This is a genomic window from Candidatus Aalborgicola defluviihabitans (assembly GCF_016705985.1).
Taxonomy (GTDB): domain Bacteria; phylum Pseudomonadota; class Gammaproteobacteria; order Burkholderiales; family Burkholderiaceae_C; genus Allorhodoferax; species Allorhodoferax defluviihabitans.
Genome location: NZ_JADJKN010000014.1, coordinates 56,916 through 114,586, shown reverse-complemented (window position 1 = coordinate 114,586; position 57,671 = coordinate 56,916). Strand labels below are relative to the sequence as shown.

49 protein-coding genes (2 of these 49 cut by a window edge) are annotated in these 57,671 nt (G+C 60.2%); 20 read left to right on the top strand and 29 right to left on the bottom strand.

The window, feature by feature from the left end:
• The 3 genes in view from IPI80_RS14710 to IPI80_RS14700 are tightly spaced (at most 4 nt apart) and all read right to left on the bottom strand, a layout consistent with a single transcriptional unit that may run on beyond the window.
• Positions 1–2,679, bottom strand: the 5' portion of a protein-coding gene (locus IPI80_RS14710) for an efflux RND transporter permease subunit (RefSeq protein ID WP_413861366.1). It extends 474 nt beyond the left edge of the window; the window shows 2,679 of its 3,153 coding nt (coding positions 1–2,679); the start codon lies at positions 2,677–2,679; its stop codon lies beyond the left edge, outside the window.
• 4 nt (positions 2,680–2,683) lie between these two features.
• Positions 2,684–3,826 (bottom strand): efflux RND transporter periplasmic adaptor subunit, encoded by a 1,143-nt coding sequence (locus IPI80_RS14705; protein ID WP_413861364.1) that lies wholly within the window; start codon positions 3,824–3,826, stop codon positions 2,684–2,686.
• Entirely contained in the window at positions 3,823–4,524 is a 702-nt protein-coding gene (locus IPI80_RS14700) for a TetR/AcrR family transcriptional regulator (RefSeq protein ID WP_413861362.1), read from the bottom strand. The genes IPI80_RS14705 and IPI80_RS14700 overlap by 4 nt, the downstream gene beginning before the upstream one ends.
• 307 nt (positions 4,525–4,831) lie before the next feature.
• Here IPI80_RS14700 and ubiU point away from each other — a divergent pair, with 307 nt between their 5' ends.
• From ubiU to IPI80_RS14665, 7 genes are all read left to right on the top strand, one after another.
• Entirely contained in the window at positions 4,832–5,830 is a 999-nt protein-coding gene (gene ubiU / locus IPI80_RS14695; protein ID WP_413861411.1) for a ubiquinone anaerobic biosynthesis protein UbiU, read from the top strand.
• A gap of 5 nt (positions 5,831–5,835) precedes the next feature.
• Positions 5,836–6,747, top strand: coding sequence for a U32 family peptidase (locus IPI80_RS14690; RefSeq protein ID WP_413861360.1), 912 nt, complete (start codon positions 5,836–5,838; stop codon positions 6,745–6,747).
• Positions 6,748–6,752: 5 nt separating this feature from the next.
• A complete protein-coding gene (gene trhA, locus IPI80_RS14685; RefSeq protein WP_413861358.1) occupies positions 6,753–7,370 on the top strand; it encodes a PAQR family membrane homeostasis protein TrhA in 618 nt (205 codons plus the stop codon).
• Positions 7,371–7,383: 13 nt separating this feature from the next.
• Complete coding sequence (gene ubiT, locus IPI80_RS14680; protein WP_413861356.1) at positions 7,384–7,890, top strand: ubiquinone anaerobic biosynthesis accessory factor UbiT; 507 nt, start codon at positions 7,384–7,386, stop codon at positions 7,888–7,890.
• Between the two features lie 78 nt (positions 7,891–7,968).
• Positions 7,969–9,453: a 4-hydroxy-3-polyprenylbenzoate decarboxylase gene (gene ubiD, locus IPI80_RS14675; protein WP_413861354.1), complete on the top strand. Its 1,485-nt coding sequence runs from the start codon at positions 7,969–7,971 to the stop codon at positions 9,451–9,453.
• A gap of 260 nt (positions 9,454–9,713) precedes the next feature.
• Positions 9,714–11,171 (top strand): cytochrome c oxidase accessory protein CcoG, encoded by a 1,458-nt coding sequence (ccoG, locus tag IPI80_RS14670; RefSeq protein WP_413861352.1) that lies wholly within the window; start codon positions 9,714–9,716, stop codon positions 11,169–11,171.
• Between the two features lie 71 nt (positions 11,172–11,242).
• Positions 11,243–12,550 carry an acyl-CoA dehydrogenase family protein gene (locus IPI80_RS14665; RefSeq protein WP_413861350.1) on the top strand — a complete coding sequence of 436 codons (1,308 nt, stop codon included), beginning with the start codon at positions 11,243–11,245 and terminating at the stop codon, positions 12,548–12,550.
• On the opposite strand, the gene IPI80_RS14660 is transcribed toward IPI80_RS14665, so the two are convergent.
• Entirely contained in the window at positions 12,507–13,208 is a 702-nt protein-coding gene (locus IPI80_RS14660) for a hypothetical protein (protein ID WP_413861348.1), read from the bottom strand. The genes IPI80_RS14665 and IPI80_RS14660 overlap by 44 nt on opposite strands.
• 186 nt (positions 13,209–13,394) lie before the next feature.
• Between IPI80_RS14660 and msrA the strand changes: the two genes are divergently transcribed.
• A complete protein-coding gene (gene msrA / locus IPI80_RS14655; protein ID WP_413861346.1) occupies positions 13,395–13,946 on the top strand; it encodes a peptide-methionine (S)-S-oxide reductase MsrA in 552 nt (183 codons plus the stop codon).
• A gap of 59 nt (positions 13,947–14,005) precedes the next feature.
• Here the strand turns inward: msrA and IPI80_RS14650 are convergent, their stop codons facing one another.
• The 4 genes from IPI80_RS14650 to IPI80_RS14635 all read right to left on the bottom strand — a co-directional run bounded on the left by IPI80_RS14650 (position 14,006) and on the right by IPI80_RS14635 (position 19,178).
• On the bottom strand, positions 14,006–14,524 hold the full coding sequence (locus tag IPI80_RS14650) for a hemerythrin domain-containing protein (protein WP_413861344.1): 519 nt from the start codon (positions 14,522–14,524) through the stop codon (positions 14,006–14,008).
• A gap of 312 nt (positions 14,525–14,836) precedes the next feature.
• A complete protein-coding gene (locus IPI80_RS14645) occupies positions 14,837–15,688 on the bottom strand; it encodes an SDR family NAD(P)-dependent oxidoreductase (protein ID WP_413861342.1) in 852 nt (283 codons plus the stop codon).
• A 3-nt stretch (positions 15,689–15,691) separates the two neighbouring features.
• Positions 15,692–17,560 carry a carboxypeptidase regulatory-like domain-containing protein gene (locus IPI80_RS14640; RefSeq protein ID WP_413861340.1) on the bottom strand — a complete coding sequence of 623 codons (1,869 nt, stop codon included), beginning with the start codon at positions 17,558–17,560 and terminating at the stop codon, positions 15,692–15,694.
• Between the two features lie 16 nt (positions 17,561–17,576).
• Positions 17,577–19,178 (bottom strand): SRPBCC family protein, encoded by a 1,602-nt coding sequence (locus tag IPI80_RS14635; RefSeq protein WP_413861338.1) that lies wholly within the window; start codon positions 19,176–19,178, stop codon positions 17,577–17,579.
• A 71-nt stretch (positions 19,179–19,249) separates the two neighbouring features.
• Between IPI80_RS14635 and IPI80_RS14630 the strand changes: the two genes are divergently transcribed.
• Positions 19,250–20,281: an AraC family transcriptional regulator ligand-binding domain-containing protein gene (locus IPI80_RS14630; RefSeq protein WP_413861336.1), complete on the top strand. Its 1,032-nt coding sequence runs from the start codon at positions 19,250–19,252 to the stop codon at positions 20,279–20,281.
• A 115-nt stretch (positions 20,282–20,396) separates the two neighbouring features.
• Positions 20,397–22,469, top strand: coding sequence for a FimV family protein (locus tag IPI80_RS14625; protein WP_413861334.1), 2,073 nt, complete (start codon positions 20,397–20,399; stop codon positions 22,467–22,469).
• Between the two features lie 23 nt (positions 22,470–22,492).
• Here IPI80_RS14625 and IPI80_RS14620 read toward each other — a convergent pair whose 3' ends face one another.
• Complete coding sequence (locus IPI80_RS14620; RefSeq protein ID WP_413861332.1) at positions 22,493–23,554, bottom strand: hypothetical protein; 1,062 nt, start codon at positions 23,552–23,554, stop codon at positions 22,493–22,495.
• Positions 23,555–23,673: 119 nt separating this feature from the next.
• On the opposite strand from IPI80_RS14620, the gene IPI80_RS14615 reads away from it, so the two are divergent.
• Together IPI80_RS14615 and IPI80_RS14610 are read left to right on the top strand one after the other, a co-directional pair.
• Positions 23,674–24,732: a 3-deoxy-7-phosphoheptulonate synthase gene (locus IPI80_RS14615; RefSeq protein ID WP_413861330.1), complete on the top strand. Its 1,059-nt coding sequence runs from the start codon at positions 23,674–23,676 to the stop codon at positions 24,730–24,732.
• A 395-nt stretch (positions 24,733–25,127) separates the two neighbouring features.
• Complete coding sequence (locus tag IPI80_RS14610; protein ID WP_413861328.1) at positions 25,128–26,339, top strand: serine hydrolase domain-containing protein; 1,212 nt, start codon at positions 25,128–25,130, stop codon at positions 26,337–26,339.
• 92 nt (positions 26,340–26,431) lie between these two features.
• Here the strand turns inward: IPI80_RS14610 and IPI80_RS14605 are convergent, their stop codons facing one another.
• Genes IPI80_RS14605 through IPI80_RS14585 form a run of 5 tightly spaced genes read right to left on the bottom strand, consistent with a single transcriptional unit; the run spans position 26,432 to position 32,169 of the window.
• Entirely contained in the window at positions 26,432–27,628 is a 1,197-nt protein-coding gene (locus IPI80_RS14605; protein WP_413861326.1) for an MFS transporter, read from the bottom strand.
• A complete protein-coding gene (locus IPI80_RS14600) occupies positions 27,625–29,418 on the bottom strand; it encodes a hypothetical protein (protein ID WP_413861324.1) in 1,794 nt (597 codons plus the stop codon). Before IPI80_RS14600 ends, IPI80_RS14605 begins: the two co-directional genes overlap by 4 nt.
• Positions 29,415–30,257, bottom strand: a complete 843-nt coding sequence (locus tag IPI80_RS14595) for an SDR family oxidoreductase (RefSeq protein WP_413861322.1) — start codon at positions 30,255–30,257, stop codon at positions 29,415–29,417. The genes IPI80_RS14600 and IPI80_RS14595 overlap by 4 nt, the downstream gene beginning before the upstream one ends.
• A gap of 2 nt (positions 30,258–30,259) precedes the next feature.
• Complete coding sequence (locus IPI80_RS14590) at positions 30,260–31,243, bottom strand: SDR family oxidoreductase (RefSeq protein ID WP_413861320.1); 984 nt, start codon at positions 31,241–31,243, stop codon at positions 30,260–30,262.
• Positions 31,240–32,169, bottom strand: coding sequence for a bile acid:sodium symporter family protein (locus tag IPI80_RS14585; protein ID WP_413861318.1), 930 nt, complete (start codon positions 32,167–32,169; stop codon positions 31,240–31,242). Before IPI80_RS14585 ends, IPI80_RS14590 begins: the two co-directional genes overlap by 4 nt.
• A gap of 700 nt (positions 32,170–32,869) precedes the next feature.
• Between IPI80_RS14585 and IPI80_RS14580 the strand changes: the two genes are divergently transcribed.
• The 5 genes from IPI80_RS14580 to IPI80_RS14560 all read left to right on the top strand — a co-directional run bounded on the left by IPI80_RS14580 (position 32,870) and on the right by IPI80_RS14560 (position 37,523).
• Positions 32,870–33,865: an AraC family transcriptional regulator ligand-binding domain-containing protein gene (locus tag IPI80_RS14580; RefSeq protein ID WP_413861316.1), complete on the top strand. Its 996-nt coding sequence runs from the start codon at positions 32,870–32,872 to the stop codon at positions 33,863–33,865.
• 10 nt (positions 33,866–33,875) lie between these two features.
• Positions 33,876–34,646: a peroxide stress protein YaaA gene (gene yaaA / locus IPI80_RS14575; RefSeq protein ID WP_413861314.1), complete on the top strand. Its 771-nt coding sequence runs from the start codon at positions 33,876–33,878 to the stop codon at positions 34,644–34,646.
• A gap of 96 nt (positions 34,647–34,742) precedes the next feature.
• Positions 34,743–35,717 (top strand): alpha/beta fold hydrolase, encoded by a 975-nt coding sequence (locus IPI80_RS14570; RefSeq protein ID WP_413861312.1) that lies wholly within the window; start codon positions 34,743–34,745, stop codon positions 35,715–35,717.
• Positions 35,714–36,571, top strand: a complete 858-nt coding sequence (queF, locus tag IPI80_RS14565) for an NADPH-dependent 7-cyano-7-deazaguanine reductase QueF (RefSeq protein ID WP_413861310.1) — start codon at positions 35,714–35,716, stop codon at positions 36,569–36,571. The genes IPI80_RS14570 and queF overlap by 4 nt, the downstream gene beginning before the upstream one ends.
• 103 nt (positions 36,572–36,674) lie before the next feature.
• Complete coding sequence (locus tag IPI80_RS14560) at positions 36,675–37,523, top strand: EAL domain-containing protein (RefSeq protein WP_413861308.1); 849 nt, start codon at positions 36,675–36,677, stop codon at positions 37,521–37,523.
• Positions 37,524–37,556: 33 nt separating this feature from the next.
• Here the strand turns inward: IPI80_RS14560 and IPI80_RS14555 are convergent, their stop codons facing one another.
• Entirely contained in the window at positions 37,557–38,429 is an 873-nt protein-coding gene (locus IPI80_RS14555; protein WP_413861306.1) for a Crp/Fnr family transcriptional regulator, read from the bottom strand.
• A gap of 123 nt (positions 38,430–38,552) precedes the next feature.
• Here IPI80_RS14555 and IPI80_RS14550 point away from each other — a divergent pair, with 123 nt between their 5' ends.
• Entirely contained in the window at positions 38,553–40,346 is a 1,794-nt protein-coding gene (locus IPI80_RS14550; protein WP_413861304.1) for a thiamine pyrophosphate-binding protein, read from the top strand.
• On the opposite strand, the gene IPI80_RS14545 is transcribed toward IPI80_RS14550, so the two are convergent.
• From IPI80_RS14545 to IPI80_RS14485, 13 genes are all read right to left on the bottom strand, one after another.
• A complete protein-coding gene (locus tag IPI80_RS14545; protein ID WP_413861302.1) occupies positions 40,330–41,184 on the bottom strand; it encodes an enoyl-CoA hydratase-related protein in 855 nt (284 codons plus the stop codon). The genes IPI80_RS14550 and IPI80_RS14545 overlap by 17 nt on opposite strands.
• 40 nt (positions 41,185–41,224) lie before the next feature.
• Positions 41,225–44,020, bottom strand: a complete 2,796-nt coding sequence (locus IPI80_RS14540) for a diguanylate cyclase (RefSeq protein WP_413861300.1) — start codon at positions 44,018–44,020, stop codon at positions 41,225–41,227.
• Positions 44,021–44,142: 122 nt separating this feature from the next.
• Positions 44,143–45,408, bottom strand: a complete 1,266-nt coding sequence (gene dinB / locus IPI80_RS14535) for a DNA polymerase IV (RefSeq protein ID WP_413861409.1) — start codon at positions 45,406–45,408, stop codon at positions 44,143–44,145.
• A gap of 20 nt (positions 45,409–45,428) precedes the next feature.
• Positions 45,429–45,926 carry an anti-sigma factor domain-containing protein gene (locus tag IPI80_RS14530; protein ID WP_413861298.1) on the bottom strand — a complete coding sequence of 166 codons (498 nt, stop codon included), beginning with the start codon at positions 45,924–45,926 and terminating at the stop codon, positions 45,429–45,431.
• 199 nt (positions 45,927–46,125) lie between these two features.
• A complete protein-coding gene (locus IPI80_RS14525) occupies positions 46,126–47,013 on the bottom strand; it encodes a class I SAM-dependent methyltransferase (protein ID WP_413861296.1) in 888 nt (295 codons plus the stop codon).
• 42 nt (positions 47,014–47,055) lie between these two features.
• On the bottom strand, positions 47,056–47,919 hold the full coding sequence (locus IPI80_RS14520; protein ID WP_413861294.1) for a class I SAM-dependent methyltransferase: 864 nt from the start codon (positions 47,917–47,919) through the stop codon (positions 47,056–47,058).
• A 508-nt stretch (positions 47,920–48,427) separates the two neighbouring features.
• Positions 48,428–48,802 (bottom strand): hypothetical protein, encoded by a 375-nt coding sequence (locus IPI80_RS14515; protein ID WP_413861292.1) that lies wholly within the window; start codon positions 48,800–48,802, stop codon positions 48,428–48,430.
• A gap of 231 nt (positions 48,803–49,033) precedes the next feature.
• Positions 49,034–50,188 carry an L-lactate dehydrogenase gene (locus IPI80_RS14510; protein ID WP_413861290.1) on the bottom strand — a complete coding sequence of 385 codons (1,155 nt, stop codon included), beginning with the start codon at positions 50,186–50,188 and terminating at the stop codon, positions 49,034–49,036.
• Positions 50,189–50,291: 103 nt separating this feature from the next.
• Complete coding sequence (locus IPI80_RS14505; RefSeq protein ID WP_413861288.1) at positions 50,292–50,651, bottom strand: DUF1304 domain-containing protein; 360 nt, start codon at positions 50,649–50,651, stop codon at positions 50,292–50,294.
• A 24-nt stretch (positions 50,652–50,675) separates the two neighbouring features.
• Entirely contained in the window at positions 50,676–51,224 is a 549-nt protein-coding gene (locus IPI80_RS14500) for a methylated-DNA--[protein]-cysteine S-methyltransferase (RefSeq protein WP_413861286.1), read from the bottom strand.
• Positions 51,225–51,243: 19 nt separating this feature from the next.
• Entirely contained in the window at positions 51,244–51,957 is a 714-nt protein-coding gene (locus IPI80_RS14495; RefSeq protein WP_413861284.1) for a YebC/PmpR family DNA-binding transcriptional regulator, read from the bottom strand.
• Positions 51,958–51,987: 30 nt separating this feature from the next.
• Positions 51,988–52,593 (bottom strand): histidine phosphatase family protein, encoded by a 606-nt coding sequence (locus tag IPI80_RS14490; RefSeq protein WP_413861282.1) that lies wholly within the window; start codon positions 52,591–52,593, stop codon positions 51,988–51,990.
• A gap of 20 nt (positions 52,594–52,613) precedes the next feature.
• Positions 52,614–53,408 (bottom strand): enoyl-CoA hydratase-related protein, encoded by a 795-nt coding sequence (locus tag IPI80_RS14485; protein ID WP_413861280.1) that lies wholly within the window; start codon positions 53,406–53,408, stop codon positions 52,614–52,616.
• 77 nt (positions 53,409–53,485) lie between these two features.
• Between IPI80_RS14485 and IPI80_RS14480 the strand changes: the two genes are divergently transcribed.
• Positions 53,486–54,169 (top strand): dienelactone hydrolase family protein, encoded by a 684-nt coding sequence (locus tag IPI80_RS14480; protein ID WP_413861407.1) that lies wholly within the window; start codon positions 53,486–53,488, stop codon positions 54,167–54,169.
• Between the two features lie 94 nt (positions 54,170–54,263).
• Entirely contained in the window at positions 54,264–56,660 is a 2,397-nt protein-coding gene (locus tag IPI80_RS14475) for a TonB-dependent receptor plug domain-containing protein (protein WP_413861278.1), read from the top strand.
• A 293-nt stretch (positions 56,661–56,953) separates the two neighbouring features.
• On the opposite strand, the gene IPI80_RS14470 is transcribed toward IPI80_RS14475, so the two are convergent.
• Positions 56,954–57,671: the 3' portion of a TIR domain-containing protein gene (locus tag IPI80_RS14470; RefSeq protein WP_413861276.1), read on the bottom strand. It continues 71 nt past the right edge of the window; only the last 718 of its 789 coding nucleotides appear in the window; its start codon lies off the right edge, out of view — the gene reads right to left on this strand; its stop codon occupies positions 56,954–56,956.

Here is a 57,671-nt window from a genome sequence, read left to right as displayed (position 1 = left end):
GCTGGCCAGGATCATGTAGATAAACACGACCGCCAGCATCAGGGCCGATATGGCGTAGCCAAAGGCTTCGGCCATGTCCTTGGTGGAACCGCTGAACTTGTAGCTGTAGCCAGGCGGCATGGCAATGGTGTCCATCGCGGTGGTGATGTCGGCCGACACCTCGCCGCCAGAACGTCCATTCACATTGCCGCTGATGGCCACTTCGCGCGTCAGGTCGCGGCGGTTGATCTGGTTGGGGCCGGTGGACTCGCGCACGTTGGCCACCTGGTTGAGTCGCACGATGCGGGCGCTGCCATCGGTATTGGTACCTACCGTAAAGGGCAGCATTTCCATATCCCGCGCGGAATTGCGCGCATCGGGTGACAGGCGCACGTTCACGTCGTAGGTCTGATCGTCGGGTGCACGCCAGCTGCCCACGGTCTGGCCGGCCACCAGGGTCCGCAGGGCCGAACCGATTTGCCCGACCGACAAGCCCAGGTCGGAGGCGATGTCGCGCTTGACCACCACGTCCAGCGTGGGCTTGTTGGGTTTGGCACTGGAGTCCAGATCGACCAAGCCCGCAACGTTGCCGATTTTTTTCATTGCCAGTGCGGTCAGTCGCTCCAGCTCGGCGGTATCTGGCCCCTGGATCGAGAACAGGATTTGCTTTCGGCCGCCTACGGCGTCGAGTAGTCCCACGTGGGTGACCGTGATGCCGGGTACGTGTTTGAGCCGGTCACGCAATACCACGGACATGTCATCCACGCCCAGCTTGCGGTCCTTGCGGTCGACCAGGCGGATGTAGGTGCTGGCGTACATCTTGCCAGCCGTGTTGCCGGTGTTGATGGTGGTGAGGGTATAGCGCACTTCGGGGAAGCTGCGGATGATGCCTTCCACCTGGCGCGCCTTGGCCTCGGTGATCTCCAGGGACGAGCCGACCGGGGTGTTGAAACTGAGGGAGGTCTCCGAAAAATCCGACTTCGGCACGAATTCCGTTCCCAGCAAGGGCACCATGAACACACTTCCCACAAAGATGCCCACCGCCAAACCCACTGTGGCCAACTTGTGCACCAAGGCCCAGCGCAGAATGTTCTGGTAGGCATCAACCAGCCAGTCGGTAGCGTGGTCAAACCAGCCGGTGATGCGGCCAATGGTCTTGTCGTAGAAGGTGACCGGGGCGTGCCGGTGGCCTTGCGCCTCAATGCTGGGGTCGTGCCAGATGCTGGAGAGCATGGGGTCCAGCGTGAAGCTGACGAACATCGAAATCATCACCGCTGCCACGATGGTGATGCCGAATTCGTGGAAGAACTTGCCAATGATGCCGCCCATAAATCCAATGGGCAAAAAAACCGCAACGATGGACAGTGTGGTGGCCAGCACCGCCAGACCAATTTCCTGCGTGCCGTCCAGTGAGGCCTGGTACGCGGTTTTTCCCATTTGGACATGGCGCACGATGTTTTCCCGAACCACAATGGCGTCGTCAATCAGCAGACCCACGCACAGGCTCAAGGCCATCAACGTGATCATGTTGATGGTGAAGCCAAACAGGTTCATGAAGAAGAAGGTGCCTATCAGCGCGATCGGCAGGGTCAACCCGGTGATGACGGTGGAACGCCAGGAATTGAGGAACAGAAATACGATCAGCACCGTCAGCAGGGCTCCTTCGATCAGCGTGCTGCGCACATTGCTGACCGAAACACGGATCTGGCGTGAGGCATCGGTGATCTGCTCCAGTCGCACGCCGGGGGGGAGCTGCTTTTGCAAGGTCGCCAGGGTTTTTTGCAGGTTGTCCACCACGGCGATGGTGTTTTCATCTTGCGTTTTCTGCACATTGAGCAGCAGGGTGCGTTGTCCGTTGTAGAGTGCCAGGCTATCAATTTCCTGCGCACCGTCGGCCACCCGAGCCACCTGGTCAACCCGGATCGCCGCACCGTTCTTGCGCGCCACAATGATCTTGCCGAAATCTTCGGGGCGCTGCATGCGGGCGTCAATCTGGATGACGCGCTCTTGCTCATCGGAGTGGATGGTGCCCACTGGCACCTCCTGATTTTCATTACGCACGGCCGATGTCACCTGCTCAGGTGTGATACCAAATGCCTCCAATGCCTGCGGGTTGAGGTAGATATTGATTTCGCGCTTGGTGCCCCCCACCAACGTCACCGAACCCACGCCGCGCACGTTTTCCAGTCTTTTCTTAAGAACCTGATCGGCCCAGTTGGTTAATTCCACGGAATCCATGACCTTGCCCTGCGCTGTGCGGGTGTCGGGCAATACGGCAACGGACCATACAGGGCTTGCGGCCGGATCAAATCGCAAGACACGGGGTTCCTTGACTTCAGCACGCAGGCTAGGGCGTATGGCAGCGACTTTTTCTCGTACATCATCGGCTGCTTTGCGCCCGTCAATGTGCAGGCCAAATTCAATCACCACCACCGACTGGCCTTCATAGCTGCGAGAGGTCAGGGCGTTGATGCCGGCAATCGAGTTAACGCCTTCCTCGATTTTTTTGGAGACTTCGCTCTCCACGATTTCAGGCGATGCACCTGGGTAGTCCGCAATCACTACCACCACGGGGAAATCAATGTTGGGAAACTGGTCCACCTGCAGGCGCTGCAGGGAGAAAAATCCCAACACAACCAAGGCCAGCATGAGCATGGTGGCAAACACCGGGTTCTTCAGACTGACGCGGGTAAACCACATGGGCTTATTGGGCGGTTGCGGTGGTTGTTGCGGGCTTTACTGGCGTGCCAGGGCGCAATGTGCCCGTGCTGCCAACCAATACCGAGGCACCCTCTGCGACGCCCTGTACGGCGACCATGGCCACTCCATTGAGTTCGCCGCGTGCACCCAGTGTCACGCTTTGGTGGACGATGTGCCCTTTGTCAATGAGCTGCACATAGGGTGCGGGTTTGTCGGTGCGCACTGTACCGAGTGGCACGGCCAGCGTGTGGGTCACACTGGTTTGCAATAAACCCTGGGCAAAGAGCCCTTGACGCAGGCCGGGGCTGGGTTCCAGCGCCAGGTAGGCCAGCACGGCGCGGCTGCCAGCTACCGCGCTGGGGTTGATGCGCACCACCTTGGCCATGAGTGGTTTGGTGGCACCTTCCACCGTCAGTTGTGCGGTTTGCCCGACCTGCACCTGCAGGGAGTCACTGGCGTCGAGGCTGGCCTCCAGCTCCAGGTGGCTCAGGTCCACAATTTCCACAATGCGGGCATCGACCGCCACCCGTTCGCCGGGCTGCGCCAGGCGTTGTGCAATCTGGCCGGCAATGGGCGCACGCATGACGGTGTCATTCAACGATTTGGCGGCCACTTCGGCACCGGCCTGGGCCGCACGGTACGTCGCCTCTGCTGACGCCAGCGTGGCCATGGACGAATCGAGTGCGGTCTTGGAGATAAACCCTTTGTCTACCAATGATCGGTTGTTGTCGAAACTGCGTTTGGCAATATCCACCTGCGCTTTGGCCGACTCGGCCTGCTGGCGGGCCTGGTTCAAGCGGGCCTGGAATTCGGTGGGGTCGACGCGGGCAATGGTGTCGCCGGCGTTCACAGCGTCGCCTTCGCGCACCACCAGGCCTTGCAGCTCGCCAGCGACACGGGCCTTTACCAAGGCGGAGTTCACCGCCTTGATGGGGCCCGAGATGGTCAGTGTCTGTGGCAAGTCCACGTTGCGCACCACCACCTGGTCACTGGCCAGCAACTCCACGCTGGTGAGCGTCTTTTGTACTTCCTGTTGGGCGGCGAGTGCGTCTTTTTGGACTTTGCGTGCGGAGAGTGCGCGCAGGGCACCGGCTGCCAGCAGGCCCAGAATCAGTGCGGCCACGATCCATTTCAGCCAACGTTTCATGGTGTGGATAACCCTTGGGGTGTTAGCGCGGCATCAGCACGCCGATTGAGCCCGTTCAACAGGGTTTCGACCTGCACAGCGATGTACTGCTCGGGATCGATGATGTTGTCCGTTCCACTGCACAGACCCAGGGAATGCTTCCAGGTGGCCAGGAACAGCATGGGTGCCAGCACGGTGTAGACGCCATATTGCAAATCCATCGGGCGGAACTCTCCACGGTCCACACCCCGCTGCAGTACCCGGCGCAGCAGGTCGTTTCCGGGCTGGATGACTTCGTGCTGGTAGAAGGCTGCCAGTTCGGGAAAGTTACCGGCTTCGCTCATCATCAGCTTGGTGATGCCCGCTGCCTTGGTGTTACCAATGCGCTCCCACCAGGCGTGGATGCTGTAGCGCAGCAGTTCGGCGGAGCTGCCTTCAAAGGTGTCAAATTCGGCGTTCCACGCATCAAACTTGCCCGAAATATTTTCGCGCACCACTGCCTTGAACAGTTCTTCCTTGCTGGAAAAGTAGAGGAACAGGGTGCCTTTGGAGACGCCCGCCCGTTTGGCCACTTCTTCGGCGCGGGTGGCGGCAAAACCCTTTTCCACAAACAGCTCCAGCGCGGCAGCCAGCAACTCGCCCGGACGGGCGTCCTTGCGGCGTTCGCGTTTGGCCGGCACGGTGGCGGCAATCTCAGAGATGGAACAGGAAGTAGACATAACGTTAATGACTAAGTGGTTATTAGTTTACCGTACAGGCCATAATAGGGTCAAGCGCGAACTGATGAACTGAAAGAAGCGAGGGACGAACCGTCAAAAACAGATGGTGAACAGTGGGTCATGTCTGGCATTTTGTCGCTTCGTTGACTAGGATCAAAACTAGGCAATGGGCGTCGACGTATCGTTCGACCCACCGTGAAAGCTTCATAGTGTCGCTCGCGCCGAAAGCACCACCCGCATGCACCCCACACCTTCCAGCGCTGCTACGGTAGCGCCCATTGCTTCGTCCATTTCGCCCCCTGCCGCCATGGAACTGGTCTGTCCCGCCGGTAGTCTGCCCGCGCTGAAAGCTGCCGTGGACAACGGCGCCAGTTGCGTTTACCTGGGCCTGCGCGACGCCACCAATGCCCGCAACTTTGCCGGTCTGAACTTTGACGAAGCCGCCATCGCCACCGGTATTGCCTATGCCCATGCGCGGGGTTGCAAGGTATTCATGGCGCTTAACACGTACCCGCAAGCGGCCAACCCCTCGCTGTGGCAGTCGGCGGTGGACAAGGCGGTGGATTTGGGCGTGGATGCCGTGATCCTGGCTGACCCCGGCCTGATGCAGTATGCCGCCACGCACCACCCGAAGCTGCGTCTGCATCTGTCGGTTCAGGGATCGGCCACCAATTTTGACGCCATCAATTTCTACCGCGAGCAATTTGGCATCGTGCGCGCCGTGCTGCCGCGCGTGCTGTCGCTGACCCAGGTGCAGCAGGTGATTGAAAAGACGCCGGTGGAGATCGAGGTTTTTGGCTTTGGCAGCCTGTGCGTGATGGTGGAGGGGCGTTGTGCACTTTCCAGCTACGTCACTGGCGAGTCGCCCAACACGCATGGTGTGTGCTCGCCACCCAAGGCCGTGCGCTGGGAGGAAACACCCCAAGGCCGAGAGTCGCGCCTGAACGGTGTGCTGATTGACCGCTACGCCCCGGGGGAAAATGCTGGTTACCCCACGCTGTGCAAGGGCCGCTTCGATGTGGGCTCCGATGAAAACTATTACGCCATCGAAGAGCCCACCAGCTTGAACACGCTGGAATTGCTGCCGCAACTCCTCAAGATGGGTGTCAAGGCTATCAAGATTGAAGGGCGCCAACGCAGCCCGGCGTATGTGGCCCAGGTCACCAAGGTCTGGCGCGAAGCCATGGACCATTGCCATTCCAACCCGCACCGCTATGCACCCAAGCCCATCTGGATGAGTGGGCTGGACCAAATCGCCGAAGGGCAGCAACACACTTTGGGCGCGTACCATCGGCCTTGGAAGTAAGAACCATGAAAATTTCAATCGGTCCGTTGCAGTATTACTGGCAGCGTGACGTCGTCTTCAATTTCTACGAAGCTATGGGCCAAACCGCGGTGGACGTGGTGTACCTGGGCGAGGCCGTGTGCTCACGCCGACATGAGCTGCGTCTGGCCGACTGGCTGGACATTGCCGCACTTTTGAAGAAGGCCGGCAAGGAAGTGGTGCTGTCCACCCAGGTGCTGCTGGAATCCGGTGCCGAAGTGGGCACCATGCACAAGATCACCGGCAACGGCGAATTTGCGGTGGAAGCCAATGACATGGGCGCGGTGCAATGCCTGAATGGCAAAGGCCCGTTCGTGGCTGGCCCGCACCTCAACATCTACAACCTGCCCACCTTACAGTGGATGGCCGGGCTGGGCGCCAACCGCTGGGTGATTCCGCTGGAAATGAAACGCAGCGATTTGGCCGTGATCCAAGCCGATCGCCCTGCGGGTCTGGAAACCGAAGTATTCGCCTATGGCCGCATGCCGCTGGCTTTCTCGGCGCGCTGCTTTACCGCGCGCCAGCGCAACCTGCCCAAAGACGATTGCCGATTCAGTTGCCTGGATCATCCCGATGGTCTGATGCTCAAGACCCGTGAGCACGAAGGCTTTTTGGTGCTGAACGGCACGCAGACGCAATCGGCCAAGGTCTACAACCTGGTGGATGCGCTGGATGACATGCGGAGCTTGGGTGTGGACGTGGTCCGCTTAAGCCCACAGTCGCAAAATATGGCCGACGTGGTGGCAGTGTTTGACGCCGCACGCAAGCACACCTTGTCGCCGCAGGACGCATTGGCGCGTTTGCAGCCGCTGATGCCCTTTGAAGGCTGCAATGGTTACTGGCATGGTCAGCCGGGGCTCGATCAAGTACACAGCGACACATTGGCCGAACAGGACTAGCCTGCATGTATTACGGCGAGCGCTTCAACAGCATCAGCCACCTCGTTGGGGCCGGTTTGGCCGTGCTGGGTTCGGTACTGTTGATAGTGCCGGCGGCACGCCTGGGCGACCCGTGGAAGATTGTCAGCTTCAGCATTTATGGCGCCATGTTGATTGCGCTGTATGTTGCCAGCACCCTGTACCACAGCGTGCGTGGCCGGGCCAAGGTCATTCTGCAGAAGTTCGACCATTGCTCCATCTACCTGCTGATTGCCGGAAGCTACACACCGTTTGCGTTGGTGTCGCTGCGCGGTGTCTGGGGCTGGTCCTTGTTGGGCGCTGTTTGGACCCTGGCGTTGGTGGGTATCCTGCAGGAAATCTGGTTTGCCAAAGGTGCGCGCGTGCTCTCGCTGGTGATTTATCTGCTCATGGGCTGGTTGGCCCTGGTGGCCATCGTTCCCTTGTGGACGGCACTCTCGCCCGCTGGCTTTGCCTGGCTGGCGGCGGGTGGCCTGTTCTACACCGTGGGCATTATTTTTTATGTGGCCGATCAGCGCGTGCGCCACGGCCACGGCGTGTGGCACCTGTTTGTGCTGGGTGGCAGCAGCTGCCATTTTTTCACTGTTCTGTTTTTTGTTGCCTGAGGTTTGTAGTGCCATGAACCCATCGTCTCCCGCCTTTGTGCTGCCCGACCCAGTAGGTTCGGTTTTGTCACGCCTGCCCGCCTACCCGGGGTCGTTCCTGCTGGTCACGGCGCTGAACAAGGTGCTGGCCAAGCAGCTGCCCGCCGACGTGCGCCAGTACCTCTTGGGTAAAAAGCTGCGCATCCATGTGACCGATGCCCGCCTCACTTTTGACTTCACCTGCACCGGTACGCGTTTTGTGGCCAGCCATCGGCAAGACAGTACCGACCTGACCATCAGCGCCAACGCCCAAGATTTTTTGCGACTGGCGCAGCGCCAGGAAGACCCCGACACCCTGTTTTTCAACCGCCGCTTGTCCATGGAAGGAGATACCGAACTGGGCCTGCTGGTCAAAAACGCACTGGATGCACTGGAGTTGCCTGTGTTGAACCTGCAGCAGTGGACACCCGACAAGGTGCTGGCCCGCTTCCTGCCAAAACGCAACCGCAACCAAACTTCCACAGCGGGGCATGGGGGCTGAGGTGACAAACGGGCAAAGCGGTAGCCCGGGGCGCCGCGACATCAAAGCCAACTGGCACTGACTTGCAGGCATGAACCCATGAGCTACCACGACCTGCGCGATTTCATTGCGCAACTAGAGCAGGGCGGGGATTTGCGCCGAATCCAAGCGCCGGTCTCGACCCATCTGGAAATGACTGCGCTTTGCGACCGCGTGCTGCGCGCCCACGGTCCGGCCATCCTGTTTGAGAACGTCACCGGCCACAGCATGCCGGTGCTGGGCAACCTGTTTGGCACACCCGAACGCGTGGCCCGCGCCATGGGCGTGGAGTCGCTAAGCGGGTTGCGCCCCTTCGGTGAGTTGCTGGCTTCGCTGAAGGAGCCGGAGGCGCCCAAGGGTTTCAAGGAAATGGTGGGCATGCGCAGCCTGCTCAAGACACTGTGGAACATGGCACCCAAAGAGTTGCGTTCCGCACCCTGCCAGGAGGTGGTGTGGGAGGGCAATGATGTCGAACTGGCGCGCCTGCCGATCCAGCACTGCTGGCCTGGCGACGTGGCGCCGCTCATCACCTGGGGTCTGGTCATCACCAAGGGGCCGCACAAGGAACGCCAGAACCTGGGCATCTACCGCCAGCAGGTGTTGAACCGCAACCAGGTCATCATGCGCTGGCTGGCGCACCGGGGTGGCGCGCTGGATTTTCGGGAACACGGCCAGTTGCACCCCGGTCAGCCCTATCCGGTGGCCGTAGCCATTGGGGCCGACCCGGCCACCATTTTGGGCGCTGTCACGCCCGTGCCTGACAGCCTGTCCGAATACCAGTTTGCCGGTCTGTTGCGCGGTGCCCGCACCGAACTGGTCAAGGCCATGGGCAGCGAGCTGCGGGTGCCCGCCAGTGCCGAGATCGTGCTCGAAGGCCATATCTACCCCGATGCCACCCACCCCAGTGGCTATCAGCACGCGCTGGAAGGCCCCTATGGCGACCACACCGGCTACTACAACGAACAAGCCGAGTTCCCGGTGTTCACCATTGACCGTATCACCCTGCGCAAAGACCCGATTTACCACTCCACCTACACCGGCAAGCCGCCCGATGAACCCGCCGTGCTGGGCATGGCCTTGAACGAGTTGTTTGTGCCCCTGCTGCAGCGCCAGTTCCCCGAGATTACCGACTTCTATTTGCCACCCGAAGGCTGTAGTTACCGCATGGCCCTGGTGCAGATCAAAAAGGCCTACCCAGGCCATGCCCGGCGTGTGATGATGGGTGTTTGGAGCCACCTGAGCCAGTTCATGTACACCAAGTTCATCGTGGTGGTGGACGAAGATGTGAACGTGCGCGACTGGAAAGAAGTGATCTGGGCCCTGACCACCCGCGTGGACCCGGTGCGCGACACCATGATGGTAGAGAACACCCCCATCGACTACCTGGACTTTGCCTCGCCCGTGAGCGGCCTGGGCAGCAAGATGGGGCTGGACGCCACCAACAAATGGCCGGGTGAGACCCAACGTGAATGGGGCCGGACCATGGCCATGGATGCCGAGGTGCAGCAGCGCATGGACGGCTTATTTGAATCGTTGGGGTTGTGACCCGAGAGTTTCTTGAATACTATTAAATTGATAGCTGTATACGCATATCTGACGAGGGCTAGAGGCTGATTTTTCTTATAACTATTTGGAAAATACTGTAATCAACTTCTACGACGCAAGATTGAAGATTACGTAAGGTCATACGCTAGGAGATGGCAGGGAAATCCTGCTTCCGATAAGATTCACTGGATTTACCTGTTATGCCACCGGGTGGCCGCTACGCCAGCGGTTCACCCAGCCGTTTTCCCCCATTGCTCCCCATGACCAAAGCGCCGCAGCCATCCAAAGTCATTCCCATCAAGCCCGTTCCAGCTGAATCCGATAGTGGCGGTTTCATGGGTGCCTACGAAAAACAGGTGCGTATCTACCCGCGTTCGGTCAAGGGCTGGTTTGCCAACTGGCGCTGGGTCATGGTGTGGGTAACACAAATCGTGTTCTACGGCATGCCCTGGTTGCAGTGGAACGGCCGTGCTGCGGTGCTGTTTGATCTGAACGAGCGGCGCTTTTATATTTTCAGTCTGGTACTGCATCCACAAGACCTGATCTATCTGACCGCATTGTTGGTCATTGCCGCTCTGGCGCTGTTTTTCTTTACTGCTGTGGCTGGACGGCTGTGGTGCGGCTACGCGTGCCCGCAGACGGTGTACACCGAAATTTTCATGTGGTTCGAACATCGCATCGAAGGCGACCGCCTGGCGCGCATGCGCCTGGACGCTGCACCCTGGAGCCTGAACAAGTTGTTGCGCAAGGGCGGCAAGCAACTGGCTTGGATCAGTTTTGCCCTGTTGACGGGGTTTAGTTTTGTTGGCTATTTCACGCCCATACGCCATTTGGGCATGGAGCTGGTGCAGTGGACGTTTTCGCCTTGGGAGTGGTTTTGGGTGCTGTTTTACGCCGTGGCCACCTACGGCAATGCTGGCTATATGCGCGAGCAAATCTGCAAGTACATGTGCCCCTATGCCCGCTTCCAGAGCGCACTGATCGACATGGACTCGCTGGTGATTGCCTATGACACCGAACGCGGTGAGTCGCGCGGGTCGCGTCCGCGTACGGCAGATCCGAAAGTGTTGGGGTTGGGCGACTGCATTGACTGCACACTGTGTGTGCAGGTTTGCCCCACAGGCATCGACATTCGCAACGGCCTGCAGAATGAGTGCATTGCCTGCGCGGCCTGTATTGACGTCTGTGACGACGTAATGGACAAGATGGGCTACGCCAAGGGGTTGATCCGCTACTCATCGGGTGCGGGCATCGAGCAGCATTTGACGACGCGGCAAATGGTGAGCCGTGTTTGGCGGCCACGCGTCATGATTTATGCCGCCTTGCTGGTGGCCACCAGTTCCATTTTTGTGGTCAGTTTGTCGCGGCGTCAGGGCTTCTCGGCGGATGTCATCAAAGACCGTGGCGCCCAAGCGCGCATTGTGGATCAGGGTTTTATTGAAAACGTCTACCGCCTGCAGGTCATGAATGGCACCGAGGAAGCACAGACGTATTCCGTCAGCGTGTCCGGCCTGCCAAGCTTGGCCCTCGCCACGCCGGCCACACTGAGTGTTGCAGCCACCGGCATTGGCATGATTCCCGTGCGCTTGACGCTGCCTCCTACCGTGGAGGCCACCTACCAGGGGCGATCCAACCCCATCAAGTTCGAAATCACGACGGTGCAAGACGGTCAGACCCGCGTGGCCCGCGAGAAGTCAACTTTCTTTGTGCCACGCTGACCCTGCTTGACGTTGGTCATGTTGTCACCTGTGTTCTGACACGGCGTTCGCGTGGCAAGGACAATGGGCACATGGACTTTGCACACTCTCCCCGCGCACAAGACCTGCGCCAGCGCCTTGAGGCGTTCATGCAGCGCTACGTGCTGCCTTACAACCCGGCTTGGCACGCTAGCGTGCAGGCGGGTGTCTACCCGCCGCCTTTTCTGGAAGACTTGAAGACCCTGGCGCGGGAAGAGGGCCTGTGGAATTTGTTTTTGCCCGCGCTGCGCTCCGATGAGCCTGGCACCCGCCTGTGCAATCTGGACTACGCCCCGCTGGCTGAGGTGATGGGTCGCGTGCACTGGGCGCCTGAGGTGTTCAATTGCAGCGCTCCCGACACCGGCAACATGGAGTTGCTGCACCGTTTTGCCAACCCCGCGCAGCGTACTCAATGGCTGGAGCCGTTGTTGAACGGCCAGATGCGTTCGGCCTTTGCCATGTCCGAGCCTGATGTGGCCTCCAGTGACCCCACCAATCTGCAAACCACTGTTCGCCGTGAGGGTGATCAACTGGTGCTCAATGGCCGCAAGTGGTTTATCACCGGCGTGGCCCATCCGCAATGCAAGCTGCTGATTGTGATGTGTCGTAACAGCGCAGACGCAGACGGTGCAGAGGGGGCAGAGGCTGGCGTGCACCACCAGCACAGCATGGTGCTGGTCCCGTTGGACACGCCTGGCGTACAGGTGGTGCGCAACATTTCGGTGGTGCATCACCATTCGCCCGAAGGGCATTGCGAAATTGTGCTGCGCGATGTGCGCGTGAGCGCCGATTGCTTGCTTGGCGATTGGGGCGCTGGCTTTAGGATGGCGCAGGCGCGTCTGGGGCCTGGGCGTGTGCACCATTGCATGCGTGCCATTGGCCAGTGCGAACTGGCGCTGGAATTGGCTACCGAACGCACGCTGGAACGCCAGGTTTTTGGCAAATACCTGTCAGATTTTTCCAATGTGCAGGACTGGATTGCCGAGTCGCGCATGGAGATCGATCAAGCCCGCCTGTTGGTGTTGCAGGTGGCCTGGATGCTGGACCAGGTCCCCGGGGTGATTGAGCCTGGTGCGTTGCGGGCCCAGATAGCCGCCATCAAGGTGGTGGCCGCGCGGCTGCAATCCCGTGTGGTGGACCGTGCTATGCAGGTCTTTGGTGCCATGGGTCTGTCACCCGATACGCCACTGGCCTTCTTCTGGACATGGGGCCGGGCACTGCATTTGATGGATGGCCCCGATGAGGTGCATTTGCGTACGGTTGCACGCCATGAACTGGCCCAGGGTCGCGCGCGCGGCGGCTCCACAGCTGCCTATTTCACGACGCCCGAACAGTTGAACGCACCGGCGCGGATTCGTTAGCCGCGGCGGTGGGTTGAACCGGCTGCAATTGGTGCTCTTTGTGGCGGGCCCGACGATTTTTATCGGTTGGGAAGCTGTCAAGCGCGTCAGCGCGGGTCTGGCGTTTTTCCTCAAAAATGGCATCCAGCGTGTTGCGTGCTGTGTACTCTTCCTGCAAGCGTGCGTACGCGCTGGTGTCCACCGCCGGCTCACGTAGAAATTCGGCGCGCAAGGCGGCTGGATCCGGCAGCTGTTTGGGGTCCACCAGCCGATAGGGAATGTCCAACTGAGTGAGCACGTTGTACTTCGTGTCCTGGCTGGCTTGTGTTGGCCACTTGTCATTTTCCACATCCACACAGCCCAACACCCTGCCGTCAACGGACAGCACGGTAAAAGTGCAGTAAATGCCATTGAGCCGCTTGAACCAGTGGGCGGCGTCAGGTCCGGTGCCAGGGTGGGTGAATCGCGCCAGCGGAACTTTGGGCGCGATCTGCTGTTCAGGCATGGTGTGGGCGAGCCAGGCCCAGGTTCGTCTTTCGCCAAAACTGGTCAGTGGGCGAGCCGTCACAGGCCACACGTCGGGCGCTTCCTTCGGCTGGCGACGCTTGGCAGTCAAGGCATACACCGCACCCGCAGCTGCGCTGGCCCCCACCAGGAAGGCAACCAGAATCCATGCCATTTGCATCTGTTTCCCTTTGCTTGCACGTCCGTGCGTCGCTGTGCCGTTGTACTAGCGGGTGAGTCTAGCGACAAGTCATGGTCAAAGCATCCCACAAACGGGTGAAAGCGCAAAGATACCCGATAAGCGGCGATTGCGTTGCGGTGCGATACTGGGTTAACAAGTGTATCCATTGAAGGAGGTTTCATGACTGGTTCACCTCAATCCCCGCAAACCATCACCCTGGGGGGGGGCTGCTTCTGGTGCACAGAGGCTGTATATGTGCAGGTGCGCGGCGTGCTGGATGTAGAGTCTGGCTTCAGCAACGGGCAATCACAAAACCCCAGTTACGAAGACGTATGTACCGGCGCCACAGGCCATAACGAGGTAGTCAAGCTGGTCTATGACCCGGCGCAAATTTCCACGCGCGAGGTACTGGAGATTTTCTTTGTCATCCACGATCCGACCACACTCAACCGCCAGGGCAATGACACCGGCACGCAATACCGTAGCGGCATTTACTTCTCGACGCCTGAGCAGCAGGCTGTGGCTAAAGAAGTGATCGCCGAGATGGCCGCCAGCGGCACATATAGCCAGGCGATCGTGACGGAAGTGCTGCCAGTATCCAACTACTGGCCAGCCGAGGACTACCACCAGGACTTCTTCGCCCGCAACCCGGACCAGGGCTACTGTATGGCCGTGGCAGCGCCCAAGGTGGCCAAGTTTCGCAAGACGTTTTTACGCCTGCAAAAAGACTGAACACTTGACGAAGGCCATGTCCGACAGCGCGCTTCGGCAGGCGCGTCTGCCAGAAACGCTCAGTATTTTGAGACGTAAAGCGGATACAGTGTCAATTCTTCACGTTTCATGCGGGTGCTGACAACACTACCGATTTGATCGAGTTCCCCGGAAAATGACGACAGATCGGCATCGGAACTCTTTTCAATCTCCTTGTATTTTTCAAGAAAATCCAGGACGTTTTTTCCAATGCCATCCATTTCCTTGCGAAATGATCGAACTAGCGCCGAATTGATTTCATCCCCCGCCATCTGCTGCTGCAAATAGATGTACAGACGCATGTTCTCAGTGAGTAGGTGATTGCGAACGAGCGCACCGAATTCCTTCAAATTACCGGAGACCGTCGCAAGGTCGCGGTGGGTGAAGCTCTCTTTGATGCTGTCGTAAAGCTGGAACAACCGACGGTGATCTCCGATCAGATCTTTGATCAATTCCGGGTAGAACTGAATCCCCCCAGATTGTGTCGGCGCGGGCGCAGGCGCAGGCGCAGCAGCTGGTGCAGATTTTTTTTCTTCCTTCTTCTTAAAAAAATCAAACATGCAAATCTTCTCCTCTTTTGCGACTGAAGCCACTACTACCCTGCTAGTAGGTTTGTTATCTTATCCCAAGCGAACTGCGTCATTTGACTGAATTTTCCCATTGCCGAAACTTGTCGCCTTTTTGGGAAATGCACAATAAAGGCGGTATTTTTTTCACCAAATTGACGTACTGTTTGACGGTAATCAAGGCGATGAATTGCGTGGTGGTGTTCCACCTCTGCTTTATCCTCGCAGTGGGTATTGTTCTGATTGGCTTCACCTCCCACAACAATCCACCACGACGCGGCGTGGAGGCTGGCACACTTTTTCGCGTTAAGGTGCGTCTAGGTACCCGCTTTGGGTCGATTCCGTTATGGACATGGCGTGCGCCAACTTGCGCGAGAGGCGTGTTCCCCAAAAGCCCATCTTGGCCTTGGGGCCGACAAAGCAATAGTCGTCACCCCGCTGTACCGCTTTGACTACCCCATTGGCCACCACATCGGGCGTGCACCCGTGGGTGCGGTAGTACTCCTGTTGCTGCAGCAACTGGCGCTGGGTGATGTTGGTTCCCACCGTCTTGCCTGCCAGCAGTGGCGTGTTGATGATGCCGGGGCAGACGCGCGTAATGCCCACCGGGCTGCGCTCGGCCGCCAGCTCCATTGCCAGCACATCACTCAGACCCAGCACCGCGTGCTTGCTGGCGGTGTAGGCGGTGATGTTGGGCGCGCCCAGAAAGCTGGCGAGTGATCCGATGTTGACAATGCGGCGCGCTCCGCCAGCCGCTTTCATGGCCGGCAAAAATGCGCGGCACATCAAAACGATGCCCATGAGGTTGACTTGGAACATGCGTTGCCACATCTCCAATGACGTTTCCATAAAACCGCCGAGATAGTAAATGCCAGCGTTATTCACCAATACATCCAATGCACCCACATCGCTTTGCACACGTGTGGCGCAGGCGCTGACAGATGCTTCATTGGAGACGTCACATACGTACGTCAGGCAACTGGGCGCCCCAGCGGCCAGCACCAACTGGCGGGCGGCTTCCAGTGCGGCCTCGTTCAGGTCGGTGATGATGACGCGGGCGCCTTGTTTGGCAAACGACTGCGCACACGACAGGCCAATGCCCGATGCCGCGCCGGTGATGAGAACCACTTTACCGTGGAGAGTTGGGAGTGCAGACATGGTTTAGTGCGCCTTATTGGGGTTGTTGAGTTTGTTGAGTTTGTTGAAGTTTTTAATGTGTTGGGCTTGGTGCTCGGGAATGAGCGATTCCGTGCTGGCCTTGTCTGGCTGCAGACAGAAGAAGGCGGGCATCTGGTCTTCATGAGCATAGGCCGGTAAATTGGAGTTGGATGCGCACACCTTGCCGTCTTGGGTGAATTCAAAATCGCGGAACCAGATCACGCGGTGCGGCATGTGGTACATGACAAACTTTTTGTCTTTGGGGATGTAGCGGGTGATGCGGTCCGAGTTGTTGGTGGCAATCCACACGTCACCATGCTTGTCCACGTTCAGCGCGTAGGGCAGCTCAAACTCGTTGGCCGCCAACAGGGGCAAGGCGGTGCTTTCAAACTGCTGGGTGGAGGGGTCAAAACGCATCAGGTAACCCTCGTCAAAAGACGGAATCCACAAAATGCCGTTGCTATCAAAGCGCATGCGGCGCGGGCCTTTGTGGGGCACGTCGTATTCGGTCACCTGCAAGGTCTTGGGATCGATATGGCCGATTTTGTTGGCCAGCAGTTTGGAATACCAAATGCCGCCATCCTTGGGGTTGATGTCGATGCCATACGGCCAGTTCATGATGTCGCGCCCGCCGTTGAGCCACTTGTGGTGCGACAGCGCCAGGTGCAAATTGCCCTTGGGCCACAGCCCTGCGATTTTGAGCATGAGCCCAAAGAAGTAATCGGTAATGCCGCGCATCACACCGTTGTGCGGCAGAGCCACCTCGGTGAACTTCCCGGTGTGCGTGTCAAACTTGAGCACCATATTAGAGGCCAGCATGGTGAACCACAGGTTCTCGTCATTGTCGGCACGGATGGTGTGCGAATACAAGCCCTTGTGCCACAAAAATCCGCGTGGAATGGGGTACAGCTTCCACTCCTTGGTGGCCGGCTGGAACATGAGTAAGTTCGACGAGAGCGCGCCGGTAAAGAAAACGCGTCCGTCTGAAATCTGCACGCCGCTGTGTGGGCCGTGCTTGCCGGTGAAGATGCCAATGGGCAGCTCAATGCCGTGAAAGTTGCCGCCTTCTTTTTCGTCGGTCACCGGCATTTTGTAGATGTCAATTTTTCCGCTCGGGCGGTCCAAAATGTGGACCTCGTCGCGGCCTTCGTCGATGCCCATCAGCTTGTCGTCACTCAAAACAATGGTGTCGTGCAAGAAAGACATGGGTGTTGCGGCATGCCATTCTTCAATGCGCGCTTTGGATTGCTCTGGCGAGAAATCATTCACCTGAATGGCCTTGACTGGTTTGCCGGTAAAACCGTCGTTCAGCAATTGGGTGATGCTTTGGGTTTCACGCCAAGTCAGCAGCGCGGTGTAGCCTTCCATGCGGCGCACCACCTTGCTCCACTCCTTTTCGTCACGCGGGCGGCGCGTCAGCGAATTGCCTTGTTGGTGGCAATAGCCACATTGCGAGATAAAGGTCTTTTTGAGTTTGTCGTCGCCAAAGGGCAGCACGGCGTTGTGGGCCGACGCGGGCAAAGTGTCCGACAGTTCTTCAATCGACATGATTTTTTCCACACCAAAATCGAGTTTTAGGTTTTGCTTCTCGGTCAGGTTCACGTCTTTGGTCATGTCCCTGAAATACGGTGTGCGCACCCGTACCGCCAGCTTTCCGGTAAAGCTGGTGTCGATGGCGTAACGACCGCCTGCGTCGGTGTAGACCGTTTCTTTGCGATTTTTTTCGGTGTTCCAAACGGTGACCATGGCGCCGGCAATCGGCTTGCCTTCTACGGTGCCAACGCTGCCGTTCAGGTGCGCGCCGGCGTGGCTGAGCGCGCTTGCGCCAAGTAGCAGGGCGGTAAGCGCAAGTTGGGTGATGGCTTTTTTCATCATGCGTGCCTGCCCGTTAACCGAAGTAATAGAAGTAAGCGTGTCCCGCCGCCATAACGACGGTTGACACAACGGCGGACAGAGCGACATTGCGTGCCACTGCTTTAGCGATTGCCATGGGTTTGCCTCCGGAGGGTGCGACAGCCCGTGTGTTTGCAAGTGCGTCTCGCTGGTTAGATGCAGGAGAGTCCAGCACCGTCTTCAAGCCGACCAAGGCACCCGAAATCTTTTTGTGCAGTGCATGCCGCAGCACGCCCCCCAGGCCGGGTATGCGCGAGCGAAAACGCACTTGCCAGTGCACGCGTGTACCCGCTTGGCCATTGACTGTGCAGGGCTCCACCGCAACTTCGGCGGTGTAGCAGCGCACCGGCAGGCCCTTGATCACACGGTAGCGGTACGACGTGTTGGGCACAAAGTGGGTCACTTCTTCGTGAATCTCGCCCAACGGGCCACGGATGCCCCGTACCGCACCGCGTCCGTTGGCGGCAGTGTCACCCGCACGCAGCAAGCGTGAAGCGCCCAAGCCCGACCAGTTGCCCAGGTGGGCATGGTCGCTCACCCGGTTAAAAACCGATGCGATGGGCGCGGCAATTTCGGTAGTCACCACAAACTGCTGGTTGTCGGCCTGCGGGCGTTGCTGGATAGGTGAGGGCAGAAAGCCAAACAGGCGGTGCCCCAGCTTCCAGCGTGCCCACATGAACTCAAACGAGAAACCCAGCGGGTCTTGCACATATACGCAGCCCGCCACTCCCATCTGAATGTGGGGGCAGTTGGGCGTCGCCCCGGCCGCCAGCGCGCGCCGGCGCATGGACCGCAGGCCTGCCGGGCCACTGGGGTCACCAAAGGCTACGTTAAGAATGCGCTGGTCGCACAGGCGGTAGCCGGTGGGGAAGGGTTGGCCTAGCGGATCGTGGTACTGCACTGCTTCGAGCAGCATGGTTTCGTTGCCGCTGCCGCCCATGAACACGCGCCGTGTGCAGCGTGCACCTTCCAAATTCCAGATCGCTTCCTGTGCATCGTCGTGCAGGGCAATATCGATCACGCGCATGCCCAAACCGTGGGTTAAGAAGGCCGTTGTTTTTTCCAGATCCGGGGTGGACAAGGTGACGCAGCGAATGGCCACCGGGCAATCCATACGGCTGCCCGTGCGACCTACGTCGCCTCCCCCGGCCAATGGATCGGCTTCCATGATCTCTACGTACACGCCATCCGGGTTGCGCACGCACGCACGGCGCTGGCCCAACGCACCCATGGGTGGCGCAAGGGCGGTGCTGCCCTGGGCCGCCAGGCTTGCCAGTGCCGCGTCAAAATCGGTCACCCAAACGCCGCAGCGGCTGTAGCCCAGGTCACAGGCGCGGTAGTCGGAGGGCATCAGCGCCGAGTGGGGTGACTCATACTGAAACATCTCAAGCTGCGCCCACGCGCTGCGCCCCACCAAGCACCAGCAGGTCATGGCCAAGCCGCGAATGCTCTGGATCATGCCGGTTACCGGGCCACGAAACAGCATGCGGTTGCCCCCCGCCGGCAAAAACCCCAGCCCTTCGCGCCACCAGGCATCGGTGCGCCGCAGGTCAAGCACGGCAAAGGCAATTTGGTTCAGTGGTATGGGTGCTTGCATGGTAGTGGGCGCTTTGATAAGTCGAATTTTGATAAATATCCACTGGCCTTGAGTTAACATTTCGTCTCAACATGCAAGCCAAACCCCAAGTCTTCATTCGCGCACGGGCCATGACTGGGCTGCAACCGCTGGTGCATTCGCTGGGGGGTGACGTGGTGGCGTTGATGGGCAAGTTCAATCTGGACGCCGCCTTGTTGGAGCAACCCGATGCTGTACTGCCGCTGGACCGGCTCTCCGCACTCATGGAAGACGCGGCGGTGACTCTGGATTGCCCCGACTTTGGGCTGCGTCTTTCCACCTACCAGGACATCGGGGTGTTGGGCTCTCTGGCCTTTATTGCGCTGTACGCGCACACGGTGGGCGACGCTATTGAGGGCATTGCCCGCCACCTGCCGTACCACAGCCCTGGCCTCAGCCTGAAGCTGATCAACGACGACGCATCGGGCCTATCGCATGCCTGCTATGCGCTGCACAGTATTGACCCCACGCATACGCAGATTGTGGAGCTGTCTTACGGGGTGGCGTACCAATTCATGAAGTCGATTCTGGGCGAGAATGCCCAGTCGGTGACCGTGCATTTGCGCCATGCGCCGATCTCTGCGCGGCAGCGCTACCGCCGCTATTTCAATTACGGGCTGCAATTTTCCCAGCCCCGCGACGCACTGGTCTTTCCGCATGCCATGCTGGGCCATGTGGTGGATGCAACCCACGGTGACCTTTATGCGGCGGCGGCCCAGTTTGTTAGCCACACCATGCGCCGTTTCCCGCTGGACATCGGCCTGCAGGTCGAAACACTGGTCGATCGCCAGCTGGCCAACGGCGGCGGTAATGTGGTTCGTATTGCGGGCCAACTCAACCTGTCGCGCAGCACCCTGCACCGGCGTCTGGCGCAGCAAAACCTGAGTTTCGAGGGCATTGTCGATTCGGTGCGCCGACGGCGTGCCGAGGAGTACCTGGGATTGCATTCAGTGCCACTGCACCAACTGGCTGCGCTATTGGGGTACACCAATGGTGTGTCGTTGCATCGTTCCTGCTTGCGGTGGTTTGGAGAACCTCCTTCGTTGATGCGAATGCGAAGGTGCAAGGACACTGCCCAAGAGTAGCTCTGCACGTTGTTGCTGTTTGGATGTCCACAAAGCGCTCGCGATTTGAGAGCGGGTCAAGCCCAACGGACGAGGGCTGGTAGCCGATTCTGGCTGTGAGAGAATCTGCCCCACAATGAAACCTGCGCACCATATCAGGAGCATCGTTTTGGGCATGGCGCTCTTGGGCATCGCCATGGGCAGTGCTGCCCTGTCGCTTGGGCGTGCTCAAGGGCTGGCGCTGGTCGGCCAACCGTTGGACCTTCGCATTCAAGTGCAGTTTGACAACGGCGAAGACCTGCAGGCCGCTTGCCTGACTGCCGAGGTGTTCTATGGCGACAGCCAGGTGGACCCTTCGCGCGTATCCGTGGCGTTGGACGCCACCACCGCCGACCCTGCGTCTCGCTCGGCCCCGGTGCGGGTTAGGGCTGCCGCTGCTGTGAATGAACCCGTGGTCACCGTTCAGCTGCGTTCGGGTTGCCAGATCCGGTCTTCCAAACGTTACACGCTGCTGGCTGATTTGCCAACCAAGGTGGTCGAAGCGCCCGAGCGCACGCCTAGCCGTTCGCTGGCTCCTGTGGCGGCAGCGGATGTGTCACGATCAGGTGGTCTGGTCAGTTTGCAGAAGCCAGTGCCGCAGGGCGATGCGCCTGCCGCTCTGCGTTCGGATACGCCGCGCAAAGCAAAGACCGCCCCACTAGTGGCACCGACAGTGGCTGCGCAGCCACCAGCCCCGGCGCGCACGCCCAAGTCAACCAAGACCCGCGCACGGGCACACCTCAAGCTCGACGCGTTGGACCTGTTGATGGAGCGCGATCCGGTGTTGCGGGCCACGGATGAACTGCTCAGCGCGCCCCAAGAAGGTGGCTCGCAACGGGCAGAAGCCGCCGCCTTGTGGCGTGCGCTCAACGCGACGCCCGAGCAGATCTTGCGTGAGGAAGTGCAAGCCCAGCGTGTTGCAGTAGAGCTGAAGTCGCTATATACCACTACCAATGCCAACCAGAAGGGGCTGATGGAACTGGTTGCCAAGGTTGAGCGTGCCGACTCCGAACGCTATGCCAACGGTCTCGTCTATTCACTGCTGGCCCTGTGCGCGATCGGCTTGGTGGCGTTGCTCTGGGTGTGGCAGCATATGCGCAGCATGGTTCCTGCGCCGGACTGGAAACAGAGTATGGACGCTGGCGATAGCCTGATGGTGGAGCTCTTGCACGCGAACTCTTCCAGGACGCCCACAAAGCCGCCTGCAGCCAAGGTGACCACCAAAGCGGCCCGTACAGCGGTGCCCTCAGCGCCGATGCCACTGACCGAGGTGGACGTTGACTTGGGTCAAATCAACCCATCCTGGAACAAGGATCTGCTCACGCGCCATTTTGTTGACCCCTGGGCTACGCCAGCCAGTGCCGCACCATCAGCTTGGCGCACGCTGGAGGTTCCCACGCTGCCTAACGCAGAAGGGGCGATTGATTTTTCTGCCAGCGTGTCCCCAGTACAGCGCACTATGGATACCGAAGAGCTGGAAGACATCCGCCAGCAGGCTGAGTTCTTTGTCTCGCTGGGGCGGCAGGAAAAGGCCGTCGACATTCTGATCACACGCGTGGCCCAGTGCGGCGAATCCAGCCCGTTGGTGTGCCTGGATTTGCTCAAACTCTACCATGCACTGGGGCGCGAGACGGAATACGATTTCATGCGCACAGAGTTCCACCACTGGTTCACCGGACGCATTCCCGAGTTTGCCGAATTTGGTAATGAAGGTCGCGCCCTGGAGCGTTACCCGCAGGTGATGGAGCGCATCGTCAATATGTGGCCTGGGACCAGTGTGCTGGCGTATATCGAAGACTGCCTGTACCAACACACTGGAGCACTGTCGGGGCAAGCTTTTGACCTGCAGGCATACCGTGATTTGCTGCTGCTGCACACGGTAGCCAAACGCATCATTCGCATGGCCGATGACAACGGTGCGCGTAACGCCCATGTTCCCGATATGGTGCGTATTCCGGCTCGGGGTGGCAACAACCCAACGCGCCCCGGCGGGTTGCGTGAAGACGATGACGATGGATCTGGTTTTCAGGTGGACATTAACACCAACTCTGCACCACTTGGGCCTATGAAGGTTCCACCTGCACCAGTGGTCGGCCCAGCAGAGCCAGAGGTTGTTGCATCGGTCCACGATAAGACCCACACGGACTTCAATTTCTTGAATTTGCGTTGAACCTGCGCTGGCCATGGTGGCCTTTATGCGGTGGGGTCCTTTCGTGCCAATTCGGGCGGCGGCAGCAATTCCTGCGCCATGGTGTGTTCCAGCGCGTCCAGCCGCGCCAGCAAGGCCTGGGCCTTGGTGCACAGTATCCCGTCGCTGGAATCCAGAACTTCAGTGGCCAGCTCGCGCGCCTCGGGCCACAGTTCAAGCGCCTCGGACTCCTCTGCCAGCGCGAACGTGATCGAGAAATCGGTTTCCGGCAAGAATGGCGGCTCTGGTTGGAGTTCAAGGTCGGGCTGGGGCATTGGCATCGGCATCGGTTCCAACAGGTTAACAGGCACAGGTTCGGGTTCGGGTTCGGCTGTGAAGTCAGGCTCTGGCGCGGGGACAGATGCAGGCACTGGCACTGCCAATTGCGCAGACGCCGGTTCCGGGTCGGGTTCCAAGTCGAGTTCCAGATCCAACACCATTTCTGGCTCGGCTCGGGTGATATCCACCACGGCGTGCGGCTTGGGTGTCGGACGGCTGGCTTCTTCGCGTTCGATTTCCTGCTGCTGCGTGCGGGCTTCGCGCTTATCTGCCAGAGATCTGCGTACGCGTACTACTTCGCCAGCGGCGGCCTCGGAATCAAATCCCATGTCGGGGTCGTTGCGTGCAAAGTAACTGTCCAGCACGTCATCGGCCAGCGTAGAGGCTGGCGCTGGTGGGGCATAAGCGGCAGTTTGTGTGGATAACGTGGCTGTCTTCGGTGTGGGCTGGTGAGCCTCTGCGCGGCGCGCAACAGTTTCGTTCAGCCGGGTCTGGGGTCGGTACCACAAGTACCACCACGCCAGCGCCAAGATCAGCCCGAGTGCGGCGGCCACGCCCACCACAGTGCCGTCCAGTCCCGACGGCAAGCCCGGAAATGCCGATTGCACGGTCTGCAGCGGGTTGGCAGGCTCGTGGGTTTGCAGCTGCTGAATGGACTTCTGGGTGGCCAGTGCCTGCAGTTTTAGAGCATGGATGTCTGATTCCAGCCGCTCCAAAGGCGCGCTCCCGCTCGCAACGGCAGTGGGTATCGGTGCGGGGCTGTCCGGCAGTGAAATGGGTGTGGGCAAGTTAAATTACCAAGCTTTGCGAGAGGGGCCACACGCAATGGCCCACTCCGCGCTGCGGCGAATGATAGTGCAGAATGCACCGTTTCCAACCTCTGTTGGCACCACAGCACTGAAGTTCTATGCCTTTAACGTCCGATATCCGCATCCGCAGCGTGCGTCCCTTGATCTCTCCCGCCATTTTGGAAGACGAACTGCCGCTGCCCGCTGCCGCTGAAACTTTCATCCAATCAGCCCGACAGCAGATTGCCCGCATCATCCTGGGCCAGGACGACCGGCTGTTGGCCGTGGTTGGCCCCTGCTCGGTGCACGACCCGGTGTCTGCTTTGGAATATGCCCGCAAGCTGGCGCCGCTGGCGACGCGTTTGTCCCCGGATTTGCTGGTGGTGATGCGGGTTTACTTTGAGAAACCGCGCACCGTGGTGGGCTGGAAGGGCCTGATCAACGACCCCGGCCTGGACGGCAGCTTCCAGATTAACCGTGGTCTGCGCCTGGCGCGCCAGTTGCTGCTGGATGTGACGGCACAAGGTCTGCCGATTGCCACAGAATTTTTGGATACCACCCTGGGCCAGTACTACGCTGACCTGGTTTCCTGGGGCGCCATTGGCGCGCGCACCACCGAGAGCCAGATCCACCGCGAGCTGGCCTCGGGCCTGTCCATGCCGGTGGGCTTCAAAAACCGCACGGATGGAGATTTGCAGGTGGCGGTGGACGCGATACTTTCGGCCCAGCATCCACATTGTTTTCCCTCACTCACGCACCAGGGCGCGCCCGCTGTGCTCACCACGGCGGGTAATCCGCACGGTCACCTGGTGCTGCGCGGTGGCAGCCGCAGTGGTCCCAACTTTGGCGCTGAACACGTGGCCCAGGCTGCTGCGTTGCTGCAGCAGGCTGGCGCACCCCAGGCGGTTCTGGTGGACTGTAGCCATGCCAACAGCGGCAAGCGCTTTGATCGCCAGCCCGAGGTGGCGCACGATGTGGCCGGGCAAGTGGCGGCCGGCCAGAGCGCCATCATTGGCGTCATGTTGGAGAGTCACCTGGTGGCAGGCACCCAAAGCGTCAAGCCCGGCCAGCCGCTGACCTATGGCCAGAGCATCACCGACGCCTGCCTGGCCTTTGACGATGTGGTGCCGGTGCTGGAAGACCTGGCGCAGGCAGTGCGCCAGCGTCGGCAAGGTTGAGATAAATCGAGATCACTATTAATTTTGTAGCTGGCTACGTATATTTCACGAGGGCTAGCGGTCTATTTTGTTAGAGAAATTTCTAGCGAATCAAAGCGTGGTGACTGTCTGGGCCCTCGCCTAAGCGGAACACCGGCGCACAGTGGTGCCTTGTTAATTCAGTCCATATCGTTTGTGCCGGTGGCGGGAACTCATTGGAAATTCAGATCACCACATCAGGGAAAGCCCGGCTCTTGAGGGCGCTTGTGGGTGCCATACTTGAGCGCATGCGGTTGAGTTTTCTATTCGTGATGGAGGCAAGTTTTGACAAATGCCGACCAAAACGGATTCAAAGCTGAGCGTTTCGGAAAATACGGTCTGCAGGATACTTGGCGCCATTGCGCGGGAGAACTGAATTGAAACTCAAGAAATTTGCCCTCGGGGCGCTGGCCGTTCTCGTCGTGGGCGGAACTGCCGGCTGGTTGAGCCTGGACAAGGAAACACGCGGACTGCTGGCGGCCATGCCAACCAACCGGGATCTTCTTTTCTGGAGTCAGCCGCAGCGCGATGCGGCGTTCCGCGCGATGGACCGCATCTCGCTGCTGGCCAAATGGCACGATATCCCGGCCGGCAGCACGCCCTCACCGTTGCCACCGGGGCCGCCGTTGAAGCTGCAGCTGGATGTGGATGCCTATATGGCCGGTCAACGCGGCGCGGCCCTACTGGTGCTGCAAGACGGCAAACTGCGCCTGGAACGCTATGGGCTGGACTTTGATCGCAACGGGCGCTGGACGAGCTTTTCGGTCGCCAAATCGTTGACCTCTACGTTGATGGGCGCGGCCATCCGCGACGGCTTCATCAAGAGCCTGGACGACAAGGTCAGCGTCTACATCCCCGAGATGAAGGGATCAGCGTACGACGACGTCAGCATCCGCCAGCTGTTGACCATGACCTCGGGTGTGAAATGGAACGAAGACTACGCGGACCCCAAGTCTGATGTGGCCCAGTTCAACAACCACAAACCCGAGGAGGGAGTCGACTCCCTGGTGAGCTACATGCGCAAACTCCCGCGTGAAGTGCCTGCCGGAACGCGCTGGCTTTACAGTACAGGTGAAACCAACTTGGTGGGCATTCTCATCAACCGCGCCACGAAAAAGCCCCTGGCCACATACCTGTCTGAAAAGATTTGGATGCCCGCCGGTATGGAGCAAAAAGCCACGTGGATCCTCAGCAAAACAGGGCAAGAAATCAGCGGCTGCTGCATTCAGGCCGCGCCACGCGATTTCGCGCGATTTGGGCAGTTCATCCTGAACGGGGCCGTCGTCAATGGCAAGAGCATCGTGCCGGAAGGCTGGCTGGCGGACGCAACCACCAGCCGCACCACTATCGGCCAGCCAGGGCGAGGCTACGGCTACCAGTGGTGGACCTATGACAGCGGTGCCTTCACCGCGCGGGGCATCTTCGGACAGGGCATCTTTATCGATCCCAAACGCAAGTTGGTGATCGTCTCGAATGCAGACTGGGCCGGCGGCGCCCGAGACCCTGGCGCCAGTGCATCACGCGAAGCGTTTTATCAGGCCGTGCAAAAGGCCGTGGATGATGAAGCGGCAGCCGGGCCGCACAGCTGATGTTGACCACCCATTCCGGCTTTCATCATCACATTGCCTTCAATGCCATTGTCAGTGCTGACGCTCGTATCGGGGGCTCGGTGAAGTGATCGCTATCCCTGCCCAGTGTAGGCCCGCAGCCGCCCCATGCGCCAGGCCGCCAGTACCACGATCGCGGCCAAGCCCAGACCAGACCAGGCAATGGCCTGCACCACGCCCACGGCATTGACCAGCGCACCAGCCGCCACGCCCGACAGCGCCGGCACCACCTGCGAGGTGATGGAGTACATGCTCATCACCCGCCCGCGCATCGCGATAGGGGCTTGGACCTGGATGCCTGAGACCACCAAACTGATGACCATGCCGCCGGCCAGCCCGACGCAGGCCAGGCCGGTGGCAGAGAGCGCAGCACTGCCGATCTGGCTCAGTGATGCAAACACCAGGCAGCCCCCCACAATGCCGCCGAACATGACCCAGCCGTGTCGCACGCGCCTGGACAGCGCCAGCGCCGTGATGCCGCCCACGATGAGCGACAACGCCAAGAGGCCCAGGTAGGCTCCGCGTTGCAGTTCACTCAAATGCAGCACTTCGCGCGCCAACTTGGGCAACAGGATTTGCAGCGGCCCGGTCATGGCATAGCCCAGCACAGCAGCCAGCATCAGTTGGGTAAGCAGCGGGTCAGCGCCCACCACGCGAAAGCCCGCGCCAATATCGGCCAGTACCGAGTTGCCTGATGGCACGGCATGGCTGCGCGTGCGCAGGTTGGCAATCAACACGGAGGACAGCACAAAGCCGGCCGCCGCCAGCGCAATGACCGCTCCCCAGCCGGCGCGGCTGCGCACCAAGCCAATCAGCAAGGGCGCCAGACCAAAGCCCACCAGAACCTGCAGATTGAAGATGATGGTGGCTGGGCGCAGCTCTTCGGGGCGCGCCAGTTGCGCCAGCGTTGTGAGCCGCGCTGGCCCCACAAACGACCAGGCCACGCCGCCCAGAAACGCACCACCCAGCACCCAGGCCACACGGGTTTGGTCGGTGGCGCCGCCTTGTGCCCACCACAGGCAGGCCAGCCCGGCCAGAAACAGGGCCTGCGCGGCATGGATCACGCGGTGCGGCGGCACGCGGTCGCACACCACGCCGGCAAACCAGCCAAATACGATGGAGCTACCAAAGGCCAGGCCAAAGCCCAGGCCCGAGAGCAGGTCCGACCCCACCGCCTCCTGCAGGTACAGGATGACGGTGTAGTTGAACATGTGGCCGGCGGTAAAGCCCAACAGGCACGACAGAAAAAAAAGTCCGTGCCGACCCATCATGGAGTGGGCCCGTTCGGGTTCAACTGGATCAGCGTGGGTTGGTAGTCTTCAATGTGCCAGGAGGGAAAGCTGGCACTGGTGAGCAGCACGCGGCCATCCTCGGTGAACTCCACATCGCGTGTGAAGGTGGCCTTGCGCGGCAGCGGGAACGTCGTCCACTGGCCGGTTGCAATATCGAGCCGGTGCACGCTATCGGAGTTGGTGCCGTTGACCCACACCTGGTGGCGCTTGCGGTCTACATTCAGGGCATACGGCGTGTCACTCCCAACCGGTTGCACCGGCAGCTTGAAGGGGGTGAATTTCTTGCTTGCGGGTTCATACCGCAGGATGGCGGATTCGTTGAACATGGCAATCCACAAATTGCCGTCGCGGTCAGCACGCAGGCGGCGTGGTGCTTTGAGTGGGGTTGGGATCATGGTGATGACGCCAGTGGCGGGATCCAGACTGGCAATTTCGTCGGTGTGCAGGCGCGCAATCCACACCTTGCCGTCGGGTGTGACCTCAATGCCGTAGGGCAGGGGCACGCCGGTGGAGTGGTGGTCAATCTTGACCCAGTTGGTAATGGGCAGCCCCAACCCGATGAGCTTGAAGAAAAATGGCGTGAGCTTGACCGTCATTTTTTCCATGAAGGTTCGAAACGGCAGGTCATAGGTGGTGAACTTGTCTGCCGCACGGTCGTACACAGCGATCTGGTTGGAGAGGGCCAGTGTGAACCAGACACGGTTCCGGGCATCCATACGCACGGTGTGCGGGTAGAAGCCAGAGCCAATCTCGTGGTTGATGAATTGCTTGGTCTTGGGATCAAACTCGATCAGCCTGCGTTGGTACGAAGGGGTGATGAAGATGTGGCCGTCTTTGGGCGCCTCTACCAGCGAGTGGATGCCCTGGTAGGTCTCGTGCTTGGGGAAATCGCGCAAGCGCCCGGCCAGCAGGCCACCCAGCTTGTCGCCCGGTTGCGGCGGCACGCGGTACACGGTGTAGGCACCAGTCTGGGTGTTGATCTCGTACAGGCGGTCTTGCAGGTTGTCGCCCACATAGACCAGGCCGTTGCTGTGTTGCACAAAGTCGTGCATCTGCGAGAAGCGGTCGCCAATGGGCAGCTCGGTAATGGACGCCGTGGCCAATTCGGCAGTCCAAGGGGTTGCAGCGGGCACTCTTTCGGGGTGGGCGTTGATGTCTTTCCAGTGGGCCTCCAGCAAGGCCGGCATTTCTTTTTGCGCCTCGGAAGACAAGCGCGCGCCATAACGCACCATGCGTTTGATGGTGGTGGACCATTCTTCGGCACTGCGCTCACGGCGTAAGAAGGCCGAGCCCTGCTGGTGGCAGAAGCCGCACTGGGCCATGAATTCCTTCTTCAGATCGTCACGGCCCACCAGCAGCGTGGAGGTCCAGGCGTTGGAGGGGCGTTGCTCGGCCAGGGCCTTGGGGTCGGTCTCGGCTTGCATGCGCCAGGTGGTGGGTTTGGCCAGATCAGCAGGGGCCATCACCACATCCTTAAAGCCGGGCTTGCGCAGACGCACCTGGTAGTCGCCGGGGGAGTCTGGCAGGTGCACGCGGCCTTGGGCGTCGCTAAAGCGCGTGGTCTCAAAACTGCCTTGCTGTAGTTTGCCGGACGTGGCGTAGCCGTTGTCGGAATCGTCAATTTTGGCCGGTTGCGTGGCGCTGCGGGTGACCATCACCAGCGGCAACGGCTTGCCGTCTGGCCCGTTGACGGTGAAGTCGGCTGCTTGGCTTGTCGCACAGGCCAAGCTCAGCAGCAAGGCGCCAAAAGGGAAGGTGATTTTTGTCATGGTGTGGTCTCCACGGATGCATGGGTTGTAGCGGGGGAAATCTCGGCACGCAGGCGTTTGCGCATGATGGCGGCATAACGCGTGGGCCACAGGCGTGACAACCACCACGCCGCCTTGGCGGTGAAGCTGAACAGCAGCAGTTGGCGTTGGTGTTGTGCGGCGTGCAGGATGGCGGTGGCCACCTCAGCCGGCTGGGTGGTCGCGCCTGTGGTCTTGCGCGCGTGGGCAGCGGGTTGGCCGTCGGCCCCCAGTGCGGCGCGGTCGATGCCGGTGTCAATGAAGGACGGGCAGACGATGAGCACATCCACACCATCCTCTTGCACCTCCGTGCGCAGGCTATCAAAGAAGCCATGCAGCGCGTGCTTGCTTGCCGCGTAGCCGGTGCGCCCGATCAGCGGCGAAAACCCCGCCACGCTGGAAATGGCAATCACCATGCCGCGCCGCTGGCGCAGGCTGGCAATAGCCGCATGCGTGCAGTGCACTGCGCCAAAGAAGTTCACATCCATCACCCGGCGCAGCACATCCACCTGGGTGTCGGCGAAGGCACTGCGGTGGGCAATGCCGGCGTTGTTGACCAGCACATCTACGCCGCCAAAGCGGGCAATGGCTTGACCGATGGCGGCCTCGCAAGACGGCAGGTTGGTTACGTCGCACAGAGCCGTCATCAGCGTGGCGCCTGGGGGCACTGTCGTGTTGTTCTGCAGGGCTTGCAGCGCGGCGCCATCGCGGTCCAGCGCCACCACGTTGGCGTGGGCATGCAGAAAGGCTGTCATCAGCGCTTGACCCAAGCCACCCGCCGCGCCGGTAATGACGATGCATTGGCCGTTGAAACTGCGCATGGTCAAGCAGCCTTCTGGCTTTGTTGTTGACGCGCCCTGCGGTACAAGTCAAGCACCTGCTCCGACGTATAGGTGGGCGTGTAGCCAAACACTGTTTTGAGTTTGGTGTTGAGCAGAACCGGCCGGTAGCGCAGAAAGTCCAACTGCTCAGGGCCATACTGCGTCAAACCCAATGGCTTCAAAATTGATAGCGCACTACGTAACAACCACGAGGGCAAGGGCCTTGTTTTCTTACCAAGCTTGTGCGCAATCTGGTCGATGGTGAGTGCGCCGTCGCCGGCCACGTTGTAGATGCCCGCAGGGCCATCGCCAATGGCGCGCAGGATGATGCCCACCACGTCCTGGTCCCAGATGAAGACGAATGGACTGTCTGAGCCGCGAATGGCCAGCAGGCGGGGCTTCTCGAACATGTCGGTGATCTGGTTGTGCACCGTGGCGCCCAGAATGGTGCCTATGCGCAGCACCACTTGTTCCAGCTCCGGGTGGTTCTTGCGGTAGTCGGCGAGCATCTCTTCCACCAGTCGCTTGTGGTGCGAGTAGGCAAATATTTCATTTCCGCGCACTGGCATGTCTTCGGTCAGCCAGGGCGCGTTGTCTGCGTGGTAGCCATAAGCCGCGCCGCTGCTGGAAACCACGATGCGCTGCACACCGTGCTGCACACAAGCCTGCAGCAGGTTGCGTGTGCCGTTCACATCCACGTCGTATTCAAAGTCGCGTGTCTGCGCCTTGCCCGAAGGCATGATGGCGGCCAGGTGCACCACGACGTTGATGCGGTGCTGGGCTATCGTGGCTGCCAACTCGGGTGAGCGAATGTCAAAGGCGGCGTATTTCACGTGGGGCAATCGCTGGGCCGGCTCGCGCAGATCGTGCGACACAATGACTTCGGGTCGTTGGCCATCGGGCAGGGCAGCCAGGCGCGCCACCAGTTGGCTCCCCAGGTAGCCGCCACCGCCGGTGACCAGGACCCGCTGCAGGGTTTGGCTCATGCTGTGGTTCCAGAGGCGGGGGCTAGTGACAGCGGCGGCCGGTTCTTCCAATAAGTGGCCAGGGTCAGCCCGGCCACGATATGCCAGATGCCCCACCATGCAGTGACGATGGCCATGCCGCCCAGGCCGTCAAAGAAGTTGAAGATCAGAATCAAGCCCAGGCCAGAATTCTGGATACCCATCTCAAAAGTGATGGCGCGCCGGTCCCGCTCAGGCAGGCCAATCAGGGTGGACAGGCCATAGCCGGTGGTCAATGCCATCAGGTTGTGGACAAACACGACACCCACTACCAACTGGATGTAATTCAAAAAGTGCTGGAAGTTGGCCGCCAGTGCCCCGCCGATGAATCCCACCAAAATGAGCAGAGACAGAATCTTCATCGGCTTTTGTAACTTGTGCGCGAAGCCGGGGTACTGACGCGCTACCCACATACCCAGCACCAGCGGCACGCCCAGCAGCATCACGATGACCTCCAGCATCTCCCACGGGCTCATGGCGACCTGTTTCATCAAGCCCGCCGTGATGGGATGCAGATTGCCCCAGAAGGCAAAGTTCAGCGGTGTCATGAACAGCGCCACCACGGTGGACAACGCGCTCACGCTGACCGACAGCGCCGTGTTGCCCCGGGACATCTGTACCAGGAAATTGGAGATATGTCCGGCCGGGCAACTGGACACCAGAATCATGCCCAACGCAATGCTGGGTTCGGGTCGCAGAATCCAGATCAGCACATAGGTCATGGCCGGAAACAGCACATGGTGGCCCAGCAGGCCCAGCGCCAGCGCCTTGGGCGTGCGCAGGGCGGTTTTGAAATCTTCCACGCGCAGCTCCAGCGCCACGCCAAACATGACCAAGCCGAGTACGGCGTTGAGGATAGTCAGGGTTTGCGGGTTAAAGCTCAGGTGAACCTGGTCGATGGGCGCCATGGTGTTGTCTCCTTGTTATGGAGCAACTTTAGGGCAATGCACCACCTTTGTCGCGTGCAATGCGGGACATGGGGGCAGCAATGTGGGACAGCCAGCCTCCCCCCGCCCCCTTCGGGGCCCCCCCGCCGCCCCCCCCCCCCACCCCCCCCCGGGCCCCCCCCCCCCCCCCCGCCCCCCCCCCCCCCCCCCCCCCCCCCCCCCCCCCCGCCCCCCCGGGCCCTTGGCGCGCCCCGGCCCGGGCCCCCCCCCCCCCCCCGCCCCCCCCCCCCGGGGGGCACCCCCCCCCCCCCCCCCCGCCCTCGGTTTCCCCTCCCCCCCCCCCCCCCCCCCCCCCCCCCCCCCCTCCCCCCCGCCCCCCCCCCCCCCCCCCCCCCCCCCCCCCCCCCCTTCCCCCCCCCCCCCCCCCTCCCCCCCCCCCCCCCCCCCCCCCCCCCCCCCCCCCCCCCCCCCCCCCCCCCCCCCCCCCCCCCCGGCCGCCGCGTGGGGCGGGGGGCCCCCCCCCCCCCCCCCCCCCCCGCCCCCCCCCCCCCTCCCTTCCCCCCCCCCCCCCCCCGTTGCCCCCCCTCCCCCCCCCCCCCCGGGGGCCGGAGGGCGCCGCGGCCCCCGCGGCGCCCGGGGGCGCCCCCCGTTGTTTGGGGTGGAGGGTGGCCGGGGCTGGCCCCCCCGCCCCCCCCGCCGTTGCCCGGCACAATACCCCACCATGCCCGCCCCCTACAGCGTCACTGCCCGGTTTACCCAGGCCATTCTGGAAGCCTCGCTGCGCCATGGCGTGCAGGTGCCGGAGGCCTTGCGCGCCGCGCTCACGCAGGGTGTGCGCGTGCCCATGGCACAGCAAGACAGTTTGTGGGCACTGTTTGCAGAGGCCACGGTCGACCCACTGGCTGCGCTGGCGGTGGGCACCGACCTGCAGGCCGGTCACCTGGATATTGTGGGCCTGCTGCTGCTCAGTTGCGACACGCTGGGCGATGCGTTGGAGGTGCTGACCGAATACGCGCCCATCATTGGCGACAACGCACGCTTCGAGGTCGATGCCGTGCGCGACCCGGTGGTGCTGCGCTACCTACCCGACTACACGGTATGCGTGGAGCAGCGGGTAGAGGCCGCTCTGGGGTGTGTGGTGTCCCTGGCGCGCTGGATGACCAATGGGCGTTTTCGTCCTAGCGCCGTGCTGTTTGCCCACGCACCGCGTGCGGCCGTGGCCGAGTATGAAGCCCTGTTGGGTTGCCCGGCGCAGTTCGATCAGCCTTTTAACGGCGTGGCGTTTGCACCCGGTGAGATGGGCCTGAGCCTGATCCAGGCCGGACGTGAGCTGCACGCCCACTTGCGCACCTTGGCCGACATCATGCTGGCCTCGCTGGCGCAAGACAGTGTGTCGGCCCGCGTGCAACATCTCATCCGCAAGCACCCGCGCTGGGGCAAAGAACGCATTGGTGACGAGTTGGGCATGAGTGGGCGCCACCTTAACCGCAAGCTGGCTGCCGAGGCCATTTCCTTCAAAGGCCTGCGCGAAGCCCTGCTGTACAACCTGGCGGTGCAGGCCTTGCGCACGGGTCAGACGGCGGCCCTGGTGGGGGAAAAGCTGGGCTTTTCGGACGAAAACGCCTTTGTTCGGGCCTTTCGGCGTTGGAGCGACAAGACCCCAGCCCAGTTTGTTCGCGCCGGCTTCACGATAATGGAGGCTGACCCCTCTGAGTGAGCCCTTTTGCATGCTGTTTCTCCTGTCACCCGCCAAGTCCCTGGACTACGAATCACCGATGGCCCCGCACCCGCACACCGCACCACTGTTCGTCAAACAGTCCAAGGTGCTGATGGATGTGCTGCGCACCCAGTCTCCGCAGCAGATTGCCGAGCTGATGTCGCTCAGCGACAAGCTGTCTGCCCTCAACGTGGCGCGCTACCAGGCCTGGTCCACCCGTGCCACGGTCAAGAATGCCCGCCAGGCCGTGTTGGCGTTTGATGGCGATGTGTATGGTGGGCTGGATGCGCGCAACCTGGGCGAGGCTGACCTGGCCTGGGCACAGGACCATGTGTGTATTTTGAGTGGCCTCTACGGCGTGTTGCGCCCCCTGGACCTGATGCAACCCTACCGGCTGGAGATGGGTACCAAATTGGCCAACCCGCAGGGGCGCGACCTGTACCAGTTTTGGGGCACGCAGATATCAGATTACCTGAACCAGCGCCTGCGTGCGGACATCAGCCCGGTGGTCATCAACCTGGCCTCTCAGGAGTATTTCAAGGCGGTGGACACCCGCGCGCTCAAAGCGCGGGTGGTGGATTGCGTGTTTGAGGACTACAAAAACGGCCAATACAAGATCATCAGCTTCAATGCCAAGCGGGCGCGTGGTCTGATGGCGCGTTTTGCCGTGACCCACCAGTTGGTGAAGCCCGAGCAGTTGCGCGCATTCGACGCACAGGGCTATGCCTATGTTGCAGGCCAGTCCAGCGCGCAGCGCTATGTGTTCAGAAGGAAAGCCTGATGCCTTGTGGGTCAGACCACTCGCGCAGCGATGTGCTCTGACCCCAATTGATATAAAAAATGGGCTGTAGCCCTCGTCAAATATACGTGAGAAGCTATGAAAATTAGAGCAAACAACATCGATATCGAAATCGAAGACACCGCAGAAATCAACCCGCAGGATGGTGATGCCTACACCCGTCCGGTGGTGCTGCTGATCATGGGCCTGGGCATGCAGCTCGTGGCCTGGCCGGCGCAGTTTGTGCAGGCACTGGTGGATGCAGGCTTTCGCGTCATCCGCATGGACAACCGCGACGTGGGTCTGAGCCAGCACTTTGACCACCTGTACACGCCAAACCTGCTGTGGGCCGGCATCAAGTACAAGTTGGGACTGCCGGTGCGTGCGCCTTACTCGGTTGCCGACATGGCGGCTGACGCCATTGGCGTGCTCGATGCGCTGGCCATTGGACAGGCCCACGTGGTGGGTGTGAGCATGGGCGGCATGATCGCCCAGCGCGTGGCCATTGCCGCGCCCCAAAAGGTGCTGAGCCTGACCAGCATCATGAGCAGCAGCGGCGCCAAAGGCTTGCCCCAGGCCGACCCGGCCGTGATGCGGGCCCTGATCAGCCGCCCCGCCAACAACACGCCCGAAGCCGCGGTAGACCACTACGTCAAACTGTTCAAAGCCATTGGCAGCCCCAGCTACCCCACACCTGAGGATGAGATGCGCGAGCACATATTGCAGGGCGTGCAGCGCAGCTTTCACCCCGAAGGCACACTGCGCCAGATGCTGGCCATCGTGTCGGACATCACGCGTGCCGAGCAGCTCTCCCGTATCACCTGCCCCACGCTGGTGCTGCACGGCAAAGCTGATCCGCTGGTGCCCTACGTGCATGGTGAGGACACGGCGCAGCGCATCGGCGGTTCGCGCCTGTTGGGCATGGAAGGCATGGGCCATGACCTGCCCAGCGAGCCGGTGGCATGGATACTGGATGCGCTGATTCCCCACCTGCAGGCCGCCGAACCCCTGCCGCCTTACATTGCCACCGCCCCCGCGCCACTGGACCCCAGCGCTTACCAGGTGCTTGTATGAACACCCCCGAACAATCCCAACTGGGCCGGGCCAGTGCTTATGTGGACCAGTACGATGCGTCGCTGCTGTTCCCCATCCCCCGCGCAGACAAGCGGGCCGAGATTGGCATCACCGGCGCGGCGCCGTTCTTTGGCGCCGATATGTGGAGCGCCTTTGAGCTGAGTTGGCTGGGGCCGCGTGGCAAGCCGCAGGTGGCGCTGGCGCACTTCACCATTCCGTGCGAGACGCGCAATATCGTCGAGAGCAAGTCTTTCAAGCTCTACCTCAACAGTTTCAACAACACACGTTTTGATGATGTTGACGCCGTCAAAGCCCGGCTGCGCACCGACATCACCGAGGCGGTTTGGCGCGGTACCGAGCCCGCAGGCTCCGTTCCCGCATCCATTGGCGTCACCCTGATCGGCCCCGACTTGTTTGACCAGCAACCTGTGCACGAGCTGGACGGCCTGAACCTGGACCGCCTGGACATTGAATGCACCCAGTACACCCCGGCGCCTGAATTGTTGTGCGCCACCCCCGACGAGCAGCCGGTGTCCGAGGTGTTCGTCAGCAACCTGCTCAAAAGCAACTGCCTGGTGACGGGCCAGCCGGACTGGGGCAGCGTGCAAATCAGCTACACCGGCGACCAAATCGAGCAGGGTGGCTTGCTGCAATACCTGGTGAGCTTTCGCAACCACAACGAGTTCCACGAGCAGTGTGTGGAGCGCATTTTCATGGACATCTGGACCCGCTGCAAACCGCTCAAACTGGCCGTGTATGCGCGTTACACGCGCCGCGGTGGGCTGGACATCAATCCGTTTCGCACCAGCCACCCGCAGGCACTACCGCGCAACATCCGTACTGCGCGGCAGTAGGCTTGCCGGGTGGGCTTTGTTCAGTAGTGAACAGTTGGGTTTGCACTGCCGCGAAGTCTGGCGTCCAATCCACCAGCAATCAGTTTGCACGAGGACTTGAGACATGAACCTGTTACAAAAGATTTTTCCTGGCAAATTCAAGCAGGATGCGCCCGACACCGGAACCCTGGTGCACCAGTTCATCGTCGAAAAGTCGCTCGCAGTGGTCTTTCAGCCGATTGTCTCGGTCAAAGACGCAACCTTACTGGGGCATGAGGCCCTGGTTCGGGGCCCCAAGGGCAATACGCTGGAGAGTGCTTCGGCGTTGTCGGCGGCCGCCCAGCGCGAAAAGTGCCAGCGTGCGTACGAACTGGCCTGTGCAGAGAACGCCATGCAGCGTTGGGCGCGCGCCCAAGGACGCGGCAAGTTGTTCATCAACGTCAGCGCAGCCTGTCTGGGTGGCGTCGATGGCGCCAATATGGCAGAAGCGCTGGTGCAAACCCTGCGCAGCTACCGCGTCCAGCCGAATCGCGCCGTGTTTGAGGTATCCGGCTACAGCCGCTTCGAACAACCCCAGTTGTTAGCCCAGGCAACGCAGTTCCTGCAAGCGGTCGGGGCGCTTGTTGCGCTGGATGGCCTTAAAGGATCGCGCAGCAATCTGGCTGCCTGGACCGAACTGCAGCCCGATCTCATCAAACTCGATGCGCGCCTGACACAAGACATTGCGCTGAGTGCGGAAAAAACCAAGGTATTGGGCGCACTGGTAGCGCTGGCTGCCCAGCGCAAGACCATTCTGGTTGCCAAGGGCGTGGAGTCAGCCTCGGACTTGCGCGCGTTGGCTGCGCTGGGTGTGGGCTATGCGCAGGGCTACTTTCTGGGTAGCCCAGATGTCGTTCCGGTTGATGCGGTCAACTTCCGGGCACGCACTGTGCTCGAACAACCACTGCAAGTCTCGTTGAGTCATAGCGGCTGAAAAATAGCGGCCGATCTGCCCGCAGAGGCTTGGTCACTGGATTTTGCAGCTCTGCAGCTCGGCCAACAGTTCAGAAATACCTGGATTGAGGTTGTTGACACTGCGTTCGCGCTGGCGGTGGGCGAATACGTTCCAGGTGGCGATCTCCAGAATTTCGAGTTTGCCATAGGATATTTTCAGCCATTCTGCTGCAGCAAGTTGCTGCACGTGCTCAGAAAACAGAGTGCGTGACACGCCGCACAATGACGCCAACATGGTTTGTGCAATCGGAATTTCCACCCCTTCTCCAAAGCCGATGGTGGGCGGCCGGTCTGAGCGGTAGGCCAAGGCCTCGGCAAACTGGCACAGGCCCATCACCACCCGCAAGCAGGGGTTGCCCAGCTTCATCAGCATCAGTGTTTCTGAGGTTTTTTGCACCCGCCAGGCCATCAGCTTGGCCACAAAGCGTGCAAAGCCGGGCTCGTCAATAAAAAGGGCATCAAACACCTCGGCGGGAATGGTGAGCATTTCCGTTGGCACCAGGCAGACGTACTGGGCATAGCTGGGCTTGCGGTTGATGATGGGTTGTTCGCCGAACCACGAGCCCTTGCCATAGATGCTGATGGGCGTTGACTCGGAGTTGGTGGTGGGAATAGACGCAGCCACGAGCCCGTCCATGATGAAGTTCCAGGACTTGATCTCACTTCCCTTGGCCCAAACGATGGCGCCCTGTTTCAGCGACTGGACCTTGACATGCACTGCCGTGCGGGCCGCCACAGCCTCTGACAGGCCAATGCTCTGCATGCGGCGGCCAATGTAGTTGTTGCTGGGGGTGGTGGGCATCGCGCCAAGTATCGCACCCGACAGACCGGGCTGGCCTTGCCTGGCATGGGCTGTTTTGGCGTCTTGACCGTATTTTGTGTGCAATGTGGGCATTTGGTGCATTAAAAATGCATCAATTGGGCTGATGGAGCTGGAAAACGGCTGCCTCATGCAGCTGTTTTGGCCAATAATTTTCAGATTCAAACACCAACCCGAAAAACCCTCACCATGATTACTCCCTACGAACAAAACTTTGGCGCAGACTACCAGCGTTCGTTGGTGAGCCTGGGCCAGACCATGCGCCAGATCATCAAACACTTTGGTGTTGACACGGTGTACGGCGTTGGCGGTGACTTCGCGGCCAACCTGATCGCTGCGCTGGACCAGGATGGCCTGACAGTCTCACCGTCGAGCAACGAATTGAATGCGGGATTTTGTGCCTGCGCCAAGGCCGAAATGGAAGGCATTGGTTTTTGCCTGACCACGTATACGGTCGGCTCATTGCCCTGTGTGAGTGCTGCTGCCCTGGCCAAGACGGAAGGGCTGCCGGTCGTATTCATCTCCGGTGCGCCGGGTGAAGACGAAGTGCACCAGTCGGGCATTCACCACATGGTTCAGCCCAGCAACAGCTGGCGCGCCGAGTACGACGCCGCGTTGGACGCCTTTGCCGCCATTGGCATCCGTGCGGAGCGCCTTCAGGGCGACCGTTCGCGGGGGCAGCCCAATATTTCGGCCTTCCGTTTCTATGAGTTGGTCAAGCATGCCTGGCTGCACCGTGAGCCGGTTTTTATTGAAGTGCCGCGCAATCTGGTGTCTGCGTTGACGCAGCCTCTGTCACTGCCCGCGCTGGATCAACTGGAAGGCCCGGAGCTGGTGTTTGCCGGACTGGAGGCGGTGCTGGGCACCATCGTCCAAAAGTTGAAGCGAGCACGCTCACCATTGGTCTATTTTGGCGTGCAGGTGCGCCGTAACCCCGAGTTGACGCGCCTGATGCACGCGTTTTGCCACCGCTTCCAGATTCCCTATGTGGGCGATTGGTTTGCCAAAGGCGGTGTGGACGAAACCGATCCCTTGTGCCTGGGCACCTACAACGGCGCCTTCAGCGATGCGGCCACGCGTGGCTATATCGAATCCCGCGCGGACTATGTGCTGGACTTGGGCTCCAGCATCATCCCGCAGGACACGGCCAGCGCCTTTCACACGGGTACCCACTTCATCGCCGACTTTGGCAACCGCACGGTGGTGAAGTCTACGGTGGCGCGCGAGGCAGAACTCATTCGCATTCTGCAAGGGCTATTGGAGGCCGACCTGCCCATTTTTGAGTGCGTGCTGCCCCAGCGCCAGCTACCCGAGCTGGACGCCAGCGCCAAGTTCGATTTCCATGTGCTGGTGGATGCCATTGCCCAGGTGCAGGCGCAGCAGGCGTTTGGCACGGTGTTTATGCCGGAAGTCGGTAACTCGTTTTTCGCAAGCTTTGGCCTGCGTCCCCGTGCCACCGAAATAGGCATCAACTGGTTGGCCAACCCCTGGTATGCGGCGATGGGAACCTCGCTGCCCTATGCCAGGGTGGTGTCGGAAACGATTCGGCGCAAGCAGTTTTCGGACCGCGCGGTGGTGATTACTGGCGATGGGGGTTTTCACTTCCAGCTCAACGAGCTGATTCACTTCCAGAAGGAAGGCCTGCCGGTCACCATTATTTACATGCGCAATGACATTTACCACATGGGCAAAAGCGGGGACGGCCCGATCTACCATTGCTCAACCAACCAGTTCGATGTGTTGCAACTGGTGCGGGCCTACGGTGGAGATGGCAAGCGCTGCGAGACAATTGGCGAGTTTTGCGACTACTACAGCCGTTGCCTGGATGAGAACACGGGCATCCGTCTGATCGAGGTGCCGTGCCTGCCGCTTGCGCAGTACCAGTGCCGCGAGATTGCTTTGCTGAACCTGTACATCCTGTCCCGCAACGGCGACCCCGAGGCGCTGAAGCAGTGGAATGAACAGGTCAGCCCAGTTCGCTGAATGCGCGTAGGGGCTGGAGCGCTGGAAACTCGCCGGCGCGCTTGCCCTTCATGGCCACCACGGCTTCCATGACATGTCGGTTGCTCCAGATGGCGCCTTGCAGCCAGCCCATTTGTTTGAGCGCATCGTCCACTGAATGGTCGCGGGCGTAGTGGATGGCTTGTTTGGTGCCCCAGATAGCCACGGGCGGCTTGGCGGCAATCTCGGCGGCGCATTGCAGAGCAGCTTCGACCATGGCCTCGGGCGTGTCAAAAATCGCGTTCACCAGACCGTATTGCAACGCCCGGTCTGCAGGCAGGCGCCGACCGGTGTAGGCCAGCTCTTTCACCACCGCCAGCGGAATCAGCTTGGGCAGGCGCTGCAGGGTGCCCACGTCGGCCACCATGCCAATGTTGATTTCCTGGATGCAGAAAAACGTTTGCGGCGTGGCATAGCGGATGCAGCAGGCGCTGACCATGTCCACCCCGGCGCCGATGCAGCCGCCCTGAATGGCCGCGATCACCGGCATACGCAGGGTCTCGAGCTTGGTGAACGTGGCTTGCATGTCGGTCAGCACGTCAAAAATGGCGGCGCGGCCTTCGGGGCTTTGGTCGTCCATCTTGATGGCGCCGGCAAAGATATCCAGCGCCATACCGGCGCTGAAATGCTTGCCGGTGCTGCTGATGACCAACACGCGCGCGTCGCCGCTTTTGTGCAACTGCGTGAGCACTGCGTCCAGTTCGCGCCAGAACGTGGGGTGCATGGTGTTCATCGCCTCAGGTTTGTTCAGCACCAAATGGGCGACGTGGTTGCTGGTGGAAAGCGTGAAACAGGTAGGGGATAGTGTGGTGGTAGTCATGGGGCAAACTGTATAGCAGTTTTTTGCCCTCTGGCGTCGCCTATGGTAACTGGGGCAGGTTGCAAACCATGTGCGCATCGCCGCGTGCCAGCACGGCAGGGGCGTCGGCAATCAGATCGGGGAATATGCTGGCGGACGGGCTACTGTCGGTGGCAAACAGGCCGACCCATGCATTGCGGCCAGCGTGCTTGGCCATGTACAGCGCCTGGTCAGCAATTTCGACCACTTCCAGCCAGCTTTGCTGGTGCGGTTGCGTCTCCAGAAACGGGAAGCTGGCAAAGCCCACCGAACAGGTGCGCTGCAACTGATGACCACCGCCCAACTCAAAGGGCACATCCGCCACGGCCCTGCGAATTCGCTCGGCGATGACATGGCCGTCGTGGCGGTTGGTGGCGTTTGCAACCAACAGAAACTCCTCACCGCCCCAGCGGATGATGTAGTCGCTCTCGCGGGCCACACCTTGCAGTCGCTCTTTCATCTGTATCAGTACCAGGTCGCCCGCAGCATGGCCGTAGGTGTCATTGACGAACTTGAAATGGTCCAGGTCAATCATGAAGAACAGCAAGTCGAAAATGGACTTGGGTTGCAGACTGGTCTGTTGCTGACGTTTGTCATGGTGGCGCAGTGTCAGGGCGATTTCTGTTTCAATGTTTTGCAGCAGAAACCGGCGGTTGCGCAATCCAGTTAATGGATCGGTCAGGCTGGCTTGCTCTTGCTCCTGGTAAGCGTGCTCCAGTGCGAGGTTTTTTTCAATCAACTCAGCCTGTGTGGCGTGGAGGGTTTTGAGCGTGGCTTCCAGTTGCAGATAGGCTGCGGCATTGTCCAATGCAATGGCGCCATAGGCGCACAGATTGCGAAAAATCAGGCGTTCGCGCTCGGTATAGGCGTTGGCGAGTTGTGACTGAATCGTCATCACACCCAGCACGCGTGACCCAACTTTCAGCGGCACAAACAACTGGCTCAACGTGCGCACCGTGCCGGGGATATGGCTGGGCTGGACGCTGTCGGGAGCGTACCGGATCAGAATCTCTCGGCACTCCCGCGCGCAACGCGCCGAATTGGCATGCGTATCGCTCAGTGCAATGTGATCGAAGGGTAGTGTCTTACCATCTTCTACACCAAAGGCGCGCTCCATGCTATGCCGGTCCTCGTTCATCAGGTAAATCATGAACGAGGAGGCATCCAGCAGGCGATGTACATGCCGGCCCAGCACGAAAAATATGGCCCTGGCATTGAGTTGTGCGGTGATCTCCTGGCCGACTGCACTCAGGTGTTCCAGGGTTTCCCCCGTTTGCTGCAGGGTAGCCGCGCGGCTCGCCTCGGCAGCTGCCAGTTGGCGGTGATGCTCACCCTCGGCACGTGCGCGCTCGGTCTGGTGGCTGATCTGCATCGCAATGGATCGATTGACAGCATCTGTGCTGTTGACCTTGTCGCGCGCGGCGATGGACTGCATCGCTATTTCATAGGCCCGTGCGCCATCACCTGTGTTTGCATACTCACGTGCCAAGGCGTCAAACAAATTGGCCGGAATCGTAAAACCCTCCATGGCCTTGCCGACCTCCAGGGCCAGCTGCAAATAATGCAGGGCCCCGTTGGCCAGTACCATGCCCGCCGGCGACGGCAAAGCGTCATGGGCGGTGTAAATGGCGGCCATGGCCATCAACGTGTCAAACTGGTTGATAGGCATATTTATTGCGCGCGCATCTGCCAGGGCACGCTCGCCCAGGGCCAAGGCTTCATTCGGACGACCCAGGTGAGCCAGGGCCTCCGCTTGGCCGCGTTGCGCGACGTTTTCCAGGTCAGCCTGTTTCAGAACTTTGGCCCGTTTTTCCAGTTGCACATAGGCATCCAGCGCTGCTGCATAGTCCTTGCGGCTCAAGGCCACATCGCCCAAATATTGCAGCGCCAGTGCGTAGGTGCGTCCAGCGCGCAAGGGTGCCAGCACCTCTCGGGCTTCCTCCAGTAATTGCTGGGCTGCATCGAAACGATCCAATAAACGCTGGATCGTTGCGGTTTGCACCAGTGCGAGTCCCAGGGTCGAAGGCCAAGCCATGCGGCGCGCCACCTCCAGACCGCGTTGCATCCATTCCAGCGCTGTCTGGGGGTCATTCAGGTTGCCAAAGGTCACACCCATATTGGCAGCGGTAATGATCTGGCGTTGCACTTGCCCGGTAATCTCCGCGGCGTTGTAGGATTTCAGGCAATGCTCGACGGCAGGAATCATGTCCGCTTTTTGGAAGGCTGCTGTGCCGATAAAACCATGTACCAAAGCCGCCAGCGCTGGGTGCGCATCGACTGCGGCTGCCGCCATCCGGGCACCCCAACGCTCCTGCGCCATTTTTGAGTCTTGAAAAATAGCCCAACGGGCAATGCTGGCCTCACAGATGTCCGCACGCAGGCCGTCGGCGCCCTGGCGCGCAAACTGCGCCGCTTGTTCCAGATGCAGGTCGCGCTGCACCGATTCGCCGCGCTCAATCATGACGGCGGCTAGCAGAGCATGCGCGTCTGAGCAGCCGATGGCATCCTGCAATTGGGTGAAGCGCTCCAGTGCCGTATCGGCTAGCGCCTGGGCCTGATCGATGTCGGCGAACAGCCAGCGTGCTTCACCTTCTATGAGTTCCAGTCGCGCCAGTGTGGCTTGGTGCTGCGCGACGTTCTGGGCCACAGACTCGCACAGCGTGCGCGCCTCATCAGCCAAGGTCTGGGCGAGCTGTGTATCGCGTTGGCGCGCATGCCAGGCAATGTCGAGCAGCAATGCAAGCAGGTCCGCGTCCTTTGCAGCTGGAAGCAAGGCCTCTAGCGCGTGAAAATCTTCATTCAGTATCCAAACGTCCACGGCAGTTTTAATCCGGTTGCTTGTTTGACGCACCAATATGCGAATCTTGGTTCAAATCATAAGCCATGGACTGGTTCGCGCTCGTGCAAACGATTTATTGTTGCAACCTGGGCCGAGGTTGGCTAAAACAATTGATCGGTATTTGCTTCCAAATTGATAGCGTATTGTGTATATTTTACGAGGGCTAGAGCACTATTCCCTTCTAGGGAATGTGCGTCAGAGTCCTTGCGCAGCGCACCCACCCGCACGCCCAGCAGGCGCAGGCGGCGCGTCAGGTCCACGCGCTTGAGGCACAGCCCGGCGGCATGGCGGATGGCCTTCGCGTCGGCCGTTGTGTGGTCCAGAGTCAGGTCGCGCGTCACGCTTTTGAAGTCGTCATAGCGCAGCTTGATGCCAATGGTCTTGCCGGTGTAGCCCTTGCGCTGCAGGTCGGCCGCCACCTGTTCGCACAGGCGGGTGAAGACGGCGCCCAGCTCGGCCTTGTCGCGCACGGCGTGCAGGTCGCGCTCAAAGGTGGTCTCGCGGCTCATGCTGACCGGCTCACTGTCCAGCACCACGGGCCGGTTGTCGCGGCCATGGGCGGCGTCATGCAGCCAGGCGCCGGTGCGCTGGCCAAAGGTCTGCATCAGCCAGGCCAGATCGCGCTGGGCCAGTTCGCCAATGGTTTCAATGCCATAGCTCTTGAGCTTCTCGTCCGCTTTGGGGCCAATGCCGTTGATCTTGCGGCAGGCCAGGGGCCAGATCAGGGTCTCCAGATCGCTTTCATGGACGATGGCAATGCCCTTGGGTTTGTTGAACTCGCTGGCCATTTTGGCCAGCAGCTTGTTGGGAGCCACGCCCACCGAGCAGGTCAGGCCCGTGGCTTCAAAAATACTTTTCTGGATCAGGCGCGCCAGCACACGCCCACCTTCGCGCTGGCCGCCAGGCACGTCGGTGAAATCGATGTAGACCTCGTCCACGCCCCGGTCTTCCATCAGCGGTGCGATCTCGGTAACGATGGCCTTGAACTGGCGCGAGTACTTGCGGTATTCCTCAAAGTCCACCGGCAACAAAATGGCCTGCGGGCACAGCTTGGCGGCCTTCATCAAGCCCATGGCCGAACCCACGCCAAACTGGCGCGCTGCGTAGGTGGCAGTGGTAATGACGCCGCGCCCGGTGTAGCTCGACAACCGGGCAAAGGCGTCAAGCGGGATGCGTTTGAGCGCGGCACGCTGGGCCGCCTCGTCCCAGGGGGGGTCAGGCTCGGTTGGGTCGGTGTTGGCCCGATCTGCCGCGTGCAGTGCCTCCAGAGCGTCGTGGATGGCGCGCCGCCCACCGCCGATGACCACCGGCAGATCCTTCAATTGGGGGTAGCGCAGCAGTTCCACCGACGCGTAAAACGCATCCATGTCCAGGTGCGCAATGCGTCTCACAAGGCCTTCTGGATCACCGATCCCTTGAACAGGTAGGGCAGGCGGGGGCCTTTGCCGGGCTGGGCGCCGCCCTTGTCCTCGACGCTAATGGCCAGGGTAGTGGCGCTGGCCATATCCCGCTCGGAGGCAGGCAAACGCAGGGTCTTGCCCTTGCTCTCCAGCACGCCCAGCGAGCGTACCGGGTCGCCTTCGGACAGGGCCCAGAGCTGCATGCTGTCTTCACGTCCTTCGGTCACGGCGTTGAGGCGCTGAATCTGCAAGGCTGTGTCTTGTAGCGCCAAGGTCACCAGCATGGCGGGAGCCTGTTTATCATCGTTAAGCACGGCAATGTATTTGACCTGCGCTGTGTCCTTTAACTGCCCCTGCACGTGCTGGATTTGCGCTTTGAATTGCTCGAACATGCTCATGCCCGTTGCCAACGCTACGGCCAGCAGCACCAGGCAGCCAAGGGTGGCGACGCGCCACCAGCCGGAAACACCTTTTCGTTCAATCATTGGAATGGATCTGGTTGATCAGCGCGCACACCCCCCAACAGGTTGGTGGAGGTATTGCACTGCGGGTACATCGCACTATTCAGGAAACGGTTAGCCACCAAGATGGTCTCCTCGTTTTACCGGAAAAAGAAATCCATCCTAACGCAAAAGGCGTGCATCTTGGTGGTCTGCGTCGGATGTTCAATATCCAGCCGCGACGTCACGGACGAACGAATTTCAGAACAAACTCGTCCTTGGGCTGCGGCGGGTTGGGGGTGTTCTTGTCGCGCGGGTCATTGGGGTTGCGCAGAAAGTCGCCACGCGATATCAATTTGAACCCGGCCGACTCAACCTCTTTCACCAGAAAGGCCTCTTCTATCCGGTGTAACGTCCCCGACTCCGAAATGCCGGTGCCTGCTCTGCCAGCGTGGTCTGCAATCACATACATCCCGCCGGGCTTGAGAGCCGCATAGACGGCACGGTTCATCTTGTCGCGGTCAACTTCCTGGTAGCCCAGGTCGTGGTAATTGAACATGAGCGTGGCCAAATCAAAGCTTGCCGTCTTCATGTCCGCAGGCGCCGGGTCGTCAAATCTTTGCACGACAGCAATGATGTGCGCAGCGCGGCTTGCATTGGCTTGCAGGCTTTTCTCTCTTTCGGCCAATGCATCGGGAGACGAGCGTCGGGGCGACGCTGGCGCAGGTGCGATGGCCGCAGGGGTAGAGGGATGACTATTGCCTTCCGGTGCCGTTGGCGCCACGGTGACGCGGTTGGCCACGCGTGGCGCGCTTTGTCCATAAACGGCGCCAGCCGGCCCGACAGCGCGTGCCAGCAACTCGCTGGTATAACCACCGGCAGCGCTGATATCGAGTGCCTTCATCCCCGGGCGTATGCCGATGAAAGCCAGCATCGCTTGCGGCTTGCGGCGCAGGTCATTGGTTCTGTCAGCCGCGCTGCGGTCGGGGCTGGCAACGATGCTTTCAATCTGCTGCGGCAGCAACACAGTGGTATTGGCAGAGTCTTTGAGGGTGGAGCAACCCACCAGACCCAAGATCAGCAGGCTACCGGCAATGGGAAATTTCCTTTGCTTGATGGAGTTGCGGTTCATGTGCATTCCTTTTTGATAGGCATGTTGGTGGTATGCGTACGATCACTTCGTTGCCGAGCCGACAAGGCACTCACCCGGCACCTCGAACCCAGCGGGCGATTCGAAACTACGCATGGAATCTTCCACCTCGTTCCACATGGACTCGCGTTCCAGAGGCGGCAGGTGCGCCATCATGGCATTGAAGGCACCGAATGCTTCCCGGGCGACTTGCACGTATTCGGCAGCACTGCCCGTTCTGTGGGGCACCGGCACAGCGCTAACCTCGGGGTTGGCAAATCCAGCTTGGCGAAAAACGCCTTCGAGCACACCGGGGCTGCCAAGGCTGAACGGTCCGGGTTGACCCGGGACGGGGGTCGGGAGTTGCGCGCGCCGGCGGATGATGGACGCGGGCACCGCACCCCAACTGTTGCGCTCGGGCGTGGAGAAGACAATGACGCAGACTCGACCGCCAGCTTTCAGCGCACGGCGCCATTCGCGCAAGGCGGTTACGGGGTGTGGCATATACATCAGCCCCAGCCGACACAGCACCGCATCAAAAGAAGCGTCGGGTAGATCCAGTTTCTCGCCGTCCATGGCGCGGGTCTCAATCTGTTGGAGCCCACGTTCACGCGCGACCTGAAGCGCAAGCTCGACGATCCCTTCGGAAATATCGGTCGCCAACACGTAGCCGCCAGGGCCAACGCGTTCGGCGGCACTGACAGCTGGTTCACCGGCGCCGGCTGCAATGTCCAGGATGCGCTGACCTGGCTGGATCCGCGCCAGATCAAGCATCTGGCGGGTCATGTCGCCATACCAACGATCCAGGGTGGGACTCCATCGGCGCCATGCCGCGCCGTCCTTGTTCCATTGCTCGCGCTGCGCGTTCTTGTACCTCGCTGCGTCGAATTCGGTTTGCTGTTCGGCCATGCAACTTCTTCTCGCGGTTAGATGTTGATGTTGCTTTGTGGTGCGGGACTCAGACTGCTAATGTTGGCGCGTGTCCGTGTGGTCCGAAGGGCTAAATGTGTTGGCCATCATTTACGCACGAAATCTATGTGGCTGGACTTCTTAGGCCTTAGAAAAATCCATCCAACGAGAAGCACGACGGTAGTAACAAATGGCCAGAACGTTTGGTTATAAAGACGTTGTTGCCATTCCGGTAGTGCTCCCAGAATCTGGACATCTGGACAACCGTCCGTAAGCAAAAAATCAACATAGGCTGCAGCTGCAAGTAATGGCATCAGAACGCAAAGGCACCCCAATAGTCGGAACGCCGCTCCCCCGCTTTGAGGTCGTTCACATTTTTCATTTTTGTATTTCATGTCGTTTTCGAACATTCAACGAGGCTGTAAAAAATGTCGGCGCCACTCAAACTGACCATTTCTGGGGGTATTTGACTCCTTCCGACATCTGCAATCGCGCGTTGTTGCCCGTTCTATGAGGTCGATTTTTTTGTACCACTGGCGTCGAAATCAAATAGGGAGTTTTTTGTAACCTTATTCGTTAAAGTCGTGGGCTGTCCTCTTGGGTTTACATACCTATCAATGGCGTAGTAAAGCTGAAGTAGCTTTTCTGCAATCTTGACGCCGGTCGAGTTGCGCATGTGTTGAAGAGTAACTTCTACCGAACCTTTTTGGACACGCCCCTGGTAGTCGATTTGCGGCTCGCGTTTTGTGAGTTGTATCACGATCCACTCATAGTCTTTGCGCAAAGAATCTGGAAAGTGTTCAGGTGTCAACGGGTGGAACGTTGAATATGCTTGCAAAATGCGGGAGCGTACGTCATCAGGTGCCGTCGCCAATGTATCCACAGTGCGAGATAGTAGCTGATACGCATACTGGCTTGGACCATGGAATGTCATAGGGTACCAACTCTACGTAATGGATCCAGCAAACCTTGCATATTATTCTGGTGACTGCGGGATAAACAGGTCATGGAAAATAGGCAGAAATGACGCCAGTATTGCCTTTGCCGTGAGTCTAAGCGCACTTGTGTGCCATGTACACCACCCAAACGGGTGAACCCAAATCGGTAGTTTTGCTCAGGTCGGGTAGCTCCCCGGCAGCAAAATGCTCTTGTCGATTTGCGGGATGCGGGTTTTGCCGCACAGGGCCATGGTCACATCCATTTCCTTGTGGATGATTTCCAGCGCCTTGGTCACACCGGCTTCGCCCATGGCGCCCAGGCCGTATATGAACGAGCGACCGATATAGACGCCCTTGGCACCCAGGGCCACGGCCTTGAGCACGTCCTGGCCGCTACGGATGCCACCGTCCATGTGCACCTCAATGTCCTTGCCCACCGCATCCACAACGGCTGGCAGTGCGCGGATGGACGACTCGGCACCATCCAGCTGACGGCCACCGTGGTTGGAGACAATGATGGCATCGGCGCCACTGTCCACGGCGAGGCGGGCGTCTTCCACGTCCTGAATGCCCTTCAGGATGAGCTTGCCGCCCCAACGCTTCTTGATCCATTCCACATCCGCCCAGTTCAGCGTCGGGTCAAACTGCTGGGTGGTCCAGGCGGACAGGTTGCTGGGGTCGGTAATGCCATCCACATGGCCGATGATGTTGCCAAAGCCGCGCCGGGGTGTGCCCAGCATGCCCAAACCCCAACGCACTTTGGTGGCCAGGTTGATCAGGTTGGCCAGCGTGGGCTTGGGTGGGGCGGAAAGGCCGTTTTTCAAATCCTTGTGGCGCTGGCCAATGATTTGCAGGTCCAGTGTCAGCACCAGGGCCGAACAGTTGGCGGCGCGGGCGCGCTCAATCAGGCGTTCGATAAAGCCCCGGTCGCGAATCACATAGACCTGAAACCAGAACGGGTGGTTGCCAGTGCCCTTGGCCACGTCTTCAATGGAGCAAATGCTCATGGTGGACAGCGTAAACGGCACGCCAAATTTCTTGGCTGCATTGGCCGCCTTGATTTCGCCATCGGCATGCTGCATGCCGGTTAGGCCCACCGGGGCCAGTGCCACCGGCATGGCAACCTTTTGCCCGATCATGGTGCTCTCCGTGCTGCGGTTGTCCATGTTGATGGCCACGCGCTGGCGCAGCTTGATCTTCTGAAAGTCAGATTCGTTGGCGCGGTAGGTGCCCTCGGTCCACGAGCCGGAATCGGCGTAGTCGTAGAACATGCGCGGCACGCGCTTTTGCGCCAGCACGCGCAGGTCTTCGATGTTGGTGATGACGGTCATGGCGGTGTCTCCTGTTGTTGGAAGGATGTTAGCCGCGTGCTGCCTGTGATGGCGTGAAATCCGCCGTGGCCGGTTTGAATTATTTTGATAATCAGCCAGCCGCTCAGGCCAGCAGTAGCGCGGCCAGTGCCAACACCGCCGGAACCGTTTGCACGAACAGAATGCGCATTTGCACGGTTAGCGCACCCCAAATGCCAGCCACTGCGACGCAGACCAGTCCATAGATCGTGAACGCGCGCCCGGTGGCGGCATCGGGCAGCAAAAAACCACAGGCCAATGCCGCCGCCAGAAATCCGTTGTAACAGCCTTGGTTGGACATGGCGGGTTTCATGATGGCCGCTTGTTCTTTGGAGAGGCCAAAGACTTTCCGCCCCCGGCTGTCGAACAGCACGGTTTCCAACAGGAAGATGTAGACGTGGATGAGGAGTACGAGTCCGGCGAGAACTTTGGCGGCGATCAGCATGGTGGGGTTCCTTGAAAAAATGGGTTAATCAAATAGGCCGCGCCCACCAAACTGGGCGCGTTCGATTTCCAGCAGGCGCAACTTGGTGGATGCCCCACCGTGGGCCGAGAAGCCGCCCGAGCGGCCATCTGCCGCCAGAATGCGGTGGCAGGGTATCACCGGTGCAAAGGGGTTGGCGCCCAAGGCCTGGCCTACGGCGCGGGCAGCGCCGGGTTCGCCCAGTTCACGGGCCATTTCGCCATAGGTAGTGGTTTGGCCCGGTGCCATGCGCCGGGTCAGTGCATAGACACGCAAATGAAACGGCGGTATGCCATCCAGATCGAGCACGATGTCGGACAGGTCCATTGGCTCGCGCGGGGTGCCTTGCAGCAAGGCCACTACCGCATTGATGGCCTGGCGTACGGTTGGGGGCGGATCGGATTCCGCACAAAGCGGAAAGCGCATCGCCATGCGCGCGCGGGTGGCAGCCTGGTCTTGCTCGGGTAACTGCACACCCGTGAGTCCAGCCGCACTCCAGGCTATGCCGCAGTGCCCAATGCTGGTGGGGAAAACGGCGTAGCCCAGTGTCTGCATGGTGGCAACAGGTGTTGCTTTATCCTGCGAGCCCTGCAAACACGTTTTGCACGTCGTCGTTGCCGTCGATGGCCGACAAAAAGGCTTCCACTTCTTCCAGCTCGGCGGGGCTCAGGTTGGCGGGGTTGACCGGGTTCTTGGCCTTGTAGCCCAGCTTGGCCGACAGCACGGTAAAACCCTGGGCGGGCAGGGCGCGGCTGACCAGATCCAGATCGGTGGCGTCGGTCAGGAACAGGGTGTTGCCTTCTTCCTCGCCGGGTTCAAAGTCCTGGGCACCGGCTTCGATAGCCGCCAGTTCAGGGTCGGCACCCTTTGCGGCGGGTTCGGCTTCGATCATGCCCACGTGGTCAAAGTCCCAGGCCACCGAGCCGGATGTACCCAATTGGCCTTTGCGAAACAGCACGCGCATTTCGGGTGCAGTGCGGTTGACGTTGTCGGTCAGGCATTCCACCATGACCGGCACGCGGTGGGGTGCAAAGCCTTCGTAAATCACGTGTTCAAAATGCACGGCATCACTGCCAATGCCGGCGCCTTTTTTAATGGCGCGGTCCACGGTGTCTTTGGGCATGGAGACCTTGCGGGCCTGTTCCACCACCAGGCGCAGGCGCGAGTTGCCAGCGGGGTCGGCGCCGCCGCGTGCGGCCACCATGATGTCTTTGGACAAACGTCCAAACAGCTTGCCTCTGGCGTTTGCTGCGAGTTCCTTGCCCTTTGCTTTCCACTGTGCGCCCATGACTATTGTTCCTTGTTGATTGGGGCTTGGTTATACACCCAACGCAGGGTGCCGTGCCGTCATGGCGCGTTGTTTAACCGCTGCCCAGACGCTTTCGCCGTTCTTGGGCTTTTCGTGCAAAACGGCGGTGCGGGGCAGGCCGGCTATATGGCGCAGCACCACATCCAGCGCCCAGCCGTGGGTGATGACAAGCACCTGCTGCCCGGCGTGGTGGTGGCCGATGTCGGCAAACGCGTTGAGCAAGCGGTCGGCAAATTCGTCCATGGATTCACCGCCAATAAAAGTGGCTTGTGGGTTGCGACGCAGAATTTGTTCCAGCAGCACCGGGTTGACTTCTGCCAACTCGGTTTTTGGAATCCCCTGAATGGCACCGAAGTGCCGCTCCTTCAGCCCTTCATGGCACTGCGGTGCGGGTAGCCCCAGCAGGGATGCAATGATCTCTGCCGTCTCGTGGGCCCGCGCCAATGGGCTGGACCACACGGCAGAAAACCCGCTGTGGGCATAGGCCTGCCCCATGGTACGTGCCTGATGGCGCCCATGGTCGTTGATAGGGATGTCAGACCAGCCTTGCAGGATGCCGCTCTTGTTCCAGTCCGTCTCGCCGTGGCGGGCAATGCAGATGTGGGCGGTGTCCATGTGACAGAGTCTGCGGGAATTTATGCCGCCAAATCGTCCCCCGGCCGTTGGACATAGTGGGCCGCACGCTTTTCCAGAAAGGCGCTGATGCCTTCCTGCGCATCGGGCAACAGTGCTGCCGTGGCCATGCGTTCCACCGCATAGTCATAAGCCAAGGGCTGCGGCAGATCAACCTGGTGGTAGAAGCCCTGCTTGCCCAATGCCTTCGATAATGCGCTGCCACGGGTGGCGCGTTGGATCAGGTCCAGCGTGGCGGCCTCCAGTTGATCGGACGGCACCGCCTTGTTGATCAGGCCCCAATCGGCTGCGGTGGCGGCATCAATGGGGTCTCCGGTGAGAGCCATTTCCATGGCGCGCTTGCGCCCCACATTGCGCGCCACCGCCACTAGGGGGGTATGGCAAAACAGGCCAGCCTTGCCGCCGGGGATGGCAAAGGTGGCCGTATCCGCCGCCACCGCCAGGTCGCAACTGGCCACCAGCTGGCAGCCACCGGCTGTGGCCAGTGCGTGCACGCGGGCTACCACGGGTTGTGGCAGGCGCTGGATGGTGTTCATCATCTCGGTGCAGACCAAAAACAATTCGCGCGATTGCGCGAGCGTGGCACCGGCCATATCGGCAAAGTTGTGCCCTGCGCTAAAGACCGTCCCGTTGGCAGCCAGAATCACACCACGTGCCTCGGTCTGGGCAATGGTGCGCAGGGCAACAGTCAACTCGCGCATCACGTTCAGCGCCAGGGCATTGCGTTTGTCGGGCCGGTTGAGTGTGACGGTGGTGATGGGGCCGTCCATGGTCACCAAAAGGTTTTGGTACTGCATGAAACCATTGTGCCACCCGACGCGCGTAATATGAAGACACCAACCACCACCACATGAGGAGACACGCAATGGGAACCATGGTGAGCTTTCAACGCCCGGATGGGCAAGCGGTTCAAGGGTATCTGGCAGAGCCAGCGCAAGGCAGTGGCGCACCGGCCATCGTGGTTATTCAGGAATGGTGGGGTTTGAATAACCAGATTCGCGGCGTGGCCGACCGGCTGGCCGCTGCGGGCTACCAGGCCCTGGTGCCAGACTTGTACCGTGGGCAATCCACGGTCGAGGCCGAAGAGGCCAGCCATTTAATGACCGCGCTCAACTTTGGCGATGCGGCGTCGCAAGACATCCGTGGTGCGGTGCAATACCTCAAGACCCGCGCACCCAAGGTCGGCGTGACCGGCTTTTGCATGGGCGGCGCACTCACCCTGCTGGCCATGACCCAAACGCCCGAGGCCGACGCCGGTGTGGTCTGGTACGGCTGCCCGCCTTTGGAATACATCGACGCCAGCAAGCTGCGCGCGCCGCTGATGGGGCACTGGGGCACGCAAGACGAATTTTTCAAAATTGATATGGTGGACGCGTTGGAGGCCAAACTGCGCGAGGCTGGTGTGGGCTTTGAATTCCATCGCTACCTGGCCCACCACGCATTTGCAAATGAGACCGCTGTTGGCCCTGGCCGCATCCCAGCCACGCAATACGACTCGGCTTGGGCGCAGCAGGCTTGGGACCGCAGCCTGCGCTTTTTTGGTCGTTATCTGGGGTGAGTGTGGTATCGCGGTAACAACCGCCCCTGGACTAGGGATGTGCCCCTAGAATTTCAGCTCGTTTCCCATTCCCACAATATCAAAAGGGCGAGCTATGACTGTTTTGCGCAAAGCGCTATCCATTGGACTTTATGGCGCGGCGGCAGTCGCTGCGCTGACCCCCGTCTCATTTGCCGTTGCGCAAACCACTGGCGCCGCAACGGCCTCTGGCCTGGACAGTGTCACCATCATCGGCTCGCGCCGGGCCAATGCGTCGGCCACCGACACCCCGGTGCCAATCGACTTTATTCCGATGACCAAGACATCGGAGCAGGGCGGTCAGTTTGACTTATCTCAATCGCTGCAATACCTGTCGCCGTCATTCAACTCCACCCGCCAGACCGGCGCGGACGGTGCGGACTTAATTGATTCCGCCTCCTTGCGCGGTCTGGGTTCAGACCAAACGCTAGTTCTGGTTAACGGCAAACGCCGCCACACCACGGCGCTGGTCAACTTGTTTGGTGCTCGCAACCGCGGCAACACCGGCACCGACCTGAACGCCATCCCCGTGCTGGCCATCGACAACGTGCAGATCCTGCGCGACGGCGCCGCCGCCCAATATGGTTCCGACGCCATTGCCGGCGTCATGAACATCACGCTGAAGAAGAGCAAAGGTTGCGAGGCGGTGCTGGGCTACAGCCAGTATTCGGTGGGCGACGGCAAGAACTACCTGCCATCGGCCTATTGCGGCTTTGGTATTGGTGAAAACGGCGTGCTGGGCATCACCGCTGAATATTCAGACCGTGGCCGCTCCAACCGGGCCGAGGCAGACAACCCCCGCATCATTGGCGACACCCAATCCAAAAACTCCACGATCTACCTGAACGGCGAGCTGCCCACCAGCAGCACCGGAAAGCTGTACTTCACGCTGGGCGCGCAAAACCGCGACGCCTCGTCTGCTGCATTCGCGCGCGGTGGTGTGGGCTCGGATGACATTCCCAGCCGCAACTCCGAAGCCATGTACCCCAACGGCTTTGTGCCCTTTATCAATGGCGACATCAACGACCGTTACGCCATCATCGGTCACCGCTGGCAAGTGGGCGACTGGACGGCAGACCTGTCGCAGACCTACGGCTCCAACGAGATGCGCTACCGCATCGCCAACACCATCAACGCGTCCATCGCCAACCTGGACCTGATGAACGGCGGCGCAGGCCGCAGTGCCAGTGCTTTCCAGGCCGGCGGATTCTTGTTCTCACAAGCCACCACCAACATCGATTTCAGCAAGTTTTTTGATGGCTTCCTGATGGGCTCGAACGTGGCCTTCGGTGCCGAGTACCGCCGCGAAAACTACCAGATTTCCGCTGGCGAGCCAGGCTCGTACATCGACGCCGACGGCGTGGGCGTTGGCGGCAACGCGGGTAGCCAGGGCTTCCCCGGCTTCCAGCCTGCGGACGTCACCAACCGCAACCGCGACAGCACGGCGCTGTATGTCGACATCGAAACCGACGTTACGCAAAAGTTCAAAGTGCAAACCGCTGTGCGCACCGAGCAATACAGCGATTTTGGCAACACCACCACCGGCAAGCTGGCGGCCAGCTTCAAGGCCAGTGACCAACTGCTGTTCCGCAGCTCGGTGAGCTCGGGCTTCCGTGCACCGTCTCTGCAACAGGTTTACTTCTCGTCCACCTTCACCGACTTCATCAGCGGCCAGCCGCAAGACGTGGTGTTGGCACCCAATGGCGGCACTATTGCCAACGCGGCCGGAATCCCCAAGCTCAAAGAGGAAAACTCCAGGAACTTCACGCTGGGCTTTACGCTGACACCGAGCAAGACCACATCGATAACGGCAGACCTGTACCAAATCAATATCGACGACCGCATTGGACTGTCGGGCCGGTTTGATGCGGACAACTTCCCTGCACTGGGCGCCACATTGGCAGCACTGGGTGTGGGTCAGGCGCAGTTCTTCGTCAACTCGATTGACACCAAGACCAAGGGTCTGGACCTGACCGTGTCCAACAAGTCCGAGTTGGGCAGCGGCAAGCTGTCCACCTTCCTGGCGTTGAACCTGAGCCAGACCGACGTGGTCAACGTGCATGCACCGGCTTCACTGAAGGGCTATGAGTCGGTGCTGCTGTCGGAGCGCGAACGCCTGTTTATCGAACAAGGTGGCCCACGCACCAAGGCAACGCTGGGCTTTGACTACACCCAGGGCGCGTGGGAGACCAACTTCAAGATCATCCACTTTGGCAGCCAGACCTTGGGCACCTTCTCGGGCACCGAAAACGGCGTACCCAACGCCTTCTACGAACCCAAGACCTCAGCCGACTTGGCCTTTACCTATAGCTTTGACAAAAACACCAAGCTGACCGTTGGCGGCAACAACATCTTCAACGTCAAACCAACCACCCAAGACGCGAATGAAACCGACAACGGATTCATTTACGACAGCGTGCAGTTTGGATTGAATGGTGCGTCGTACTTCGCCAAGTTCTGGAAGCGGTTCTAAAAGGGGCTACTTTTCACGCGCTGGTTCCTGGTGAATATCCGGGTCCAGCGCGATGAGAGTGCCTCTGGTGGGTGCGGCAATGTGGGTCATGCCTTTTGCCAAAATGTTAGAGCCTATTTGTCCTCTAGCCCTCGTGGAATCTAAGTAATTAGCTCCTGAATGCATAGCGAATGACGGCTGCTGCGTGCTCAGGATACTCATCTTAAATGCCGGAAAACGAGAGGCAGGCGCTGCCCAAACAGCCAAACTATCGGTCAGTTTCTTGAACTTGTGGGGGAGTCTATATAGAAGGGTTAGGCCTCGCCGGGCGGCAGTACACCGGCGGCCTCTAAATCTCGGCGGATCTCAAGCACGCGCTCGGAGACGCTGCTTCTGAAGCGCTTCTGAATGATGCCACCAAAGTCGGAGAAGAGTTCTGTACCTTCCTTGAGCAGTAGCATTGCGCCGCCCCGCCCAAGTTGCCCGCAGAACCAGCCGAGCTCATAGATTACGTTTGGGCGAGCTTGAAGGTAGATTTCTGGGCCGGCCTTAACCTCGTCGTCGGGTGTGAACACTGCGATCGCATACGTACAGGTTTGCGCGTACTTTTCAAACTTCTCGATGACTGTCTTGCATCCCGCGTCTGGCTGTTCCATAAGAACAATTGGGTTGAGTCGGAACTCCGACTTGACGATGTCTTTCAGTTCTCTCCACTTGGCTTCATCGCGGCCGTGGATGATGAACACATTTTCTCTGTGGCGCAGCGCCTCCTGAGACTGTTTTTTATTCAGAAGGTCGGGCGAGCGGCGCAATCTTGTGAGGGATGCCTTTACTACCGACAAAATATTCTCAACTCCTTTGAAGGATGGCGCGCCGTACATGCCGAACCCTTCCGAGTACTCATCAGACAATTGTCTTGAGTAGACATTTTGTCCAAGTGCGTCGTTGTACAGATCGGCGAGCTCGCGGGCGTACTGCCGGTACAGCGGGTCATCCCCTTCGCCAATGTAGATTCCGCTCGAAGTGCGCTTG

Excerpts from the sequence above, each read along its gene's own strand:
- IPI80_RS14705 (WP_413861364.1), bottom strand. The coding sequence starts at position 3,826 with ATGAAACGTTGGCTGAAATGGATCGTGGCCGCACTGATTCTGGGCCTG.
- IPI80_RS14700 (WP_413861362.1), bottom strand. The coding sequence starts at position 4,524 with ATGTCTACTTCCTGTTCCATCTCTGAGATTGCCGCCACCGTGCCGGCC.
- ubiU (WP_413861411.1), top strand. The coding sequence starts at position 4,832 with ATGGAACTGGTCTGTCCCGCCGGTAGTCTGCCCGCGCTGAAAGCTGCC.
- IPI80_RS14690 (WP_413861360.1), top strand. The coding sequence starts at position 5,836 with ATGAAAATTTCAATCGGTCCGTTGCAGTATTACTGGCAGCGTGACGTC.
- trhA (WP_413861358.1), top strand. The coding sequence starts at position 6,753 with ATGTATTACGGCGAGCGCTTCAACAGCATCAGCCACCTCGTTGGGGCC.
- ubiT (WP_413861356.1), top strand. The coding sequence starts at position 7,384 with ATGAACCCATCGTCTCCCGCCTTTGTGCTGCCCGACCCAGTAGGTTCG.
- ubiD (WP_413861354.1), top strand. The coding sequence starts at position 7,969 with ATGAGCTACCACGACCTGCGCGATTTCATTGCGCAACTAGAGCAGGGC.
- ccoG (WP_413861352.1), top strand. The coding sequence starts at position 9,714 with ATGACCAAAGCGCCGCAGCCATCCAAAGTCATTCCCATCAAGCCCGTT.
- IPI80_RS14665 (WP_413861350.1), top strand. The coding sequence starts at position 11,243 with ATGGACTTTGCACACTCTCCCCGCGCACAAGACCTGCGCCAGCGCCTT.
- IPI80_RS14660 (WP_413861348.1), bottom strand. The coding sequence starts at position 13,208 with ATGGCATGGATTCTGGTTGCCTTCCTGGTGGGGGCCAGCGCAGCTGCG.
- msrA (WP_413861346.1), top strand. The coding sequence starts at position 13,395 with ATGACTGGTTCACCTCAATCCCCGCAAACCATCACCCTGGGGGGGGGC.
- IPI80_RS14650 (WP_413861344.1), bottom strand. The coding sequence starts at position 14,524 with ATGTTTGATTTTTTTAAGAAGAAGGAAGAAAAAAAATCTGCACCAGCT.
- IPI80_RS14645 (WP_413861342.1), bottom strand. The coding sequence starts at position 15,688 with ATGTCTGCACTCCCAACTCTCCACGGTAAAGTGGTTCTCATCACCGGC.
- IPI80_RS14640 (WP_413861340.1), bottom strand. The coding sequence starts at position 17,560 with ATGAAAAAAGCCATCACCCAACTTGCGCTTACCGCCCTGCTACTTGGC.
- IPI80_RS14635 (WP_413861338.1), bottom strand. The coding sequence starts at position 19,178 with ATGCAAGCACCCATACCACTGAACCAAATTGCCTTTGCCGTGCTTGAC.
- IPI80_RS14630 (WP_413861336.1), top strand. The coding sequence starts at position 19,250 with ATGCAAGCCAAACCCCAAGTCTTCATTCGCGCACGGGCCATGACTGGG.
- IPI80_RS14625 (WP_413861334.1), top strand. The coding sequence starts at position 20,397 with ATGAAACCTGCGCACCATATCAGGAGCATCGTTTTGGGCATGGCGCTC.
- IPI80_RS14615 (WP_413861330.1), top strand. The coding sequence starts at position 23,674 with ATGCCTTTAACGTCCGATATCCGCATCCGCAGCGTGCGTCCCTTGATC.
- IPI80_RS14605 (WP_413861326.1), bottom strand. The coding sequence starts at position 27,628 with ATGATGGGTCGGCACGGACTTTTTTTTCTGTCGTGCCTGTTGGGCTTT.
- IPI80_RS14600 (WP_413861324.1), bottom strand. The coding sequence starts at position 29,418 with ATGACAAAAATCACCTTCCCTTTTGGCGCCTTGCTGCTGAGCTTGGCC.
- IPI80_RS14595 (WP_413861322.1), bottom strand. The coding sequence starts at position 30,257 with ATGCGCAGTTTCAACGGCCAATGCATCGTCATTACCGGCGCGGCGGGT.
- IPI80_RS14590 (WP_413861320.1), bottom strand. The coding sequence starts at position 31,243 with ATGAGCCAAACCCTGCAGCGGGTCCTGGTCACCGGCGGTGGCGGCTAC.
- IPI80_RS14585 (WP_413861318.1), bottom strand. The coding sequence starts at position 32,169 with ATGGCGCCCATCGACCAGGTTCACCTGAGCTTTAACCCGCAAACCCTG.
- IPI80_RS14580 (WP_413861316.1), top strand. The coding sequence starts at position 32,870 with ATGCCCGCCCCCTACAGCGTCACTGCCCGGTTTACCCAGGCCATTCTG.
- yaaA (WP_413861314.1), top strand. The coding sequence starts at position 33,876 with ATGCTGTTTCTCCTGTCACCCGCCAAGTCCCTGGACTACGAATCACCG.
- IPI80_RS14570 (WP_413861312.1), top strand. The coding sequence starts at position 34,743 with ATGAAAATTAGAGCAAACAACATCGATATCGAAATCGAAGACACCGCA.
- queF (WP_413861310.1), top strand. The coding sequence starts at position 35,714 with ATGAACACCCCCGAACAATCCCAACTGGGCCGGGCCAGTGCTTATGTG.
- IPI80_RS14560 (WP_413861308.1), top strand. The coding sequence starts at position 36,675 with ATGAACCTGTTACAAAAGATTTTTCCTGGCAAATTCAAGCAGGATGCG.
- IPI80_RS14550 (WP_413861304.1), top strand. The coding sequence starts at position 38,553 with ATGATTACTCCCTACGAACAAAACTTTGGCGCAGACTACCAGCGTTCG.
- IPI80_RS14545 (WP_413861302.1), bottom strand. The coding sequence starts at position 41,184 with ATGACTACCACCACACTATCCCCTACCTGTTTCACGCTTTCCACCAGC.
- dinB (WP_413861409.1), bottom strand. The coding sequence starts at position 45,408 with ATGGATGCGTTTTACGCGTCGGTGGAACTGCTGCGCTACCCCCAATTG.
- IPI80_RS14530 (WP_413861298.1), bottom strand. The coding sequence starts at position 45,926 with ATGATTGAACGAAAAGGTGTTTCCGGCTGGTGGCGCGTCGCCACCCTT.
- IPI80_RS14525 (WP_413861296.1), bottom strand. The coding sequence starts at position 47,013 with ATGAACCGCAACTCCATCAAGCAAAGGAAATTTCCCATTGCCGGTAGC.
- IPI80_RS14520 (WP_413861294.1), bottom strand. The coding sequence starts at position 47,919 with ATGGCCGAACAGCAAACCGAATTCGACGCAGCGAGGTACAAGAACGCG.
- IPI80_RS14510 (WP_413861290.1), bottom strand. The coding sequence starts at position 50,188 with ATGACCGTCATCACCAACATCGAAGACCTGCGCGTGCTGGCGCAAAAG.
- IPI80_RS14505 (WP_413861288.1), bottom strand. The coding sequence starts at position 50,651 with ATGCTGATCGCCGCCAAAGTTCTCGCCGGACTCGTACTCCTCATCCAC.
- IPI80_RS14500 (WP_413861286.1), bottom strand. The coding sequence starts at position 51,224 with ATGCAGACACTGGGCTACGCCGTTTTCCCCACCAGCATTGGGCACTGC.
- IPI80_RS14495 (WP_413861284.1), bottom strand. The coding sequence starts at position 51,957 with ATGGGCGCACAGTGGAAAGCAAAGGGCAAGGAACTCGCAGCAAACGCC.
- IPI80_RS14490 (WP_413861282.1), bottom strand. The coding sequence starts at position 52,593 with ATGGACACCGCCCACATCTGCATTGCCCGCCACGGCGAGACGGACTGG.
- IPI80_RS14485 (WP_413861280.1), bottom strand. The coding sequence starts at position 53,408 with ATGCAGTACCAAAACCTTTTGGTGACCATGGACGGCCCCATCACCACC.
- IPI80_RS14480 (WP_413861407.1), top strand. The coding sequence starts at position 53,486 with ATGGTGAGCTTTCAACGCCCGGATGGGCAAGCGGTTCAAGGGTATCTG.
- IPI80_RS14475 (WP_413861278.1), top strand. The coding sequence starts at position 54,264 with ATGACTGTTTTGCGCAAAGCGCTATCCATTGGACTTTATGGCGCGGCG.